This window comes from Rhizobium oryzihabitans (assembly GCF_010669145.1).
In the GTDB taxonomy this organism is placed as follows: Bacteria; Pseudomonadota; Alphaproteobacteria; order Rhizobiales; family Rhizobiaceae; genus Agrobacterium; species Agrobacterium oryzihabitans.
This window is the reverse complement of the sequence record NZ_CP048635.1, coordinates 1890632-1948074: the sequence shown is the minus strand read 5'-3', so window position 1 is coordinate 1948074 and position 57443 is coordinate 1890632. Positions and strand designations below refer to the sequence as shown.

Annotated in this window: 49 protein-coding genes and 3 pseudogenes (1 of these 52 cut by a window edge); 9 read left to right on the top strand and 43 right to left on the bottom strand. The window is 59.7% G+C overall.

The genetic code is table 11. The features are described 5' to 3' along the window. Positions 1-387: 387 nt before the first annotated feature. The 11 genes from G3A56_RS29075 to G3A56_RS25430 all read right to left on the bottom strand — a co-directional run bounded on the left by G3A56_RS29075 (position 388) and on the right by G3A56_RS25430 (position 13025). Positions 388-570 carry an SH3 domain-containing protein gene (locus G3A56_RS29075; RefSeq protein ID WP_246231431.1) on the bottom strand — a complete coding sequence of 61 codons (183 nt, stop codon included), beginning with the start codon at positions 568-570 and terminating at the stop codon, positions 388-390. Positions 571-695: 125 nt separating this feature from the next. Next, positions 696-3464: an autotransporter family protein gene (locus G3A56_RS25475; RefSeq protein ID WP_082185957.1), complete on the bottom strand. Its 2769-nt coding sequence runs from the start codon at positions 3462-3464 to the stop codon at positions 696-698. 464 nt (positions 3465-3928) lie between these two features. Beyond that, on the bottom strand, positions 3929-4852 hold the full coding sequence (locus G3A56_RS25470) for an SRPBCC family protein (protein WP_082184727.1): 924 nt from the start codon (positions 4850-4852) through the stop codon (positions 3929-3931). Next, positions 4849-5190, bottom strand: a complete 342-nt coding sequence (locus tag G3A56_RS25465) for an ArsR/SmtB family transcription factor (RefSeq protein ID WP_003499601.1) — start codon at positions 5188-5190, stop codon at positions 4849-4851. Before G3A56_RS25465 ends, G3A56_RS25470 begins: the two co-directional genes overlap by 4 nt. A gap of 131 nt (positions 5191-5321) precedes the next feature. Further along, positions 5322-7112 (bottom strand): ABC transporter ATP-binding protein, encoded by a 1791-nt coding sequence (locus G3A56_RS25460; protein ID WP_082184728.1) that lies wholly within the window; start codon positions 7110-7112, stop codon positions 5322-5324. A gap of 431 nt (positions 7113-7543) precedes the next feature. Next, entirely contained in the window at positions 7544-8533 is a 990-nt protein-coding gene (locus G3A56_RS25455; protein WP_082184729.1) for a Bug family tripartite tricarboxylate transporter substrate binding protein, read from the bottom strand. Between the two features lie 105 nt (positions 8534-8638). Beyond that, a complete protein-coding gene (locus tag G3A56_RS25450; protein ID WP_082184730.1) occupies positions 8639-9334 on the bottom strand; it encodes a superoxide dismutase in 696 nt (231 codons plus the stop codon). A 181-nt stretch (positions 9335-9515) separates the two neighbouring features. Next, positions 9516-9845: a GCG_CRPN prefix-to-repeats domain-containing protein gene (locus tag G3A56_RS25445; RefSeq protein ID WP_082184731.1), complete on the bottom strand. Its 330-nt coding sequence runs from the start codon at positions 9843-9845 to the stop codon at positions 9516-9518. Positions 9846-10091: 246 nt separating this feature from the next. Next, positions 10092-11132: a sensor histidine kinase gene (locus G3A56_RS25440; protein ID WP_003499592.1), complete on the bottom strand. Its 1041-nt coding sequence runs from the start codon at positions 11130-11132 to the stop codon at positions 10092-10094. Between the two features lie 4 nt (positions 11133-11136). Beyond that, positions 11137-11574, bottom strand: a complete 438-nt coding sequence (locus G3A56_RS25435) for a response regulator (RefSeq protein WP_003499590.1) — start codon at positions 11572-11574, stop codon at positions 11137-11139. Beyond that, positions 11571-13025 (bottom strand): sensor histidine kinase, encoded by a 1455-nt coding sequence (locus G3A56_RS25430; protein WP_082184732.1) that lies wholly within the window; start codon positions 13023-13025, stop codon positions 11571-11573. The genes G3A56_RS25435 and G3A56_RS25430 overlap by 4 nt, the downstream gene beginning before the upstream one ends. Before the next feature lie 218 nt (positions 13026-13243). On the opposite strand from G3A56_RS25430, the gene G3A56_RS25425 reads away from it, so the two are divergent. Further along, on the top strand, positions 13244-13618 hold the full coding sequence (locus tag G3A56_RS25425) for a response regulator (RefSeq protein ID WP_082184733.1): 375 nt from the start codon (positions 13244-13246) through the stop codon (positions 13616-13618). Between the two features lie 41 nt (positions 13619-13659). On the opposite strand, the gene G3A56_RS25420 is transcribed toward G3A56_RS25425, so the two are convergent. The 9 genes and pseudogenes from G3A56_RS25420 to G3A56_RS25380 all read right to left on the bottom strand — a co-directional run bounded on the left by G3A56_RS25420 (position 13660) and on the right by G3A56_RS25380 (position 25398). After that, entirely contained in the window at positions 13660-14676 is a 1017-nt protein-coding gene (locus G3A56_RS25420; protein ID WP_175414401.1) for an HWE histidine kinase domain-containing protein, read from the bottom strand. Next, positions 14666-15121, bottom strand: a complete 456-nt coding sequence (locus G3A56_RS25415) for a response regulator (RefSeq protein ID WP_035243215.1) — start codon at positions 15119-15121, stop codon at positions 14666-14668. Before G3A56_RS25415 ends, G3A56_RS25420 begins: the two co-directional genes overlap by 11 nt. Beyond that, complete coding sequence (locus G3A56_RS25410) at positions 15114-17324, bottom strand: ATP-binding protein (RefSeq protein ID WP_082184734.1); 2211 nt, start codon at positions 17322-17324, stop codon at positions 15114-15116. Before G3A56_RS25410 ends, G3A56_RS25415 begins: the two co-directional genes overlap by 8 nt. Positions 17325-17472: 148 nt before the next feature. Beyond that, complete coding sequence (locus G3A56_RS25405) at positions 17473-19284, bottom strand: ABC transporter ATP-binding protein (RefSeq protein WP_082185959.1); 1812 nt, start codon at positions 19282-19284, stop codon at positions 17473-17475. Between the two features lie 4 nt (positions 19285-19288). Beyond that, positions 19289-21073 (bottom strand): gamma-glutamyltransferase family protein, encoded by a 1785-nt coding sequence (locus G3A56_RS25400; RefSeq protein WP_082184735.1) that lies wholly within the window; start codon positions 21071-21073, stop codon positions 19289-19291. Positions 21074-21095: 22 nt separating this feature from the next. Continuing rightward, positions 21096-21968: an ABC transporter permease gene (locus G3A56_RS25395; RefSeq protein ID WP_164056867.1), complete on the bottom strand. Its 873-nt coding sequence runs from the start codon at positions 21966-21968 to the stop codon at positions 21096-21098. 11 nt (positions 21969-21979) lie between these two features. Then, on the bottom strand, positions 21980-22927 hold the full coding sequence (locus G3A56_RS25390) for an ABC transporter permease (RefSeq protein ID WP_003499573.1): 948 nt from the start codon (positions 22925-22927) through the stop codon (positions 21980-21982). A 67-nt stretch (positions 22928-22994) separates the two neighbouring features. Continuing rightward, the gene (locus tag G3A56_RS25385; RefSeq protein ID WP_082184736.1) at positions 22995-24503 is read right to left on the bottom strand and encodes an ABC transporter substrate-binding protein; all 1509 of its coding nucleotides are present in this window, start codon (positions 24501-24503) and stop codon (positions 22995-22997) included. Positions 24504-24587: 84 nt separating this feature from the next. Next, positions 24588-25398: pseudogene (locus G3A56_RS25380) on the bottom strand (FadR/GntR family transcriptional regulator). A gap of 211 nt (positions 25399-25609) precedes the next feature. On the opposite strand from G3A56_RS25380, the gene G3A56_RS25375 reads away from it, so the two are divergent. The 4 genes from G3A56_RS25375 (at position 25610) to G3A56_RS25360 (ending at position 28263) form a co-directional block, all read left to right on the top strand. After that, positions 25610-27088 (top strand): helix-turn-helix transcriptional regulator, encoded by a 1479-nt coding sequence (locus tag G3A56_RS25375; RefSeq protein WP_082184737.1) that lies wholly within the window; start codon positions 25610-25612, stop codon positions 27086-27088. A gap of 138 nt (positions 27089-27226) precedes the next feature. Further along, entirely contained in the window at positions 27227-27406 is a 180-nt protein-coding gene (locus tag G3A56_RS25370; RefSeq protein ID WP_003499564.1) for a CsbD family protein, read from the top strand. Positions 27407-27412: 6 nt separating this feature from the next. Beyond that, a complete protein-coding gene (locus G3A56_RS25365) occupies positions 27413-27760 on the top strand; it encodes a BON domain-containing protein (protein ID WP_082184738.1) in 348 nt (115 codons plus the stop codon). Beyond that, on the top strand, positions 27757-28263 hold the full coding sequence (locus tag G3A56_RS25360; protein WP_080840141.1) for a DUF992 domain-containing protein: 507 nt from the start codon (positions 27757-27759) through the stop codon (positions 28261-28263). Before G3A56_RS25365 ends, G3A56_RS25360 begins: the two co-directional genes overlap by 4 nt. 49 nt (positions 28264-28312) lie before the next feature. On the opposite strand, the gene G3A56_RS25355 is transcribed toward G3A56_RS25360, so the two are convergent. After that, positions 28313-29029, bottom strand: a complete 717-nt coding sequence (locus G3A56_RS25355; RefSeq protein WP_080840139.1) for an aspartate/glutamate racemase family protein — start codon at positions 29027-29029, stop codon at positions 28313-28315. Positions 29030-29051: 22 nt separating this feature from the next. Then, positions 29052-29680, bottom strand: a pseudogene (locus G3A56_RS25350) (flavin reductase family protein). A gap of 130 nt (positions 29681-29810) precedes the next feature. On the opposite strand from G3A56_RS25350, the gene G3A56_RS25345 reads away from it, so the two are divergent. Continuing rightward, complete coding sequence (locus G3A56_RS25345) at positions 29811-30488, top strand: GntR family transcriptional regulator (RefSeq protein ID WP_164056865.1); 678 nt, start codon at positions 29811-29813, stop codon at positions 30486-30488. 8 nt (positions 30489-30496) lie between these two features. Here the strand turns inward: G3A56_RS25345 and G3A56_RS25340 are convergent, their stop codons facing one another. From G3A56_RS25340 to G3A56_RS25310, 7 genes are all read right to left on the bottom strand, one after another. Then, positions 30497-31522: an ABC transporter ATP-binding protein gene (locus tag G3A56_RS25340; protein ID WP_082184740.1), complete on the bottom strand. Its 1026-nt coding sequence runs from the start codon at positions 31520-31522 to the stop codon at positions 30497-30499. Continuing rightward, the gene (locus G3A56_RS25335; protein WP_137039781.1) at positions 31519-32502 is read right to left on the bottom strand and encodes an ABC transporter ATP-binding protein; all 984 of its coding nucleotides are present in this window, start codon (positions 32500-32502) and stop codon (positions 31519-31521) included. Before G3A56_RS25335 ends, G3A56_RS25340 begins: the two co-directional genes overlap by 4 nt. Further along, positions 32495-33988, bottom strand: coding sequence for an amidohydrolase family protein (locus tag G3A56_RS25330; RefSeq protein WP_164056882.1), 1494 nt, complete (start codon positions 33986-33988; stop codon positions 32495-32497). The genes G3A56_RS25335 and G3A56_RS25330 overlap by 8 nt, the downstream gene beginning before the upstream one ends. Then, the gene (locus G3A56_RS25325; protein WP_080840133.1) at positions 33988-35181 is read right to left on the bottom strand and encodes an amidohydrolase family protein; all 1194 of its coding nucleotides are present in this window, start codon (positions 35179-35181) and stop codon (positions 33988-33990) included. Before G3A56_RS25325 ends, G3A56_RS25330 begins: the two co-directional genes overlap by 1 nt. Before the next feature lie 5 nt (positions 35182-35186). Continuing rightward, a complete protein-coding gene (locus G3A56_RS25320) occupies positions 35187-36137 on the bottom strand; it encodes an ABC transporter permease (RefSeq protein WP_035224938.1) in 951 nt (316 codons plus the stop codon). An 18-nt stretch (positions 36138-36155) separates the two neighbouring features. Next, positions 36156-37124 (bottom strand): ABC transporter permease, encoded by a 969-nt coding sequence (locus tag G3A56_RS25315; RefSeq protein ID WP_003499543.1) that lies wholly within the window; start codon positions 37122-37124, stop codon positions 36156-36158. Positions 37125-37361: 237 nt separating this feature from the next. Then, a complete protein-coding gene (locus tag G3A56_RS25310) occupies positions 37362-38927 on the bottom strand; it encodes an ABC transporter substrate-binding protein (RefSeq protein ID WP_082184741.1) in 1566 nt (521 codons plus the stop codon). Between the two features lie 167 nt (positions 38928-39094). Between G3A56_RS25310 and G3A56_RS25305 the strand changes: the two genes are divergently transcribed. Further along, positions 39095-40582 carry an amidohydrolase family protein gene (locus G3A56_RS25305; protein ID WP_082184742.1) on the top strand — a complete coding sequence of 496 codons (1488 nt, stop codon included), beginning with the start codon at positions 39095-39097 and terminating at the stop codon, positions 40580-40582. 237 nt (positions 40583-40819) lie between these two features. Here the strand turns inward: G3A56_RS25305 and G3A56_RS25300 are convergent, their stop codons facing one another. The 7 genes from G3A56_RS25300 to G3A56_RS25270 all read right to left on the bottom strand — a co-directional run bounded on the left by G3A56_RS25300 (position 40820) and on the right by G3A56_RS25270 (position 48666). Then, positions 40820-41875: a porin gene (locus tag G3A56_RS25300; protein WP_003499535.1), complete on the bottom strand. Its 1056-nt coding sequence runs from the start codon at positions 41873-41875 to the stop codon at positions 40820-40822. Between the two features lie 487 nt (positions 41876-42362). After that, on the bottom strand, positions 42363-44537 hold the full coding sequence (locus tag G3A56_RS25295; protein ID WP_137067630.1) for a putative bifunctional diguanylate cyclase/phosphodiesterase: 2175 nt from the start codon (positions 44535-44537) through the stop codon (positions 42363-42365). Positions 44538-44764: 227 nt separating this feature from the next. Beyond that, complete coding sequence (locus tag G3A56_RS25290; RefSeq protein ID WP_082184743.1) at positions 44765-45700, bottom strand: 2-hydroxyacid dehydrogenase; 936 nt, start codon at positions 45698-45700, stop codon at positions 44765-44767. Between the two features lie 23 nt (positions 45701-45723). Continuing rightward, the gene (locus tag G3A56_RS25285) at positions 45724-46455 is read right to left on the bottom strand and encodes an amino acid ABC transporter ATP-binding protein (protein WP_111806823.1); all 732 of its coding nucleotides are present in this window, start codon (positions 46453-46455) and stop codon (positions 45724-45726) included. After that, the gene (locus G3A56_RS25280) at positions 46436-47095 is read right to left on the bottom strand and encodes an amino acid ABC transporter permease (RefSeq protein WP_003499527.1); all 660 of its coding nucleotides are present in this window, start codon (positions 47093-47095) and stop codon (positions 46436-46438) included. The genes G3A56_RS25285 and G3A56_RS25280 overlap by 20 nt, the downstream gene beginning before the upstream one ends. Continuing rightward, on the bottom strand, positions 47092-47796 hold the full coding sequence (locus G3A56_RS25275) for an amino acid ABC transporter permease (RefSeq protein ID WP_082184744.1): 705 nt from the start codon (positions 47794-47796) through the stop codon (positions 47092-47094). Before G3A56_RS25275 ends, G3A56_RS25280 begins: the two co-directional genes overlap by 4 nt. A 66-nt stretch (positions 47797-47862) precedes the next feature. Next, positions 47863-48666: a transporter substrate-binding domain-containing protein gene (locus tag G3A56_RS25270; RefSeq protein WP_003499521.1), complete on the bottom strand. Its 804-nt coding sequence runs from the start codon at positions 48664-48666 to the stop codon at positions 47863-47865. A gap of 295 nt (positions 48667-48961) precedes the next feature. Between G3A56_RS25270 and G3A56_RS25265 the strand changes: the two genes are divergently transcribed. Then, on the top strand, positions 48962-49282 hold the full coding sequence (locus G3A56_RS25265) for a hypothetical protein (protein ID WP_003499517.1): 321 nt from the start codon (positions 48962-48964) through the stop codon (positions 49280-49282). Between the two features lie 175 nt (positions 49283-49457). Continuing rightward, entirely contained in the window at positions 49458-50480 is a 1023-nt protein-coding gene (locus G3A56_RS25260; protein ID WP_003499515.1) for a LacI family DNA-binding transcriptional regulator, read from the top strand. A 163-nt stretch (positions 50481-50643) separates the two neighbouring features. On the opposite strand, the gene G3A56_RS25255 is transcribed toward G3A56_RS25260, so the two are convergent. The 7 genes and pseudogenes from G3A56_RS25255 to G3A56_RS25225 form a co-directional block, all read right to left on the bottom strand. Then, a complete protein-coding gene (locus G3A56_RS25255; RefSeq protein WP_082184745.1) occupies positions 50644-51672 on the bottom strand; it encodes a trans-3-hydroxy-L-proline dehydratase in 1029 nt (342 codons plus the stop codon). A 10-nt stretch (positions 51673-51682) separates the two neighbouring features. Next, positions 51683-53391 (bottom strand): annotated as a pseudogene (gene lhpI / locus G3A56_RS25250) (cis-3-hydroxy-L-proline dehydratase). Between the two features lie 11 nt (positions 53392-53402). Then, on the bottom strand, positions 53403-54644 hold the full coding sequence (locus G3A56_RS25245; RefSeq protein ID WP_082184747.1) for an NAD(P)/FAD-dependent oxidoreductase: 1242 nt from the start codon (positions 54642-54644) through the stop codon (positions 53403-53405). Next, positions 54644-55366: an amino acid ABC transporter ATP-binding protein gene (locus G3A56_RS25240; RefSeq protein ID WP_003499507.1), complete on the bottom strand. Its 723-nt coding sequence runs from the start codon at positions 55364-55366 to the stop codon at positions 54644-54646. Before G3A56_RS25240 ends, G3A56_RS25245 begins: the two co-directional genes overlap by 1 nt. Further along, positions 55359-56012, bottom strand: coding sequence for an amino acid ABC transporter permease (locus tag G3A56_RS25235; RefSeq protein WP_003499505.1), 654 nt, complete (start codon positions 56010-56012; stop codon positions 55359-55361). Before G3A56_RS25235 ends, G3A56_RS25240 begins: the two co-directional genes overlap by 8 nt. A gap of 12 nt (positions 56013-56024) precedes the next feature. Further along, positions 56025-56690, bottom strand: coding sequence for an amino acid ABC transporter permease (locus G3A56_RS25230; protein ID WP_003499503.1), 666 nt, complete (start codon positions 56688-56690; stop codon positions 56025-56027). A 71-nt stretch (positions 56691-56761) separates the two neighbouring features. Further along, a protein-coding gene (locus G3A56_RS25225; RefSeq protein ID WP_003499501.1) for an ABC transporter substrate-binding protein crosses the window boundary here: on the bottom strand, positions 56762-57443 show its 3' portion. The gene runs 125 nt beyond the window's last position; 682 of the gene's 807 nt are visible here — the last part of the coding sequence; its start codon lies beyond the right edge, outside the window; its stop codon occupies positions 56762-56764.

Below are 57443 nucleotides of genomic sequence, written 5' to 3'. Positions count from 1 at the left end.
AAATCACCGCTGGCCAGATCCGTGTCATGGCACGACACCCGGCACATGGGACGGCCGGTCCGAAATTTCCCGCCTGTCATGTCCAGGAAGCAATGCGTTCATCGCCGGTTTTCCCCGTTCCTGTTCATCGGGGCTGCGGTCTTGGAGGACGCGGGCGATGGTCCCCGTGCGGCGGTCTTGGCGGACGCGGACGATGCTCCCAATGGGGCGGTCTTGGCCGATGGCCCCAATGGGGAGGCTGCGGTCTGTGAACAATAACCGGCAGCCCGATGATCGGCCCGACATGAATGACGGCTTGTCGCCGGTTCTGGTATGTGGCCTGAAGATAATTGCTGGAAGCCCAGCCTCGCTGGCCGGCAAAGATGACCTCGCACCAGCTATAGCCATTCAGACACCACGGATGGTGAGCGTGGCACCGGCAGGAATAGTCCCTATCCGGGCATATTGCGTGCCCGGCCCGGTCCTAATATTCACATTGCCCGTCGCATAGGCATTGGCCGCTTCCGCAAGTGATGGCAGCGAAGCGCCCACCAGCAAGGCAAGCGATGCAATAATGGTCTTTATCCGCATTTTATCCCCCAGATTGTGCTCGGGCCCTGAGTCCGATGCTTCACAAGTCGGCATGAATACCGCTCCAGATTCGTCTCTTACGCATTGCTCCAATGTCTTCGCACGCACCTCTGTCGCCCGGCGGGCTACCACTTGATGTTGAGACCGACGTTCCCTTCGATGACGCGTTTCCGTTCACCGCCTAGATTGGTGGTGTAGTCCACCGTCGCAAACAGGCTGACCCTTTCCGTCAGGCTGGCGACGACGCCTGCGCCGAGTTCCAGCGAGGTGCCGCCGATTTCGGTGACGATGGGATCGTTGGCGAAGCGGGTGGTCTGGTCGGAGGAGAAGCTGTGCCAGAGATTTGCCTTGAGATAAGGCTGAATGAGACCGCTGCTGGTTTGATAGTTCCCCTGCAGCCTAGCGCCCACTCGTCCGGTAAAGGGACTGTCTGAATCGAATCCGACCGAGGAAAAGCGGTCGGCTGCATCGTCGAGGGAAAGGTTTTGCCAGATGATCTGGGCCTGCGGCTCCAGCGTCCAGTCCTCTAAAAGAGCGATCGGGTAACCGCCCTCAAGAGAGGCCGTAACGCCGGTGCCGTCAATATCCAGCCGTTCCCCGGCTCTGGACGTAGCGTCACCGCCGAACCACGTGCCCATCAGAACGGCATCGATATACCAGCCCTGAGCGCCGATATGCGTCCAGTATCCACCGACGCTCGTGCCGCTGATATCGACATCGCCCACGGCAAGGTTGTTCCACCCCAGCGCCTGGCCTTTAATATCGCCGTTCATCTTGGAATAACCGACAAACAGACCGAAGCGGTCGAAGCCCCCTGCCTCGCTTTCACGGCCGAGCAGGTCCTGCCCTGCCTGGAAACCGAAAAGGTTGCCGTCGAAACTCGGCGAGACGGTTCCATCCCATTTCAGCTCGGTATTCTGGCCGAAGGTGCGCGCCCAGCTTGTGGGCATCCATCCGTGATCCTCCAGCAGAGCCTGTTCGCCGCGCCGTTCATGGAAGGTGCCGAGTGTCGACAGGGCCAGATAGTGCGCAAGCGGCTGCACGGCCGAAAAGGTCGGAACCTCGATACGGTAGAGCGGCACGATATCGGCAATCACCGGCGTCGCGCCGGGCGTTGGCGGCACGGCAGAGGCGCTCGGGATCAAGGCAAGCGTGGTTGGCGGTACGGGCGGCGCAGGCGGGGGACTTGCCGCCCCTGCGGCCTGTGGGGTGGGCGGAGCTTCCGGCTCCGGATCGCCCGCATTGATTGGAGGCGTGGGGTCCGTCGGGTCCGTCGTCGCGCTTCCCTCCGTCGGTATCGGCGTGGGTGGCAGTTGCGAGGCCGGGGGCGCGCCGGTGATGTCGGGTGCCTCAGGCTCTGGCGTCACAATTGGCTGAAGCGGGTCCGGCGCGCCTGCAATCGCCCCGCCACCCGAAACGATCGTCGAGCGAAGATACCAATTGTCCTGAGTGCCGGCCGAAACACCGCCTTTGAACAGGTAATATTCGTAGGCGCCGGCAGCAACGCGGCTGTTGAGCGCAAATGCGCTGCCAGCGGTTGTTCCTCCATTCACGGACTCGACAACCATGATGCCGTCAGCAGTCGTGGTCGCGCCGGATCCTCCGGCATTGACCACGTTCATCCCCGTGCTGCCGGAGGCCGTGCCGCCATCGATGACCAGCCTGTCGGAGGCGGAGCCATCGCTGCCAAGCACGGTATCGAGAAAAATCTGGCCGCCATTGCCCACGTAATTGCCGGAGATCGTGAAGGTGTCCGAGGCATTGCCGCCGCCATTGGTGAGATCGATACGGCCTGAATTCACCAGATTGGCGAAAGCACCGGCCGTGAAAGCGGAGACTCGTCCATTCGCACCGCCTCCATAGACCGTGCTGGCGGAATCTATGGAAAGCGTACCGGTTCCGGTGCCGCTGTCGCCAAGTGTCAACGTCCCGTCGAACACAAGCTCGCTGTCATTGGTGAGGTTTATTGTCTCCCAGCTGTCGAAGCGGGCAACCCCTCCCGTCTTGACGTTGCTCATCGTCAGGGTATCGGTCCCCAGACCACCGCTTATCTGCGTGGTCGCGCCGATATGGGCGTTGGCCAGATTGGTGAGCGTGGCGGTGTCGTCATCGGCGCCAAGGTCGATGGCGCCATAGATGATGCCACCGCCATTCCAGTTGAACCTGTCGTTACCGAAGCTCAAAAGCACATTGCCGCCCACCGTGCCGCCGGTAACGGTCACACTGTCGGTTCCGCCGCTGACGCTGATATTGCCGCCGATCGTGCCACCGGAGAGAATGATCGTGTCATTGCCAAAACCGGTCACCAAATTTCGATCGATGACGCCTCCCGACATGTCGAAGACGTTGTCGTCAAGTTTCATGTTGACGCGGCCGATACGGCCACCCGTCATGGTGGCGATATCGCCATCATCGAACGCATCGATGATGCGTCCGTCAGACATGAAGAACGTGTCGAGATTGTCGCCCTGGTTGAGGGACTGGATCGTCCCGCCCGTCATCCGGAAATCGTCGACGCCGCTGCCTTGCTGCACATTGCCGGTAACGGTGCCGCCGGAAATCACGAAGGCGTCGTTGCCGCCCCCCTGAACCACCGCACCATCTATGGTGCCGGAATAAATCTCGATCCTGTCGGTGCCGCCTCCAAAGGTGACGTTACCGGCGATTGTTCCCGTGCCGCCGGCCGGAAGAAGCAGCGTATTGTTGCCGCCGGTATCATTCAGCCCACCCACCGATGTCCCGGTGTCGCAGATATAATTGTCGTCGCCCGCCGTCGGCGTAAAAATGCAGGCTGCATCCACGGGTTCCGAGTAGAAAAAAATCGCGCCCGAAACCAATGCGGTTCCAGAACAGAGAAATCGTCTTAAGCCTTTCAGCTGGCAACGATAATTCATCGGCGGCCCCCGTCGAATTGAATGATTTCCCAACCCATTCCATTTGACGAATGCGAGTACGACACAGACAAACCGGTGCCGCAACCCTAAGGAGTTGCCGCGAAAACTTCTACAAAACCGAGAGACGATGGCAGGTCGAATAAAAGCCAAGGACCTCACCCGTTGGATCAGTATCTCTTCGGTCAGGCGCGGCAAATATCAGATACGACAAGATGTTCACTGCCGGACAGCGTGGCGATTTGCGTTTTGTCAATTCGCGACCCATTGGGAAAAGCTGCGCCCGTCCGGAACTGGACTTGCAGACAAAGGCAATTTTGAATTTTATCTTTCCATTATATTCGAATGGACGACAATAAGGTTTTTATTGTCGCCCAAAACCATCGCACACAACTCAACTTTAATCACAAAAAAGTGATGTAAACTTCCTCGAATCCAAGGCCCGCCAAGGGTCAGCCTCCTGGATTTTACAATGCGAAAACAAAGCGTTCCAGTTTGCCGAGCGTCTGCTGACCCAGTTCGATGGCGCCGAATCCCTTCGCCTCCTGGAACTCGGCCTCGGTGCTGAACACCATGCCGAGCACAACTTTCGTCGCGCCATCCTGATCCTCGAAAGCGGCCCAGGCGTCAGCATGTTTCGGCCCGTTTTCTCCCCAGAGCAGCGTATAGCCGATCCTGTCTTCGGCCCGGACCTCGATATAACGATGATGGTTGGGATAGACCGTGCCGTCGGGGCCGATCATGTCGAACACCCATTCACCGCCGGTTCGCAGATCGATCCTCGCGGTGCGACAGGAAAAGCCTTCCGGACCCCACCATTGCGGCAGCGTCTCGGCGTTCATCCAGGCGTTCCAGACGATGTTGCGCGGCGCCCTTATCGTTCGCTCCAGCACCATGGTCCGTTTGGCCACCTCGGCCAGATTGTCCAGACCGGCGCTGAACCCCTGCCGGTAACCCGCCTGCATATCGGCGGCCAGCGAGGAAAGCTGAACGGTTACGGTGAGCCGGCTGCCCTCATCCACGGCTGAAAGATCAGCCGTCACCAGCGCCGCCGACTGCGTCACACCGCCGGACGAAACCACCTCGTAATTCACGCTGCGAGTACCCGGCTGCAGCTCCAGCCATCCGCACTCACAGCGGATATCCGGCTGCCCCTTGACCTTGCAAAGCGAAACTTCACGCCCGCCCACCCTGGTGTCGGCCTCCAGAAACTCCACGGTCACGGAGGGTGTCGGAGCAGCCCAGACGGCCCGCGCGGCAGGCGACGTCCAGACTTGCCAGAGGACCGATAATGGAACAGCGATCACCCGCTCGAAGCTCAGCGTCGCAAAACGGCCGTCGCCAAGATGGGGCTCGGCACGTGTGCCGTCCTGATTGAGTTTCGACATCATTCCGAGCGCTCCTTCGCAGCCTGCATTGCAAATGCCTCCAACCGGTTGAGCCGGCTTTCCCATGTGGCCCGCTGTTCATCGAGCCATGTCCGCACCGGCTCCAAGGCCTCGGGCACGATTGCGCATGTGCGCACCCGCCCGTCCTTGGAGGTGCTGATCAGCCCCGCTTCTTCCAGCACCGAAAGATGCCGCATCACCGTGGGCAGACGCAGCCCCGTGGGAGCGGACAATTCCATGACCCGCGCCGGACCCTGCGCAAGCTGGGTCAGAATTGACCGGCGCGTCGGATCGGCGAGAGCCTGAAAGATCAGTGACAGTTCGGGTGAATGCTTAGCCATGATACTAACTATCACGCAGCGCAGCTCTGACGCAAGAAAAAACTTCGTCGATTTGCTAAGTGTTTTTTCGAGCGAATTTGTCCGCTGATCGCACAAAAGAAAACGCCGGAGCAATGCCCCGGCGTTTCGTTTCAGGCCACCAGACCCTTGGTCAGTTCCAGCGCCTGCCGCTCGAACAGCCGGCGATAGATGCCGTCATTCAGCCGGATCAGCGCCTGATGGTCGCCTTCTTCGACAATCTTGCCCTTGTCGAAGACCAGCAGACGGTCCAGCGCCCGCACGGTGGAAAGCCGGTGCGCGATGACAAGCGTGGTGCGGCCGTCCATCAGGCGTTCCATCGCCTGCTGGATCTGCACTTCGCTTTCGCTGTCGAGGCTCGATGTCGCCTCATCCAGAATCAGCACCGGCGCATCGGCAAGGAAGGCCCGGGCAATGGCGACACGCTGGCGTTCACCACCCGACAGTTTGACACCGCGTTCGCCCACCATCGTTTCATAGCCCTTGGGGAGGGACATGATGAAGTCATGGGCGCTCGCTTGCCTCGCCGCCTGCTCGATCTCACGCCGCGAGGCGCCTGGCCGGCCATAGGCGATGTTTTCCGCCAGCGTGCGGTGAAACAGGATTGGCTCCTGCTGCACGATGGCGATCTGGTCGCGCAAACTCGATTGCCTGACGCTGGCGATATTCTGGCCGTCTATGCGGATTGCGCCCGCATTGATGTCGTACAGACGCTGGATGAGCTTGACGAAGGTCGTCTTGCCCGAACCCGAATGGCCAACCAGACCCACGCGCTCGCCCGGCTTGATGGTGACCGAGAAGTCCTCATAGAGCGGATCGGGATGCGCGCCATATTGAAAAGTGACGTTATCGAAAACGATCTCGCCCTTCTCGATCTTGATCCGTCTGGCGTCCGGCCTGTCTTCGATGCCAAGCGGCATCTTGTCGAGCAGCACCAGCTCTTCCATGTCGTTGACGGCACGTTGCAGGTTGCGGATATCCTGACCGACATTGCGCAGATAGCCCTGCAACACGAAGAACATCGCCAGCACGAAGGTGATATCACCCGGCGTTGCCAGCCCCTTTTGCCACATGAGAAGACCCGTTCCGAGGATGCCGGCCTGCATGGACACCATCATGAAACCCTGGATCGTGCCGCTCAGCGTGCCGCGTTTCCATGTTCTGCGCGTGCGATTATCCCATTTGGCCAGCACGTGGGTCAGCCGGGTTTCTTCGCGGTTTTCGGCGCCGAAGGCTTTCACGACCGAGTTGCAGCTAATGGCATCCGCTAGCGCGCCGCCGAGCTTGGTATCCCAGGCATTGGCAAGCCTTGCCGCTGGCGATACGAAACCCATGGAAAGCGCCACCGTGACGCCGATATAGATCAGCGACCCGGCACCCACGATCAGGCCCATGACCGGCCAGTAGCTGCCGAGCACGATGGTGGCGCCCACCAGCATGGTGATGGACGGCAGCAGCGCGATGAGCAGCAGGTCGTTCAGCGAATCCAGCGCCCACATGCCACGCGTGATCTTGCGCACCGTCGAGCCGGCAAAGCTGTTGGCATGCCAGTCGGTCGAGAAGCGCTGAACCCGGTGGAAGCCGTTATTGGTGACGTCAGCCATGGTCCTTAGCGTCAGCCGGATGATGCCGTTGAAGATGAACCAGCGCAGCGCCACGCTGGTCAGCCCCAGCGCCACAACGATGACGAAGGCGCGCAGCGCCTTGTCCGCCCCGTTGCCGCCGGCAATGGCATCGACGATCTGGCCGGAGAACACCGGCACCATGACTTCGGCCAATGTGCTGGCGATGACCAGCACGATGATAAAACCCACCAGCGCCCGCTGGTGGCTCCAGTGGTGGAAAACAAAACCGAGCACATGGCGATAGGCATCGGCGCGGAAATCGAGCTTCTTGCGAGACATTTTAACCAGCACGGCGCCATAGGTTCGGCAACCGGTCCTCAAAAACGGAAGTTGGATGGCCACAGCCCGGGCGGGAAACGGAGTGATCCCGTCAGATCAATCGGGCTATGAGGGAAAACAAAACCGCATGGCGCGCGTGCGCGGGGCGGGCCGCGAATGGATATGACCTAGTGTCGGGTCATTCCCTGCGGGAGGATTTCGGTGAATGCTGGTGTCATGCAACGCCTCCCTTTGGTTCGATCTGACGCGGTGAGTATTTTGTACCTGAGCGTTTCGCCATTGCCAACCGGGTAATTGCAACCTTATGGCAAGTGATGCGAAAACGACACATTGGCCGATGCGACAGGTATGGTCGCAGCCTGTGTCTTTCTGCTGCGCATCCCGGGAGGGGTGCGCAGCGAGATATCAGAAGAGCGGATTGTCGTTCCCGGTCAATCCATCTGCACGTTGGCGTTCTTGACAACCGGTTCCCACTTGGCGATTTCGGCAGCGACATGGGTTTTCAGCTCTTCCGGCGAGGAAGCGACGATCTTGGCGCTGAATTCCGCCATGCGCGCGGCAACGCCGGGATCAGCAAGCGCTTTCTTGGCCGCGGCATTCAGCTTGTCGATCGCCTCGGCCGGTGTGCCGGCAGGCGCAAAGAGCGCATTCCACGTGTAGGTCTCGTAACCCGGCACGGTCTCGGCGATTGTCGGCAGATCCGGGAAGGATGAAGCCCGCTCGGCCGTGGTTACGCCAAGCGCCCGCAAGGTGCCGGATTTGATGTGGCCGGACGATGAGGGCAGATTGTCGAACATGATCGAAATCTGGTTGCCGAGCAGATCGTTGAGTGCGGGGCCGGCGCCCTTATAGGGAACGTGCTGCATGCTGACGCCCGCCATGCTCTTGAACAGTTCGCCTGAAAGGTGCAGCGGCGTGCCATTGCCGGAAGAGGCATAGGCATGTTTGTCCGGCTCGGCTTTCAGAAGCGCGATCAATTCCGCGACGCTGTTGACGTTCAGTTTCGGATTGACGACCAGCACATTCGGCACCACCACCAGCAGCGAAACCGGGGCGAAATCCTTTTCCGGATCGTAAGGTTTCGTCTTGAGAATGAGCGGGTTAAGTGCGTGGGTTGCAACCGTGCCCATCAGGATCGTGTAGCCATCGGGCTCGGCCCGGGCGACGCGGTCGGCCCCGAGATTGCCGCCGGCACCGGCGACGTTTTCGACGACGATCTGCTTGCCAAGCTCGTCACCCATTTTCTGCGCGATGACGCGTGCCACCACATCTGTGGAACCGCCGGCCGCGAAAGGAACGACCAGAGTAATCGTTCGATCGGGAAAGCCCTCAGCGCTCGCCGTCATTCCCAGCACACCAAAAGAAACCGCCGTGGCGGCAAGTTTCAACAGCATGCGCCGTTTCGAAGACCGGTAATTCATGAACCCTCCTGTGACATGGCCTCCCCGCCATCGCGGCATAGTAGCTCAAATGAACCTGAGGGCAAGCCGTTGGCCTTGCCGCGGGAAACAAGAGGACGTGAGGGTCTAAGCGCTCATGCGCTCTTCCACGACACGCCAGTTGACCAGCTTGTCGAGCACGGCGCGGATATGCTCGGGTTTGCGGTTCTCATAATCGAGGTAATAGGCATGTTCCCATATATCGATGCCGAGATAGGCCGGTCGACCCACCGCGATCGGGTTATTGCCGTCCTCGTAACCGATGAGGGCGAGTTTACCGGCGTCGTCACGCGTCAACCAGACCCAGCCTGTCCCGAACACGGTGTCGGAAACATCGACTGCGCGTTTGATAAACCCTTCATAATCTCCAAAGGTCTCGTTCACACGGGTCGCGAACTCACCCGTGGGCCGGTTCGGCCCGCCTGGAACGAACTGATCCCAATAGGCGACGTGGTTCCAGGCCTGCGCGGCATTGTTGAAAATCTTGACATCCGCCGCCTCTTTGGACCTGGCCGCCTCCTTGACGATATCGACAAGCTCCATGTCGGCATAGCGGGTATTGGCTGCCAGCGTATTCAGCTTGTCGTAATAGCCCTTGTGATGTTTTCCATAATGGAGGCCGACCGTTTTTGCCGAAATAACGGGCGCCAGATCTCCCTCCGCAAACGGAAGGGACGGCTGTTTCAATGGCAGGGCGGCACGCGCGACATGCGGCCTGGGGAAAATCGTTGCGGCAGCGGCCACAGCGCCGCCCGCGAGAATTGTTCGTCTGGTGATGTTCATGTTTTCCTCCTTTGAATGACAGCCACATGGGTTAACCCGCAACTGCGGCGCAGGTTTCCTCAGGTCGAATCAATTAGACCGTGGACACAGGGTCATCTTGCAAAGACGTGGATTGGGTCAGTCCGCTACGGGAAGGGACATAAAGGAAAGGCCCTCCCGGTTAAGAGAGGGCCTGATCCGATTACCAGCGATAATAGTCGCGGCGGTCTCGCCATTCGCGGTGTTCGCGCCAGTCGCGCCGCTCACGCCATTCTCTGCGGGCCTGACGCTCGCGCCATTCCCGGCGGCCTTCCCAGCGATCACGCCGGTCCCAGCCGCGCTCATAGCGTGGCGGTCCGTTTGGCCGGCAATATCCACGCGGCGACAGATGAAAACCGCGTCCACAGGCATAGTCGACGGTTTGAACATTCGATGTCGCGGGTGCGGACGGTTGACCGATGGGCATGGCGTTCACGCCGCTGCCGAAGAAGGCGCTAAGAATTATTCCAGCGCTTAAAATCATCTTGCGCATCTCATTTCCCTCCTTGTGGGATGGGGTGATTTAGCGCCCTGGGCCGTGAACTGTAGCTGAATGAAACGAGGTGTTTTCGTGGCAGCGGCCCCGCAATTGTGGCGGATTCTGGCAACCTTCCGCTGCATAATTGCTGAACGGCCTGAATGCCGAAATGGAGAAATCCGAGATCGCCACGATCGTTGCGGAAGGTGTTGAACGCCCCGGCAAGGCGCAATCATTCAGGGAAAAATATGCGCGTGTTGATTATTGCTTCTCAGTCCACGTCATGATGTAGCGCGTACCCTTGCCGAGTTCAGGATGGGTATGCGTCTGTTCGACACGCGCGCCAATATTCTGCGCCATAGCCATGATCAGCTTCGTGCCGAGGCCGGTGCCGCGCGGCGATGCCTCCGGTTTTGAACCGATGCCATCGTCTTCAACCACGAGGACAAATTGCCGGTCCTCTTCGGAAAGCCGGACACGAACCGTGCCCGACTGGTCGGGATAGGCATATTTCAGCGCATTGGTCAGAAGCTCGGTGATGATGACGCCGAGTGCCACCGCGTGATCCGCCTTGAGGCTGACTTCACAAAGCGATGTCTCCACCGTGACGGAGGACGAACCGGGAACAGCCTGAAACAGATCGCTGATGATCGACGTGAGGTAGGAATTGAGCGATACAAGGCCGACATTGTCGGTATTGTAGAGACTGCGGTGCACGCCGGCGATGGCGGAAATCCTGCTCTGGGTTTCCAGAAGGGCAACTTCCGCCTCGGGCGACTTCACAGTGTTGATCTGCAGCCTGATCATCGCCGATACCAGCGACAGGCTGTTGGCGACACGATGGTTCATCTCCTTCACCATCATTTCCGCATGTTCCTTGGCCTTCACCAGCAAGCGGTCGGATTCCTCCTTGTTCTGGCGCAGGCGGTGGTTTTCCAGGGCCTGATTGATGGCCGTGCGCAACAGCGGAAAGAAGTCGTCGCCGACATTCTTTATGACAAAGTCGGCAGCACCCGCCTTGAGGGCGTCGATGGCGATCTTGGCTTCGTTCGACCCGGTCACGTAAAGCACGGGAACGCGCCCCGGCAACGACTGGATCGCTGCCAGAAACTCCATTCCCGTCGATGTCTGGAAATAGTGGTCGAGGACGACCACATCGAATTGCTCGTTTTGAAATAGCTCGAGCCCCGAGGCGACGGAGGCGGCATGCACCACCTCCATTCCATGACGACCAAGGACACGGCTGGAAAGCCGTGCCAGCGCCGGATCATCATCAACATACAAAACGCGCAAATCCATCATGCCTTCAAGGTATCTGAATTACAGAGAAAAACAGGCCGAGGTTCTTGATCGCATTGGCGAAACCTTCGTAGTCGACCGGCTTCGTTATATAGACATTTGCGCCAAGATCATAACATTTCTGGATTTCGGTTTCGTCATCCGTCGTTGTCAGCACGACGACGGGCAAACGGCGTGTATGTTCGTTGCTTTTGATCTGCTCGAGAATGCGGATACCCGACATATCCGGAAGATTGAGATCGAGCAGGACGAGAAGATAGCGATCCTTGCTGACAAGGCCATCGCGGCTTTCGCCGAGGATGTAATCAAGCGCCTTTGCGCCAAGCGTAAAGGGCACGATCTCGTTGTTCACACCCGCACGACGCACGTTTTTTTCAATCAGACGAGCATGACCTTCGTCATCCTCGATCATCACGATCGTTACCTCTTGACCGGTTGCCTTCATTGTTCGCCTTCTTTCGTCACTTTTCTGAGGTCGCTCGGCAGGAGCAGCGTGAATGTGCTTCCTTTGCCAAGCTCGGACTCCACCCTAATGTCACCTCCTAAATTTCTGATTAGCGAACGAACGTGGGCAAGGCCAATTCCTTCCCCGGGCTGATCCTGATTGCCGGCGCGGCGGAAGAGCTCGAATATGCGCTCCAGATCCTGCTCGCCAATGCCGCGGCCATTGTCGCTGACCGCGATGGAGATGGCGCCGCGTCCGGCCGGATAGGCGCGTGCGGTCAATCTGAGCGGGCGTCCCGGCATCTGGTATTTCACCGCATTGTCGAAGAGATTGCCGAGGATCTGGTCGAGGGAGATACGATCCGTATAGACGGTCAGCTTCGATGTATCGACATTGATCTCGCCGCCATTGGCATTGATCTGGTGGCGAACCGTCTCGGAAAGCGATGACAGCAATGTTTCAATATCGACCTTTTCCGGTTGCAGCTTCCGCTGGCCATCGCGGGAGATTTTCAGGATCGCATTGATCAGCTGATCCATTTTGCGGGTCGAGGACCGGATGAAGCTGATTGCCTCGGGAATATCCTCCTCAACGGCAAGCCGGGCTTCGCGGACGACCTCTTCGCTCGGCGTCTTGCCATCCGCGAGAATGTAAGCCGTGACCGGCTTCAGCGACGTATCGAATTCGGCGAGGAACCCCATGATATTGACGAGCGGCGCCCGCAGATCATGCGTGACGATATAGGCGAAGCGCTGAATTTCCTGATTGGCGCGGCGAAGGTCTCGCGTTCTTTCCTCCACACGCTCCTCGAGATGACGATTGAGTTCATCGACATCATCCCGGGACCGGTTCAGGGCGCGGATATAGGTGAAGACCAGAAGGATCGAGCCACCGACGACGATCAGGATGGCAAAGGCGCCGCCGATCGTCACCAGTTGCAGCCGGTTGGCGGCGCCCAGCTGATCGCCGACGATGATGCGCAGCCGATCGTCGGTATCCGATTGCAGCTTCGACAGGACGGTTCTGATCTCATTCATGAAACGCTTGCCGTCGTTCTCCCGGACGACTTCCACCGCCTCGGTGATGCGCCCTGCCCTTTGCAGCTCGATTGTTTCGCGCGTTTCGGCCAGCTTGTTGTCGATGGCGCTTGTCATGTCTGACAGAGGCTGCCGGTATTGGTCACGATCCTTCAGCAGGTCCATAAGCCGCGAGCGCCGTTCCGGCAGACGGCTCATGGCGTCCTTATAGGGTCCCAGATATTCGACATTGTTGGTCAGCAGATAGCCCCTCTGACCGGTTTCAATGTCCTGCATCGACGTCACGACATCGAGGATGGCCGCGCGCACGCGGCGCAGTTCGGCTGTTTCCTGGGAGTACCGGTTATTCACCTGCACCAGCCATAACGACATGGCGACCATTCCGGTCAGGATTGCGACACCAACAGCGAGCATGAGAAGGCTTCGCTGAGCGAACGGCGAAAAATTAGTCACAGTAATAATATTCCCGGTAGGCGGCTCATTTGTCGGGCAAATTAGAATATGACAGACGTGGAAGCGAACATTTTATTTCCCGTCTTTGCGGGAACCATCTCTCAGGAAGAGCGTTCAGCAGGGTTGACAGAAAGGCTACCAGCCTGCGCGCGGCCGATGAGATGCAAACGTGGTGAAATATGACTTATAATTTTCAAGGAAAACAAATCCTTGTTCTGGAAGATGATGCGCTCCTGGCGATGGACATGGAAGACTTTCTCTCGGATCTCGGTGTAAGCGTCGTTGGACCTGTTTCCCATATCGAAGCGGCCCTGGAAAAGATCAGCGAAGCGGAGCTTGACGGCGCCGTGATCGACCTCAATCTGCGGGGAGAATTGTCCTTTCCGGTGATCGATGAATTGAAGGCCGCCAGTATACCTTTCGTCATCTGCAGCGGATATGCGGAAATTCCGGGGCTTCGCGCCCAGCTCCGAGAATTGACCGTCATCTCCAAGCCGTGTGATTTCGGCAGCCTTCCGGATATTCTGGCGCGGGAATTCTCTCCCGCCGGCTAGTTGGCGCGCGGTCTGTGCCGGTAGAGATCCACCGGCTCCCTTCAATTCATCGGAAAAACTAGTCGATACTTCAAACCATCGTGGTCGTAGGCAATGGCGCCTTCGGCGTTGAGTTCATACTGCGCGCCCTTGGTTATCAGCGTCGTGCCAAAACCCGTATCTTCGGGAGGGACGACGGCGGGACCGCCCGTTTCCTGCCATTGCAGATCTATCCGGAGCGCTCCGTTCTCGTCGCGGACGAGCCTCCAGATGACCTTCACTACCCCGTCGCCGTTCGACAGCGAACCGTATTTCTGCGCGTTCGTCACCAGCTCATGCAGGATCATGCCGAGGGCCAATGCGGATTTCGGTGAGACATAGATGCCCGCAGGGCCATCGAGATCGACGCGGCCGACAAAGACATTGTGAGGCTCGATTGCCCTTTTCACCACATCGCGGAGATCGGTCTCTCCCCAGTTGCTCTGAAAAAGCAGCGCGTGGCTTTCCGCGAGCGCACTTACCCTGGCAACAAGCCGCGCCTGATAATCCTCGATCGACCTGCTGCCCTTCGCGGTCCTGCGGATGATCGAGATCACCATGGCCATGGTGTTCTTCACCCGGTGGCTGAGTTCGCGAACCAGCAGTTCCTTATGGATTTCCGCCCGCTTCCGCTCCTGCTTTTCACGCGCCTCGGCGAGCGCGCGCTCCACAGCGGAAGGCAGTCTCACCAGCCTTTGCTTGACGACGTAGTCCGTCGCGCCGCGCCTGAATGCATCGATCGCCGCATCCTCGCCCAGGACGCCGGAAACGAAAATGAACGGCACATCCGGGATTTTCTGCACGGCAATATCGAGCGCAGCCATGCCGTCGAAATCCGGCAGCGAGAAATCAGACAGGATGACATCGAACTGGTTGTTCTCGAGCGCTTCGATAAACGACGCCCTGCCTACCGCCCGCGTCACACTCGGCATTGGCGACATGCGCGAAAGCTGTTCTTCTATCAACTCCGCATCGACCGAACTGTCTTCCAGAAGAAGAAGCCTGCATGCATTCATCGGCGGCACCGCGTCATCCATCATTGCGACGGGCACCCGGCGGCGGCTCGTTCAACAGCGCCCAGAACACGCCAAGATCCTGTATCGCCTTGAAAAACTGATTAAATTCGACGGGCTTGACGACAAAAGCATTCACGCCCAGCTCATAACTCTTCACAAGGTCCTGTTCTTCACGGGACGAAGTCAGCATGACGACCGGAATGTGTCGCAAGTTATCGCTGCCTTTCACCTTCTGCAGAACCTCAAGTCCGTCCACCTTGGGCAATTTGAGGTCCAGAAGCACGACGGCGGGATCACCTGCCGGCCGGTTATCGTAAGTACCGCCAAGGGTCAGATAATCGAGCGCCTCGGCACCGTCCCGGGCGACCACGACTTCGTTTGCCAACTGGCATTTTTCGAGAGCTGTCAGCGTCAATTCCAGATCGCGTGGATTATCTTCCACAAGCAGAATAGGTCTCAGTTCAGGCAATTTCTTCCTCTTCAATTTTCATGACCGGCAATGTGAAGGAGAACGACGCTCCCTCCCCGACGGTTCCCGCGGCGCTGACAGAGCCGCGGTGGCGTTCCACAATCCGCCGGACCAGCGCGAGACCTATCCCCGTGCCCTCGAAATCCTCGACACGCTGCAGCCTCTGAAAAACGCCAAACAGCTTGTTGTAATAGGCCATGTCGAAACCGACGCCGTTGTCCTGAACTGAATAGGTGACGTCGTCATCGGTTGCAATTGCCGAAATCGTGATGATGGAGACAGGCTCCTGACGGGAATATTTGATCGCATTGTCGATCAGATTGTACCAGACCTGCCGCAACAATGTCGGATCGCCAAGCGTGACCGGCAGATCGCCGACGTGCCATTCGACCTTGCGGTCCGCAATGGTGGAGAGGACGGAGCGGCGCACTTCGCTGACCAGCTTCTTCATGTCAACGGGTTTCATGCTGATCTGCGCGCGGCCGAGCTGGGAAAAGTTCAGGAGATCATCGACCAGCTTTCCCGCCCCGAGCGCCGCTTCCGAAATCATCTGCAGATAATGCAGCGATTTGTCGTCCATGGCACTGCTTCGCTCGCGCAACAATTGCGCAAAGCCGACGATATGCCGGAAAGGCGCGCGCAAATCATGCGAAACGGAATAGGAAAAGGCTTCGAGCTCCTTGTTCGTCCGTTGCAGCTCCCGCGTGAGGTCCGCCATTTCTTCGGCCTTGCGCAGGACGATGCCGATAATCGCACTGCGAAGCTCGCGCGCGGCGGAAAGTTCCGCCTCGGACCAGGGGGCGGCGATATTGCGTACCTGCTCCTTCCGGATTTCGAAGGATTTTCGCGGATGGATGCGACCGCTTTCCTGCACGGTCTTATGCGGGTTGCCGCCCCAACGCACGGTCTTGACCACCTCCGGGCGGAACCAGATCAGCCAGCTTCCATGCAGCTCCGAAACGCGCATTGCAACAAGCCCGCTGGCAACGGATGCATAAGATGCGGCGGCTGGATAGATCTCGGGAAGGTTCGTGGTTGCGAAGACGTCAGCGATTTCCTTTTCCCCAAGCCATAGCACAAGGTCCTCGACCTCGTGCCTCGGTGGCGTCTGGCCCACCAGATGGCACTCATCGTCCAGAACAAGGGCGGCACCATCCGCGCCGACCTGCTTCAGCAGATCCTGCCTTTCGTCCTCGCCACCAAGAAGGCCGTCCACCCATTTCGGGGCTGACGCCATGCCGTTCAGCAGGCGGGCCTGCACATATCCGAGTTCAACGCGGCGCGACGCATCTTTGGAACTCTGCTCCATTGCAATTCGCATGGACAGCAGCTGCGCTGCAAAGTCACATGCCTCGCGCACGGACCTGGAGACGGAATGCGGTGCCGCATGATGGCAGGCAATAAGCCCCCACAACCTGCCATTGACGATGATCGAGACGGACATGGACGCCGCCGTGCCCATATTGCGCATATATTCGATATGAACCGGCGAGACGCTGCGAAGCTGCGACAGGCTCATATCGAGCACCGCACCCGTCTCCGGATTGATCTGTGGATTGACCGGAACTGGCTTGTAGCCGATGTCCGGGATCATGCGCAGGCGGTTGATCGTGTAAAGCTGCCTCGCCTGAGGCGGAATGTCGCCAGCCGGAAAACGAAGCTCGAGGTAAGACGGTAGGGCGCCGCTTCCCGCTTCCGCCACGACATGCCCGCTCCAGTCCGGTCCGAAATCGTAGATCAGGGTGCGGTCGTAACCGCTGATCGAGGACACGAGCTGCGCTGTCCGCAAAAGCGCGTCCTCAAGCGACGGCACGCTGTTCAGATATTGTGCAAAACCCGTCAGCTCGCCCATCAGCGCTTCCGCCGATTCGCCCTTTCTCGTTTCCTCGAATTCGAGGATGATCAGGGTGCCCGAACGATGGGCGGTGACGTCCAGAGCCTTGTCGGCCCAGACATATCTGAAATTGCTCTCGTCATTCGCATACCAGGCCGACAGGGCATCCCTGAAAGGGAAAACACCATTGTCAGCCACGGTCCCGACCGGCAAGGGCATGTCGAGATAGCGCTCAAGATTGTCGCTTGCCTGCAAAATTGCCAGATCGCGCGCGGAAAGGACCAAAAGCGCGCCGTGTTCCTGGATGGCGCCGGGGATGTGGATGGGCTCGGCGCCGCAACTATCCAGTTTCGGCGTAGCTGAACTCATAAATTTCTCCAGCCGCTTTCCTGCGGAAGACCAATCGACCTGATAACGAGCCGCCAGCCTAGTCATTATTGCGGAGATGTAAACGCGTGCTTTTTAGAAAATGCGCAGAGACCGACGGCACCCGGGCCATCGGCGTCGGCTGCAAACCTTACCCCACCTGAACCAGATGGCCAGGTGAAACCGTCCTGTAGTTCCGCTCAGGCACCTCATAACCCATTGCCCGTATCGGACTTTTCAGCTCGTCATTGGATATGCCGCGTCTTATCCCGCGCCGCGCCGGATCAGGCACCGGCACCGCCGCCATGAGTTTCTTCGTATAGGCATGTTGCGGATTGTCGAAGACGGCCGCGCGCGGGCCGATTTCGACAATTTCGCCGAGATACATCACAGCCACCCGGTGGCTGACGCGCTCCACCACCGCCATGTCATGGGAGATGAACAGGAAGGCCAGATTGAGGCTCTGCTGAAGGTCGAGCAACAGGTTGCAGACCTGCGCCTTGATCGAGACATCGAGCGCCGACACGCTTTCATCGGCGACGATGACCTTCGGATCAAGGGCAAGCGCACGGGCGATTGCGATACGCTGGCGCTGGCCGCCGGAGAATTCATGCGGGTAACGGCTGGCCATATCGGCAGCCAGACCAACCTTTTCGAGGAGATCGGCGGTCTTTTCCTTTGCCTGTTTCGTGGTGCCCAGTTTGTGTTTGATGAAGGGTTCGGAAATCGCGGTCCCCACCGTCATGCGCGGATTAAGCGACGAGAACGGGTCCTGAAAGATCATCTGCACGGACTTGCGCATATTGCGCAGACCGACCGTATCAAGCCGCATGACATCGTAACCGTCGAGCGAAACCTCGCCGCCCGAAGGCTCCACAAGGCGCATGATCGAGCGGCCGGTGGTCGATTTTCCGCAACCGGACTCGCCGACAAGCGCGAGCGTTTCGCCCTGAAACAGGTCGAAGGAGACGTTTTCGACGGCGTGAACCGCGCCCGTCTGGCGCGCCCACAGGCCGGAACGGATGGGAAAACGTGTCACGAGGTTCTTGACCGACAGGACCGGCGTCTGGCCGCTCGCAACCGTCTCGGCCACTTCCACCGGCTCGGTCGACAGGCCGGTTTTCATGTCGAGGACCGGAAAGCGCGTCGGCCATTGCCGGTCGCGCATGGAGCCGAGCTTCGGCACCGCCGAAAGCAGCGCCCGCGTATAGGGATGCTTGCCGCGCTCGAATATATCCCCGGTCGGTCCGGTCTCAACCTCGTCGCCCCGGAACATGACGATGGTGCGGTCGGCGATCTCCGCCACCACGCCCATGTCATGGGTGATGAAGAGGACGGACATGCCCTCCTCTTCCTGAAGCAGCTTGATCAGGTCGAGAATCTGGCCCTGAATGGTGACGTCGAGCGCGGTTGTGGGTTCGTCGGCGATCAGCAGTTTCGGCCGCGAGGCGAGCGCCATGGCGATCATCACGCGCTGGCGCATGCCACCGGAAAACTGATGCGGATATTCATCGAAGCGACCGGCCGCGTTGGGAATGCGAACCTTTTCCAGAAGCCGGACGGTCTCTGCCCTTGCCTGCTGCTTCGAAAGGCCCTTGTGCCGGATGAGGACCTCGGAAATCTGGCGGCCGATCGTGAAGATCGGATTGAGCGACGTCATCGGCTCCTGAAAGATCATCGAGATGTCGTTGCCACGCACGCCCCGCATTTCCCTCTCGGAAAGCGCCAGAAGATTGCGCCCGTTCAAGAGAACTTCACCCTCGATCCGGCTTGAATTGGGGCTAAGCAGGCGCATGATTGACAGCGAGGTGACGGATTTGCCGGATCCGGACTCGCCGACAATGGCGACGGTTTCACCCGGAGCGACATCGAAGGAGACGTTGCGCACAACGCTCTTCCACGCATCATCGACAAGGAAAGAGATGGTCAGGTTTCGAACGGAGAGGACAGGTGTCGTCTTCATGGTTTTATCGCCCCACCGCATAGGCCTGCATCAGTCGCGGCGTTGCCGCGGCCCGCAGCAGGCCGTCGGCATCCCGTCGCGCGGCGGTCAGGCGCCCTACCGACCAGGCATCGGCAACGGTGACCTTGTGGCCACGGCGGCGAAGCTCCTGCAGCGTGATGTCACCCGCTGTGCTTTCCACCATGATTTCGCCCGGCGAGCTGGTGCGCGGATAAAACGAGCCCGGAAAATGCGAAGTGTGGAAAAGCGGCATGTCGATGGCCGCCTGCAGGTTCTTGCCGTGATGCGCATATCGCAGGAAGAAAGGCAGCTGCCATTGGTCCTGCTGGTCGCCGCCCGGCGTGCCGAAGACCATGGAAGGACGTCCCTGATGCAGCGCAAGCGATGGCGTCAGCGTCGTGCGCGGGCGTTTTCCCGGAGCAAGCGAAGTCGGCAGGCCTTCCTTCAGCCAGAACATCTGGGCGCGGGAATTGAGCGCGAAACCAAGGCCCGGCACGATGGGCGAGGATTGCAGCCAGCCGCCCGACGGCGTGGTGGAAACCATGTTGCCCCAGCGGTCGATGACGTCGATATGCACCGTATCACCGCGCTTTTCCGTCAGATGCGACATGGTCGGTTCGTAAACCGCGCCCTTGCCGCTCATCTCGGCCAGCATCGCCATGGTGGCATCCACCTGCTTTTCGTAACCCGGTACGGTGCCGGGACGCAGCTCGAGCGATGCCTCGCTGCCGATCAGTTTACGACGCCCGGCATTGTAGCCCTCGGAGAGAAGATATTCCGTCGGAATCTGGCCGAATTCCGGATCGCCGTAATAGACCTCACGGTCGGCAAAGGCGAGCTTCATGGCTTCAACAATCGTGTGGATGAAATCGGGACCGGACGGGTCCATGGCCGCGAGATCGAAGCCTTTCAAGAGGGCGAGCGACTGCAACAGAACCGGTCCCTGCCCCCATGCGGGCGTCTTGGCAATCGTCCAGTCATGATAATCGAGCGTCTGCGGCGCCTCGATGGTCGCGCTCCAGTCCGCCATGTCCTGCGCCGTCAGCACGCCCCTGTGCCTGGTGCCGCTTGCATCCATGACTTCGGCGGTCTTTACGTATGTGTCGATAGCTTCCGCTACGAAACCCCGGTAGAAGGCATCACGCGCCGCTTCGATCTGGTTCTCGCGACCCGAACGCGCTTCGGATTCAGTGACGATCCGCTTGTAGGTTTCCGCAAGAACCGGGTTCCGGAAAAGGGCATGCGGTTCGGGTGCGGCACCGCCCGGCAGCCAGGTCTCGTAGGATGTCGGCCATTCCTTCTCGAAGAATTCCGCAAGCCCCTTGATGGTGGCAGAAACGCGCGGCAGGGTCGGATGTCCGTATTCGGCATAATAGATGGCGGGCTCCAGCACCTCGCGGACGCTCATCGTGCCGTAGTCGCGCAGCATCAGCATCCAGCCGTCGAAGGCTCCGGGAATGACGGTTGCGAGCAGCCCGTCGCCGGGGATCAGCTTCAGCCCCTCGGATGTATAATGTTCGATCGTCGCGCCGCTCGGAGCAGGACCCTGCGCGCAGATGACTTCGACCTTGTCCTTCTTCTTCGAATAAAAGACCGCAGGCATGTCGCCGCCCGGACCGCAGAGATGCGGTTCGACGATCTGTAGCACGAAGCCGGTGGCGACCGCCGCGTCGAAGGCATTGCCCCCCTTTTCGAGGATTGCCATGCCCACCGACGATGCGATCCAGTGCGTCGACGTGACGACGCCGAATGTGCCGAGAATTTCGGGGCGTGTGGTGAATTCGGTCATTCAGTCAGTTCCTTATGAGAAATCATGCTTCGCGCGGATCGAGCGCGTCACGCAGGCCGTCGCCGAGGAGATTGAAGCCTATGACGACGAGGAAAATTGCAATGCCGGGCCACATCGTCATCCATGGCGCCTGACTCAGGAAATTTTTTGCCGTGTTCAGCATCGAACCCCACGACGGCGCCGGTGCCTGCTGGCCAAGGCCGAGGAAGGAAAGGCTCGCTTCCGCGATGATGGCGGTCGCAACCGTCAAGGTTGCCTGCACGATGATGGGGGCAAAGACATTCGGCAGAATGTAGCGCGTCATGATGTCGAAGTGGTTGAGGCCAATCGACCTTGCCCCCTCGACATAGTCTTCCATCTTGACCGCCAGCACCTGGCCGCGGGTCAGCCGCACGAAAATCGGCATGGCGGAAAGCCCGATGGCGATCATCGCATTGGTAAGGCTCGGGCCGAGGAAGGCGGCAAGGGCAATCGCCATGATGAGGAAAGGCATGGCCAGCAGCGCTTCGGTGATGCGCGATATGACCATATCCACCCAGCCGCCGAAATAACCTGAAATCAGCCCGAACGGCACGCCGATGACCACCGCGATCATGACGGAAACGACGCCGGCCATCAGAGAGGCGCGGGCGCCATAGATCATGCGCGAGAGAATGTCGCGGCCGAGGTCATCGGTGCCAAGCCAATGGGCGGCGGACGGCGCCTTGCGGATGGCCGACCAGCTGGTCGCAATCGGGTCAGCAATCGGCAGGATGGGTGCTGCAACGGCAAGCACCGTGAAGAAAAGCACGATAATCAGACCGGCCAGCGCCGATTTGTTGCGCTTCATTTTCTTCCAGGCGCGGCTTTCCTGCCTCGGCACCGGTACGGACAGGTTTTGGTCGAGAGCGGTCATGATATCGGGCCTCAGATCGTCGCCCTGAGGCGAGGGTTAAGCAGGACATAAGCGATGTCCGCCAGCAGGTTCATGAGGATGAAGCCGACCGCGGTGCAGAGCACGATGCCCTGGACGACGGCGTAATCGCGGGTGAAGACCGCATCGACGGTCATCTTGCCGAAGCCGGGAATGGTGAAGATCTGCTCCGTCAGAACCGCACCGGCCAGCAACTCACCGAAAAGCAGTGCCAGCAGCGTGATGACGGGCAGAAGCGCGTTGCGAAAACTGTGCGACAGGATGATTTCACGCGGCGAAAGACCCTTGGCGCGAGCGGTGCGGATATAGTCCGAGCTCAGCACCGCGACCATTGCCGAACGCGTATGACGCATCAATGTTGCCGCAAGCGCATTGCCCAGCACGAAGGCGGGCATGATCATGGTTTCGATGGAGCGGACGGGGTCGACGAAGATCGATTCATAACCGGATGCCGGCAGCCAGCCTAGTTTGACCGACACCAGCAGGATCAGCATGATGCCGAGCCAGAAATTCGGGATCGACAGGCCGGAAAGCGCCACGATATTGGCCGTGTAATCGATCCATGTGTTTTTCTTGACAGCGGCCAGAATGCCGATCGGAATGCCGATGACCATCGCGAAGAACATCGCCATGACCGCGAGCTGAATGGTGACCGGCAGCTTCTGGCCTATCAGTTCCAGCACGGGCTGATTGGTCCGCAGCGAAATACCGAAATCGCCGGTCACCACGCCACCCAGCCAGTTGATGTACTGGAGCGGCACCGGGTCGTTCAGTCGATATTTCTCCCGCAGGAATTCGATCGTCGCGGGGTCTCGCTCCTCACCCGCCATGGCGAGAACCGGATCTCCGGGCAGCAGTTTCTGCAGCGAGAAGACGAAGATGGAGATGATCAAAAGCGTCGGGATCGCGACAAGCAGTCGCTTGCCGATGTAGACAGGCATGGCATTGCCCCCGTTCGTACACGTTCTGGAGGGCCGCACGGCAAGCCGTGCGGCGGATTTGAAGCGCTTAGTCCTTGCTCACACCGAGAAGGCGGATCATGCCATCAGGCGATGGCTCCCAGCCCTTGACCTTCTTGGAGATGGCATAGGCATAGGGCTGGTGGCCGAGATAGATGATTGGCATGTCATCGTTGAGGATGACGCTTGCCGCATCGTATTTTTCCTTGCGGACCGCATCCTCAGTCGAGGCGCGTGCTTCATTCAGCAGCTTGTCGACTTCAGGATTGCAATATTTCACATCGTTGATGCCGCCCTTGCAGGTGACAAACTGGTGAAGATTGCCATCGGGATCGATACGACCGGACCAGTCGGAACGGCTGAGCTGGTAGTTGCCGGCGGTCTGTTCGGAAAGCAGCGTCGCGAACTCCGTGGCCTTCAGGGTCACGTTGAAACCGGCTTCCGCCACCATGGACTGGATCACCTGCATCATCTGCGTCTGCGTGGTGTTGTTGGCGTGCTGAAGTTCGACGTCGAGCGTCTCGTAGCCCGCCTCCTTCATCAGCTGCTTGGCCTTGTCGATATCGCGGGGCGGCACGGCCAGGTTCTGGTTGAACCAGGGGCTTGTGGGCGGGAACGACTGATTGCCGGCCTTGGAAGTGCCCTCAAAGACGATCTGGCCGATCGCTTCGCGGTCAATCGCGTAAGAGAAAGCCTGACGCAGGCGCTTGTCCTTGCCGAGCGGATTATCCGCACGCGGACCATTATTGATGTTGACATACATGGCCATGTAACCCGGACCAATCACGTCGGCATAGGTCAGGTTGGCGTCGTTCTTCACGGATTCCGCGTCCGATGCCGAGATGCGCTCGGCAATATCAAGATCGCCCGAGCGCAGGTTTGCAAGCTTCACCGTGGTATCGGGGATCGGCAGATAGACGATTTTGTCGACCTTGATCTTGTCCTTGTCCCAATAATCGGCGAATTTTTCGAGCACGATACGGTCCTGCTGGATGCGCTCGACAAATTTGAACGGTCCGGCGCAGACCGGCTTGGAGCCGAAATTCGCGCCCAGTTCCTTGGCCGCCTTCGGCGCGACGATCATGCCGGCGCGGTCGGAAAGCTGGGCAAGCAGCGTAACGTCAGGCGTCTTCAGCGTGAACTTGACCTCCAGCGGCCCGGTGGCCTCAACCTTCTCGACCGAAGAAAGCTCGCTCTTGCGGCGGGATTCCGGCAGGGTCATGTTGCGCTCGATGGTGGCGACGACAGCGGCTGCATCCAGCGTCTCGCCATCGTGGAACTTCACACCGTCGCGGATCTTCATCGTCAGCACCTTGCCGCCTTCGGACCAGGCCCATTCTGTGGCAAGCTGGGGAACGATCTTCATGTCCTGGGAAATGTCGACCAGCTTGTCGCACATGGCGGTGTAAACGATACGGCCGACGAAGGTGCGCGATTGCGCGGGATCAAGTACATCCGCGTCATCGTTGAGGCCGATGCGCAATTCGGAGGCCATCGCCGGTGCCGTCAGGAACGCACTGGCCAACAGGGCCGCAGTCAATGTGTATATCTTCTTCATGTTCCATCCTCTGGTCTGGTTGTCTTTGTTTTTTCGTTGTTTTTGTCATTGGCCGGCCGAAACCGACAGGTTTTGGTCCGCGGCCTATGAGGCCGGCGTAAGCGGTTGGTCGGCTTCGTCTGGGCTTTGGGGCGCGCTGTCTTCTGCGGCCTTCTCGTCCTGAAACCCAAGCGACGTGGCGCGGATCAGCCTCTCCTGATGCATGAGAAGATGCTGGCGCATCGCTTCTCCGGCTCTGGCTGGATCGCGGTCGGCTATGGCGTCAACGATGGCCATATGCTGCTCGAAAGAAGCCCTGCCATTCGTGCCGGTACGGCGGGCAAGTTCTCGTATCGACTGCCAGGCATCGTCCTGGCGAATGCGGTTGACGACGTCAAAAATCGACAGGAAGAGCCTGTTGCCGGCGCTCTGGGCGATCTGACGGTGCAGCGAACCATCCCATAATTCCTTGGCGTCGGCATCCGTGCTCTGGCCGGTCTTCTGGACGAGGGCGCGCATACGCTCCACCTCGGCGGGCTTGGCGCGCATGGCCGCAAGCTGCGCCAGTTGCGGCTCAATGCGCAGACGCACCTCCATGATTTCCATGATGTCGGTGCCGGCGACCAGTTCGGTGACCTGAGCGGACCAATCATCCGGTTTTTCACCCACAAAGGTCCCCGCCCCTGACGCCGCCAGATCAGCCCTTCAGCCTCCAGAACCTCAAGTGCCCGGCGAACCGCACGACGGCCGACATTGAAGGTTTCCGCAAAGGCCCGCTCCGTCGGCAAACGGCCGTCCTTCGCGAGATCCTGCGTCTGAATATACACGCGCAGCTTCGCCAGGGCGTAGTTGGAGTTGTCGTTAGGGCCTGCCGCCACGTCGCACCATTAGTTGAACCAATCTCACATTGGTTCATTTGTTGAGAAATTTTCGCGAACGTCAAGCGCATTTTTGAGCGGTAAAAATGGCCGCTCAAAATATAGGCACGCAGCGTTTTTTGAGGGCAGGAAAAGCATGGCTCTGTCGCATTGCTGACCCGAACGCATTTCCCGTCCGCTACGCCCAACGCAACACTTGCCGAGACCGCGCGTTATAACGTGCGCAAACCATCAAAATGCCGGGGCGACATGGACGACAGCGTAAACATTCCCAAGATCAACCGGCTGGTGCTGCAAAACCTCATAGCCGGGCTGAGCGACGGGCTTATCCTCCTCGAGAATGACGGGACGATCGCCTGGGCGAACAGGGCGGCGCTTGAGATGCACCGCATTGAGGCCCTGTCGGACCTTGGCGAGAATGCTGTCGATTACAGGCGCAGATTCACGCTCCGCTATCGCAACAATCATCTGCTCGGTGAAGGACAATATCCGCTGGAGCGGCTCCTGGGCGGCGAGACTTTTGACGAGGTGACGGTGGAGGTACTGCCAAGCGGTGACGAGGCGGAAAGCCGGGTGCACACCGTGCGCGGGCTTATTCTCGAAGATGCGGGCGCCAAACCTGATGTTCTGGTCCTTATCATTCGCGACGAGACGCCGCGCTTTGAGGCGGAGGCACGCTTTGAGAGCGCCTTCAATGCCAATCCCGCCCCCGGCCTGATCTGCCGTCTGGAGGATGAGCGATTCATCCGCGTCAATCAGGGCTTCCTTGAAATGACGGGCTTTACGCGCGAGGAAATCATCGGCATCAGCGTCGAGGAACTCGGGCTGTTTTCCGCTTGCGATACCGGTGAAGACGCACTGAAGAGGCTGCATGAAGGCAGGGTCATCCGCCAGCGGGAAGCGCTCATTCCGATACAGGGAGGCGACCGGCTGGTCATCGTTGCGGGCGAGACGATCGCAGTTGCCGAAGAGCCCTGCATGCTCTTCACTTTCGCCGATCTTGATGGACGCCGCAAAGCCCAGAATGCGCTGCGCCAGAGCGAGGAGCGGTTCTTCAAGTCATTTCGCCTGTCACCGGCACCGGCCGCCGTCTCGAGGCTGGAGGATTTCGTTCTGACCGAAGTCAATGACGCCTTCCTGCAATTATGCGGGCGCAAGGAGGCAGAGGTGGTGGGCAAGACGGCAAGCGAATTGCGGCTTTGGGAAGACGTTTCGGCCCGCCGGGATCTGGAAAAGCGGCTGCGGGACAATATCCCCATTCGCAACGAAAACATGCGCATGAAGCTGAGCGATGGTGGTGCCGCCGAGTGCATCGTTTCCGCCGAGCGCGCCGAAATCAACGACCAGCAATGTGTCATCTGGGCGATACAGGATGTGACCGAGAGGAGACGGTCGGAGAATGAACTGATCGAAGCGATCGAGAGCGTGATGACCGATACCTCCTGGTTCAGCCGCACTGTTGTCGAGAGGCTGGCGGGACTGCGGCAGAACGCAAGCAGGGCAACGCCGTCCGCCTCGCTGAAGGACCTGACGGATCGCGAGGAGGAAATCCTGTCGCTGATCTGTGACGGTTGCAGCGACAAGGAGATGAGCGAAAGGCTTCACCTTTCCAAACACACGATCCGAAACCATATTGCATCGCTTTACGGCAAGATCGGCGTGAACCGCCGCACCGCCGCCGTCATCTGGGCGCGTGAGCGCGGCTTTGCCGGGCGCAAGGGAAAATAAGCCTGATCGAGTGAAAATAGGTCATTTTGTACCAGTTCAACTAGTAGCTAATGCCCTGCTAAAGGCGCCTGCGCCGGACTACCTTTCCATCATGCCGCTATCAACAGCGGCAGCATCTAACGATGGAAGGAGTTCGTTATGGATAAGAACCGGATCGACGGTATTGCCCGCCAGGCAAAGGGCACCATCAAGGAAGCCACCGGCAAGATTACCGGCAACGAGAAACTTCAGGCGGAAGGAAAGGCTGAAAAGATTGCCGGCCGGGCGCAGGAGAAACTTGGCAAGGCGAAAGACACCATCACCAAAGCTTTGAAGTGATCCCCAATGTTCAAGGCAGGAGGTTTCACGATGATGCTCTCAGGCGATGCACACATGGCGACGGGTTTCAATCCGCAGGAAGTCAGCCTGTGCGCCGCGCTGCAGGCGCTGATCGCCTATGCGGATGGGCAGGAAAACAGCTGCATATCCGTCACATCTTCGGATGGGCGCATCATCCTAACCGGTGAGGTTGAAACTCTTTCCGCCTTCGAACGAGCGGTCATCATCGCAGAATGTTTCGCGTCGCGGCCGATCATCGCCGATCTGGCGATCCGTCAGCGGACGCGGACTTACCTGGATGCGTCTTCCCCACGCATTCATCTCGTGACTAACAACAGGAGTGATACACCATGAAGAAATTCGTTCTTGCAACCGCGATTGCAACGCTTGCGCTCGCGCCAATCGCTTCCGCCGAAACAAAGCATAACTCCAAACGCGCGACAGAAACTGCACAGAAGGAACGCGTGGGCACCCTGTCCTGCGAAATCGCCGGCGGCGTTGGCCTTGTTGTCGGCTCCAGCAAAAGCGTGGACTGCCAGTTCCGTCAGCGCTCCGGCAAGACCGAGCGCTATACCGGCAATATTGGCAAGCTCGGCCTCGATATCGGCGTGACCGGTAAGACCTACATGAGCTGGATCGTGCTCAACACCGCCGCCAGCCGTATCGGTGACGGTGCGCTGAGCGGTGATTATGTCGGCGCTTCCGCCGGAGCTTCCGTTGGCGTGGGTGTCGGCGCCAACGCGCTCATCGGCGGTAACGCCAAGAACTTCGCACTTCAGCCCATCAGCGCCGAAGTCGGTACGGGCGTGAACGTTGCAGCCGGCGTCTCCCGCCTGCAACTGAAGCACGTCCGCTAACCTCTCTCCCCGATGCGCGGTTTCGGGCCCTCCCGAAACCGCAGTCCACTCAGGCGACGAGCTTGGTCTCCTTGATGCGCGGATAATCATAGGCATTGACCTTGGATGTGCTGTATCCAGCGCCCACCAGGGCTTCGGCGAGCTTGACGGCGGCGGTGACGCCATCGATCACGGGGACGCCCGTTGCCTCGCGCAGCCTGTCGCACAGCGCCGACATGCCGGCGCAGCCAAGGATGATGGCTTCTGCCGCATCCTCTTTCTTTGCCGCTTCGATTTCGCGGATCAGCATCGCCTCTGCGGCATGCGGATCCTCCTCGAGACCGAGCACCGGCAGATTGATGGCACGGACCCGGCGGCAATGCCGCTGCGCGCCGTAATTGTCGACGAGGTCTTCGATAATCGGAATTGAGCGCGGCAGCGTCGTGATGATGGAAAAACGGCGGCTGATGGTCATGGCCACCTGAATGCCGGCCTGGCAGATGCCGATGACGGGGCCACGCGCCACTTCCCGGGCAGCATGCAGGCCCGGATCGTCAAAGCAGGCAATGACATAGGCATCGACGCCCAGACGTTCACCCTTGCGGATTTCCTCCAGCATGCCCGGAACAGCCAGCGCCTCATCGGCCCCGCCTTCAATGCTGACGGGCGTATCGAGGGGATTTGTCGCTGAGATCGTCGTGTGCGCCTGTTTGACACGCATGGCGCTGTCCAGCGCCTGCGCCGTCATGGAGGCGGTTGAGTTCGGGTTGATCAGACGAATATGCATTCGGGCTCGCCTTTCAGGACGCTCATTTGCCATCTGGCTTGATGAAGTCGGTAATCGGTGGCGCCTTCAGGACAAACTGGCGATCCGAGGTGATGTAATTGTCGGCGTGGAGGCGCGCGATCGGCTGGTATCGGTCCGGATCGACATAATGCCCATCCTTGTCGAGGCAGTCCCTGTGGACATGCATATGCACGACCTCCCCAGAACCAGCGCGCGGCGCGGGTAATCGATCACACGCTCGACGCGGCATTCGAAGGCGCAGGGCGATTCCGCCGCAAAGCTCGCATCGATCTTGCTGCAGGGCGCAGGCGTCAGCTTCGCCATGGAAAGTTCGTCGACCTCGCTGTCGAAGCCGAGGCCGCAGACGAGCATATGTTCGGAGATGGTCATATCGACCATGTTGACGACAAACTCGCCGGTGCGGCGAATATTGGCCATTGTATCCTTCTCCTCGCCATTCAGACGCGGCTGGATACCCAGAACGACGATGGGCGGATCATGGGAGAAAACATTGAAAAAACTCATCGGGGCCGCGTTGTTGTGGCCCGCTGCCGAACGCGTCGTGACAAGCGCTATCGGCCGGGGACCGATAAAATTCGTCAGCAGCCGATAACGGCTCTGCGGCTCAAGCGTGGTGAAGTCGAATTCCATGACAGTGGCCCCATTTATAGTACACAATATTGTTTCATATTGTTGACAATTATGCAACCAAAACCCTGTTGAAACAGTTGACTTTTTCGGCGGCATCACGCTTCTCTAACCCTAATGGAGAGCGAAACAAATGACCGAGCAGAACGGCCAGTCCACGCAGCAAATTGTCGAGAAAGTCTGGCTGTCGATCGCTGAGCGTCGGCTGCGCCCCGGCGTGCAGCTGAAAGAGGAGCAGCTGGCGACGATTTTCAACGTCAGCCGCGCGCGTATCCGTCAGGCGCTCTCGGTGCTGGAGCGCGACGGTCTCGTCACCATCGTGCCCAATCGTGGCGCCTTCGTTTCGAAACCATCGGTCGAAGAGGCGCGAGACGTGTTCTTCGTGCGCCGCACGGTGGAGCAATGTGTCGTCGAGCGCCTGTGCAGATCCGCCACCAAGGCCGATCTGAAGCGGCTTCGCGACCATGTCGCCAAGGAGCGCCTCGCCAATGCTCACAACATCACCACGGATATCATCAAGCTTTCCGGCGGCTTCCACCTGCTGCTTGCGGAAACGCTGGGTTCCGATTTCCTGTTCACCACCATGCGCGACCTCATTTCGCGTTCCTCCCTCATCACCGCCGTTTACCGCAATACCGACCGCTTCAATTGCGGACCGGACGAGCATGCGGAAATCGTCGACGCGATTGCCAACAACGACCCGGCAAAAGCCATACATCTGATGACCCATCACCTGGAACATGTGGAGGCGGAACTCGATCTTAGCGAAATCCGCGACCTTTCCCACGATCTGCGCGCCGCACTCGCCTGACCTTCCGGTCAGACGAGTTCCCGTGCCGCTACCACCCGTTCTTCCTGTTCTTCCACCAGATGGCATGCGACGCGCGTGCCGCCGGCAAGCGTGCGCACTTGTGGCACCTCCGCCGAACAGCGTGCCGTTGCGAGCGGACAACGCGGATGAAACGTGCAGCCGGATGGCGGCTTCAGCGGGCTTGGAACTTCACCGGCAACCAGTTCCCGGTCGCGGCGCGGCGCGTCGATATTGGGAATGGTCTGCAGCAGAAGCTGGGTATAGGGGTGGCGCGGGCGGGCGAACAGCTCCTCCGTATCGCCCTCCTCCACGATGCGGCCGAGATACATGACCGCGATACGATCCGACATGTGGCGAACGACGCTCATATCATGGCTGATGAAAAGATAGGTCAGCCCCAGCTCGTCCTGAAGGCATCGCATCAGGTTCAGCACCTGCGCCTGCACCGAAACGTCGAGCGCGGATGTTGGCTCGTCGCAGACCAGAAACTCCGGCTCGCTCGCCAGAGCGCGGGCAATCGAGATGCGCTGGCGCTGGCCGCCTGAAAATTCATGCGGAAACTTTTCGCCGTCCGAAGCCGAAAGGCCGACTGTGCGCAGCAGCTCTTCCACACGTTCCATGGTTTCTGCACGGGTCGCGCGCAGTTTCAGTTCGCGGATAGGCTCGGCGATGATGTTCTTCACCCGCCAGCGCGGATTGAGCGAGGCATAGGGATCCTGAAAGATCATCTGCGCCGAAAGCGGCGTATCCTTGCGGCCCCTGGCGAAGCGGAAATCACCGGCGCTTGGGCGGAACAGCCCCGTCACCAGCCGGGCAACCGTCGATTTGCCGCAGCCGCTTTCCCCGACGATGCTGAGACAGCCGCCAGCCGGCACCGTAAAATCGATGTCGTTCACCGCCTGCACGAACTGCCGGGGCTTCCGTTCGATGACGCGATTGAGCCATGGCGCTGAGACATCGAAGGTCTTGGTGAGACCTTTAACCGTCAATGCCGGCGTTTTCTGTGCGGGCGTTTTAACCACGGACGTTTTCATGCTGTACCTCCTGCATTCATCCAGCAGGCGCTGGCGCCATCACCCGCCGCCTCCAGTTCCGGCCGCTCGCGAAGACAGCGCGGCCCTGAAAATCCGCAGCGCGGATTGAAGGCGCAGCCGGGCGGGATGGCGTCGAGACGCGGCATGGCGCCGTCGATCTGGTTGAGCCGTTCCACCCGCGCGCCAAGCGAGGGAATGGAGGCCATCAGGCCCTGCGTATAGGGGTGCTTCGGCGCATGCAGAACCTGTTCCACCGGACCAACCTCGATCAACCTGCCGGCATAAAGCACAGCAACGCGGTCGGCAGCCTCGGCGATCACGCCCATATCATGCGTGACGAGCATAACGGCGGTCTGCTTCTCCTTGCAGAGCCTGCGCAGCAGCGAGATGATCTGCGCCTGGATCGACACGTCAAGCGCCGTCGTCGGTTCGTCGGCGATGATCAGCTTCGGCGACGCTGCGAGTGCGAGCGCTATGACGACGCGCTGGCGCATGCCGCCGGAGAATTGATGCGGATAGTGATCGATACGGTCTGCCGGAGACGGAATGCCGACATCCCGCAGCAGCTGCACCGCACGCGCCTGCGCATCTTTTTTGGAGAGCGGCAGATGCTGCCGGATCGTCTCGACCAGCTGCGCGCCGACCGTGAACAGCGGATTGAGCGAGGTGAGCGGATCCTGAAAGATCGCGCCGATTTCCCGGCCACGGATGCTTTCCATCGCCCTGTCGTCGAGTTTGTCGATGCGGCGCGAGCCGAGCCATATCTCGCCATCCGCGATGCGGCCCGGCTTTTCCAGCAGGCCCTGTATCGCAAGGCCCGTCATGGATTTTCCGGCACCGGATTCCCCCACCACACCGAGAATTTCACCGGGGCGGATGGAAAGGCTGATGTCCGAAAGCGCCGTCACCGTTCCCCGGCGGCCGGGAAACTCGACTTTCAGATTGCGGACATCGATAACCGACTGGTTCATGTCATCCATTGGCGTTCACCTCCACCGGGTAGCTCGGGGGGAAGATTTCCGAAACGGGCGGATTGGCCCAGCTTCGCTCGGGATATTTTGCAATCAGCCCATCGAACTGCGCCTGCGCCTGAATGCGGGCACGCGCCATATCGATATTCGCGACCTGTCTCTCCCGCATGGAGAGACGACCATCGACAAACACCGCGCGCGTGATCTTGCCCGAACCGCCGGTGACAATCGTCGTGATCGGATCGACGCTCGGCGCCATCACCGTGTCATCGAGATCGAAGACCGCGATATCGGCGCGGGCACCCTTGGAAAGATGCCCGAGATCGGAGCGACCCAGCGCCCGCGCGCCGCCAAGCGTTGCGGCATCAAACAGATCGGCCGATCTGACCCTGTCGGGCGCGCCATCATTGATACGGCAGGTGATGAGACCGACAAGCAGGTTCATCAGCATGTCGGCGGGCGCCGTATCGGTGCCCATCGCAATGTTTATTCCAAGCTGCCGGCAGGCGGAGAAGGACGACAACGTGCTGCCGCTTCTAGCCGACACCAGCGGACAGTGGACGATCGACACGCCGTTTACCGCGTAGAGCGCCAGATCTTCCTGCGTCGCATTGGTGGCGTGCGGCGCGATAAGGCGGTCGCTCAAGAGGCCGGCCCTGGCGAGCCATACCGGCGCAGTCGAGCCGTGCAGCTTGCGGACCGTGTCCACTTCCATAGTGCCCTGCGCCATGTGCAGGCGGAACTTGCAGCCAAGATCACGGGCGGCGGCATCGGTTCTCTGCATCAACGCGAGCGTGGATGTTTCGACACGATCAGGTGCGAGCATACCGCGCACGAGATCGCCGTGCCTTCCGGTCTGCCGCTCGATAAACGATACCGCCTCCTTCAGTCCCTGAAGGCCGCGCTCCTCATCGAACACCGGCACCATGCGTCCCGGCTCTTCCAGCACCATGCCGCCGGAACGGAAGGCGGGGCTGAGATAGACCCGCAGGCCGAGTTCGCCGGCGGCATCGGCTGCGGCTTCGAATTCGGCGACGGTTTCTCCCCATTCACGGTAAAACAGCGAGGCAATGGGTGCCGCCGTGGTGATGCCGTTGAGGAGAAGCTGGCCGAAGGCGAAACGCTTCTGGAAGGCAAGCTCTTCCCCGGAATACATCTCGTAGGGACCCGCCTCGAAATAGGAGCGCGGCCAGACACGGCCCTTCGCCCAGCCGGGGTGATTGTCGATACCCAGAATGGTCGTATCGAGATCGGAAAGGGCATCGAGGTCGATCAGGCCGGGGCTGATCAGGGCATTGCCGAAATCGACGCGGCGAGCAACCTCGCCGGGAAAGCCATGCCCGACGAAAAGGATTTCGCCGTTCTCGAACACGACATCGCCGTTTTTAAGCAGCCGGTGAGACCCGTCCTTGTGGCCGACCACCCAACTGGCGGTGAGCAGCGTGCGACCGGAGGGACGTTCACCGAGAGCGAGGGACTGAAGCGAAACGGTCATCATGGCGCCTCCACCACGGCCTTGCCGCCTCTGGCGGTGACACGCCCGCCCTTGACGACCAGCGGTCTTGGGGCAATGTCGACAACGGCATGGGCCAGGGTCTCGCCGGTCAGCAGCGTGAAATCGGCGGCGCAGCCAACATCAAGACCGTAATCCTTGAGGCCCATGACATCGGCACCGCCCTGCGAGACGACATGCAGGACGTGGGCAAGCTCGATATCCGAGCGCAGACCGTTCTTCATGCCGATGATCTTGGCACGGTCGAGCATATCCGGCTGGCCCCAGGGACCCCAGGTGTCGCGAATGCCGTCACAGCCGCCGCCGACACGCACACCGGCTTCCTTCAGGCGCATGATAGACGGCACATTTGCCGAGGGCGCGCCGGTCGTCAGGATCGCCACATCGAGCCGGGCGATCTCATCGATCAGCTTGCCGACCCGGAGATAGTCATTCATACCGAGCGCAAAGGCGTGGCTGATGGCAACCTTGCCTTCCATGCCGTTGGCGCGGATGCGCTCGAAAATCAGCTCCATGGTGAAGGCGCCGAGATCGGCAGCCTCATGCAGATGAATGTCGATCGGCACGCCGTGCCTGACCGCGAGTTCAAAGAGGATATCGAGCTGGCCTTTCGGATCGCGATCGATGCCGCAGGGATCGATGCCGCCGAGGACTTCACAGCCCTGTTTCAGCGCCTCATCCAGCAGTTCCACCGTGCCGGGCATGACCATGACGCCGGACTGCGGGAAAGCAACGACCTCGATGTCGATGATGCCTTTCAGCTTCTCGCGCGTTTCCCATATGCCTTCAACAAGCTTCAAGCCGTGGGTCGGATCGATATCCACGTGGCTGCGAATATGCGTGCCGCCGTTTGCGGCAAGACCGATGGCGTGGCGCATGGACTGGCGGTGCGGATCGATGCCGATCTGGCTGCGGTTTTCGCGCTCGAAATCGATCCGCCCGCGCAGGATTGCGGCACGGTTGTTCTCATGCCAGGGCATGCCCCAGGTCGTCTTGTCGAGATGGGTGTGGGCATCGATGAGGCCGGGCGCGAGGATTGCGCCGTTGCCATCCTCGACCGGCATGCCGGGTTCGGCCTCGAACTTTCCAAAACCGGCAATCTTTCCCTGCCTTATCATGATGTCGCAGGTGTCGCCCGCCATGGGCCTGATGTTGCGGAGCAGAAGATCGTGCATGGAACTCACCTCAGTTTCGGATTGAGCGCATCGCGCAGCCAGTCACCCAGAAGGTTGACGGTGACGACGAGCAGGCAGAGCTGGAAAACGGGAAACAATACGATCCACCAGGAGCCGGAAAACAGGAACTGGTTGCCGATGCGGATCAGCGTTCCGAGCGACGGCTGGCTGGGCGGCATGCCGATGCCAAGGAACGACAGGGTCGCCTCAGTCAGGATCGCCATGCCGAAATTCAGCGTTGCGGCAACCATGATCGGCGTCAGCGTATTGGGCAGAATATGGTTGGCCATGATGCGGCGCGCGGGAACGCCGATGAGCTTGGCCGCCTGCACATAATCCTTGCCGGTCTCCACAATCGCCTGGGCACGCACGGTGCGCGCATATTGCACCCAGGCGGAAAGCGCGATGGCGAGAATGAGCACGGCGGATGCGCCCACCTCTCGAAGACTGTCCGGCAGCATCTGCCGGACGACCGTGGAGACGAGGATGGCCACCAGAATTGTCGGAATGGAAAGCGTGATATCGCCGATGCGCATCAGGAGATTGTCGGAAAAACCGCCGAAATATCCGGCAACCAGACCGGCGGTCATGCCGATCACCAGAGACAGCGCCACGGAGGCGACACCGATGACGATGGATATGCGCGTGCCGTAAAGGATGGCGGAGAGCATGTCGCGCCCCTGCGTATCCGTGCCGAGCAGGTAAGGCCATTCCCCACCCTCCTGCCACACCGGCGGCAATTCGGCTTTCCACATGTCGAGCGAAGCGCCGTCATAGGGGTTCTGCGGTGCAATCAGTGGCGCGAAAATGGCGGCAAGGATGAGGATTGCCAGGATCAGCGCGCTGATCTTGGCCGATCTGCTGTGGCTGAACGACCAGTAGAGATCGCTGTTGCGTATGCGTTTGATGAGCGACGGGCGGGCAGGTTTTGCCGTTTGCGGAAGGTCTGTGGCCATGAAACCGGCTCCCTTCGGTTAGCGCGCGGTGCGCAGACGCGGATCGATCACCGCATAGGCAATGTCGACGAACGTGTTGAGGACAACGAAGATGAAGGAAATGATGCAGAGATAGGCCGCCATGACGGGGATATCGAGAAACGTCACCGCCTGTATGAATAGCATGCCCATGCCCGGCCACTGAAACACCGTCTCGGTGATGAGCGCAAAGGCGATGAGCGAGCCGACATTCATCGTCGTCAGCGTCACGACGGGCATCAGACAGTTGCGCAGCGCATGGCGGAAATAGATGCGCCAGCGGGGAATGCCGCGGGCACGGGCGAATTTCACGAAATCGGACCGCAGCACTTCCAGCATTTCGGCGCGCACCAGACGCATGACCAGCGTGATCTGGTAAAGCGAGAGCGCAATGGCAGGCAGAATGAGCGCTGCACGCCCCGACGAGGTAAGCAGGCCCGTGGACCACCAGCCAAGCTGCACGACATCGCCTCGACCGAAGGCCGGCGCCCAGCCAAGCGACACCGAAAAGACGAGGATAAGCAGAATGCCGACAACGAAGCTCGGCAGCGAGACGCCGACAATCGACAGGAACTGCAGGCCCTCCGTATACCACTTTCCACGCCGGATCGCCGTCAGCACCCCAAGCGGCAGGCCGACGACGAGCGAAAGGACCGTGGCCACCAGAACAAGCTCCAGCGTTGCCGGAAACCTTTCCGCTATCAGCGGCAGCACCTGCTGGCCGTTGCGATAGGAAACGCCGAAATTGCCCTGGGCCGCGTCTTTGACAAACCGCAAATATTGCGTGGGCAGACTGTCGTTGAGGCCGAGCCGCTCACGCAGCGCGGCGCGATCTTCCTGCGAGGTCTGCTCCCCCACCATCAGCTCGACGGGATCTCCCGCCAGCCTGAAAATGAGAAATGCAATAAGCGCGACGGAAAGCATGACCAGAATGGCATTTCCCATACGCTTGATGATGAAAACCAGCATTATTACCTCTCGGATGAGAACCCATGGACATGATGCCAGCCAGGTTCGACCATTCTTTTCCAGAGACGGGGCACAGGTCGTTTACGCCTGTAGAATTGTCGACAATCACGCCGGCAGCGGATCATATATCCGGCGCAGCGAATGCAGACGGCATCGCTTTTGACCCGATACGAAAGCTGCCCCGGATGGGCCGAAAAGGCATTCAGCAATATGCCGAATGCCTTTTCGAGTTCCGGATTATTTGTCGAGTTGCGTCAGCCAGTGGCGCGGCTTGTTGTCGGCGCGGAAATCGACGCTCTTCACCTTGCCAAGCATCGCCCATGCAATCGGCTGCTGGTGCAGCGGCACAAGCATCGCCTCGTCCTTGGCGATCTTCAAGGCCGCCTCTTCAAGGGCAAGACGTTTGGTATTGTCCTGCTCCTGCGCTGCCTGGTCCACCAGCTTGTCGATCTCGGGGTTCGACCAGCCGCCATAGTTGGAGACGCCCATTGCGCCCTTTCGGGTGGAGAGGATCTGCGACAGGAAGGAGAAGGCATCGAGTGTCGGTTCGTTCGCCCAGCTGAGGTTGAAGACATCCGCCTTGCCGCCATTACGCTTCGGAGACTGCACCGAGCGCGGCGCTATATCGATAGTCGGCTGGAAACCGCCACGCTTCAGCATGTTGGCGACGCCGGAGCAGATATCTTCCTCGTTGATGCTCTCGTCATTCATGCAGGTATAGGTGAAAGCGAGGTTCTTCATGCCGGCATCGGCAAGAAGCTTCTGCGACTGCGCCGGATCGGCGGGCTGGAATGTATCGAGCGACTTGGCGTAACCCGAAATTTCAGGCGCGATGAGCGAGCCGGACGGCCTTGCAAGGCCACGCATGACCTTCTTGTTGATGAGATCGCGATCGATCGACAGTTCAAATGCCTGGCGAACACGAAGATCATTAAAGGGGTTCGGCTTGCCGTCCTCCAGCTTTTCGCGGCGGTTGAAGCCGATGAACAGCGTGCGCAACTCGGTGCGCTTCTTCACCGTGATATTGGGCGAGGATTCAAGCCGCGGCAAATCCTGGATCGGTGCGGAATCAATCAGGTCGATTTCGCCGGAGAGCAAAGCCGCGACACGGGTGGCCGCAGAGGCGATCGGCACGAATTCGATGCGGTCGAGATTGTGTTTTTTCTGATCCCACCAGGCTTCATTGGCGACAAGAACCGTCTTGCTGTCGGGCACGCGGCTTTCAAGCTTGAAGGGCCCGGTGCCGTTGGTGTGCATCGTCGTATAGCCATCGACCTTGGAGGCGAAATCGGTCGGCTTCTCGCTATTGTTACCCTTCAGCCACTTGGCGTTGAAGATGAAGATATTGGTGATGTCGTTGAGGAAGAGCGAGGTGGGCGCGGTGACGTCGAGATCGACGGTATAATCATCGACCTTCTTCACGCCCGCAAAAACCGGAATATTGCCGCGCAGCGGCGAAGTGGCATCCGAGGCGCGCGTGAAGGACGCGACAACATCGTCAGCGGTGAAATCCGCGCCATCATGGAATTTCACACCCTTGCGCAGGGTGAAACGCCATGTCTTTCCATCAACAAGCTTCCATTCCGTCGCAAGAGCCGGCTCGATCTTGAAGTCGGGTCCGTAACGGACAAGCCCCTCATAGATATGATTGAGAAAGGCGAGATTGGAGGTGGACGGCACCGAATATGGATCGAGCGAATAAAGGTCGGCGCGGCCGGCCCAACGCAGGGTTTCAGCACTTGCGGGAACGGCAATGGCGGCCGCCGCCAGGGCGGCCAGGACGAAACTTCTCATTCGGGACATTTGATCCCCCCTTTTTATAAATCGTTGAAGTGCCGGCTGACCTACCGGCCGGACAAGGCGGAGTATTGTTTCGCCCAGCCTTATTGTCAATAATATTGTTGACAATTATCGTATCCAAAATCGACGCATCCTGAATACCAGCTGCGAACACAAGGGAGGAAGGCTAAATGGGGAATTTTCTGCTATTGCACGGCACGATGGTGACCGTGGACCGCGAGCGACGCATCATCGAGGATTGCGGCCTCGCCATAAAGGGCGACCGGATCGTCGACATCGGCACGGCGGACGAACTGGCGCCACGCCACACCGACAAGCAGGTGATAGACTGTCGGGGTAAACTCATCATCCCCGGCCTCATCGATGCCCATGGTCACGCCGGGCACGCCTTGATCCGCAGCATTGCTGCCGACACCAATGCGATGTGGATGAAGGTTGTGACCCCGACCTATTACCACTATGTCACGCGCGACTATTGGTATGCGGACGGCCTTGTCTCCGGCATCGAGCGGCTGCGCGCCGGTGTCACCACCGGCGCCAGCATCATCACCTCCATGCCACGCGCCGATGATCCTGTCTTTGCCATCAACCACGCCCGCGCCTATGACGAGATCGGGATTCGCGAAATCATCTGTGTGGGACCTTCCGGCCTGCCCTGGCCGCACCCGGTGACCCGATGGGAAAGCGGCTCTCCGGAGCGCCGCAACATCAGCTTCGAGGAGATGATCGAGGGCAGCGAAGCCACGATTGAGGCCTTGAACGGAACGGCTGATGGACGCATCAGCGTCTTCCTGACACCCTTCACCATCGTCCCCTCGGTTGAACCCTCCAACGCTTCAAGCCCCGACCAGGCGGTGAAACTGACAGACAATGACCGCATGCAGGCCCGCCGTATACGCGAGACCGCCCGCAAAATGGGCGTCCGGCTGCATTCTGACGCTTTCGCGGGACAAATCCGCATGGCCTTTCAGGACAAGGAAAATGCGCTGCTTGGCCCCGATATCCACCTTCAGCATTGCTGGGGCATCTCGCATGACGAGATCGACATTCTGGCGGAAACCGGCACACGCGTGACCCATGCCCCGCCGGGCCGCGCGACGCCGATCATGGAAATGATGTCCAAGGGCATCCGCGTCGCCATCACTACAGACGGCGCGGCACCCAGCCGCCACTTCGACATGCTGCAGACCGCCCGCATGGCGCAATTCACGCAACATCTTCTGCACAATCACGATCGCTACCTGCTGCCGCCCGGCAAGATATTCGAAATGATTACCATCGACGCCGCCCATGCCATCGGCATGGAGGATGAAATCGGCTCGCTTGAAATCGGCAAAAAGGCCGATATCGCCATCATCGACATGCGCAAACCGCATCTGATGCCGATGTGGATGCCTGTGCACCGGCTGGTGCATCAGGTATTGGGGAGCGATGTCGATACCGTTTTCGTGGATGGCAAGATGCTGATGGAAAACGGCCGTGTTCTGACGACAGATGTCGATGCGGCCATCTCCTTTGGGCAAGAAGAAGCACTGGCCCTCGCCGCCCGCGCCGGTCTTGAAGCGCATATGCATGATCCGGGTTGGGGACGCCTGTTGCGGACCTTCGAAGAACCTGTCCACCCTCCCCTGCCGCCCGCTGCGACGCTTGGCCGGTAGTATGGCAAGCGCGGCCTAGAGACTGTTGACGCGTCACGCTCTTGTAATTACCAGCACTGACATTGTTGACAAAATACACTCAGTCTTTCGTCAAAACTAAAACTCCCCGGCCTGGAGGGGTCCGGGGAGCAAACCTGACTTTCATGTCAGGAACTTTGACTGGAGCTAGCTACTCACCCGCTCGAGAGCGGGGTGGATCTGAGTTATCTAACCAGACTATGCTTTTTATATTCGCTATCAGAACGCGCGCTGCAGGCGAACGAAACCGGTCCACGCTTCAGGCTTGGTGTCGACGTCGAGGTAGTTGACAGCGAGCTTCGTGCTGAGGCCATCGGTGATCTTGTAGTCAACCGTCAGACCAGCCTTCCAGGCATCATTGTTCGAGAACTCATCGAACGAAACGAGACCGTAGCTGCCGTAGTACTGGAAGCCGGGGGTAATCTTCAGCTTATCAGTTGCCTTGATGGCATATTCAGCAGCAACGGCCCACTCAGCAGCGTTGTAATAAGCATTTGCGCCAGAAGCCCAAACACCGGACAGGCCCAGCGTGCCGGGACCGACACCCGCCGTTGCAATCAGGCGAACAGAGCCATTTTCGCGGTCAGTGTCGTAGCCACCAACGAGCTGCAAGGATACGCTATCGAGCTTAGCGCCAGCGCCAACGACGACGCCGACATTGTTGCTTGTGTTGTTGTTTTTGTTAAACGTGCTGACGGCGATGCCTTCGAGTTCGTCAACCGAAACGCCGGCCCAGAACGAACCTGCGTCGTAGGTGTAACGAATGGAGTTGAACAGCGAGTTGGTAGCAACATCGTCGGTCTCGCCAGAGAGGCCATCGTCCCACCAGCTCAGGAACTTACCGACCTTAAGACCGGCAATTTCGATGAAAGCCTGATCAACGAAAACTGCAGAGCCCTTGTCAGATGAACCGGACGTGGTGGATGCTGCTGCAGAACCCGTATCAGCGTTGCCACGGAAACCGATAAAGCCGCGCAGAGCGCCGAGTTCGGTGTCGGTGCGGGTGTCAACTTCGAATTGAGCGCGAGTGAACGAGTCCCAGTCGGACTTGCCAGCCTTGTCGCGGCCGAAGTCGGTCTGGAAACGGACGTAACCCTGGAACTTCAGGCAGGTTTCGGAGCCGGGGATGTAGAAGAAGCCGGTGCCGAAGGCGTCGCAGACGCGAACATATTCCATGGCTTCCGGCTCGGCAGCGACGATAGCGTCAGCGGCCTGTGCGCCGGATACTGCTGCGAGAGCGGCAGCGGAGCCGATCAGAAGGCTCTTGATGTTCATTTTTAATCTCCAGTCAAAAATTTTTCAACAAATGCGCAAAACTGAGGGCTGGTCTTTTCCCTGCCGCCCGCCTCTCTGCGCTGATTCAGCAAATGACAGAAAGTACCGGAGACTCGCAATTCAAATCGGACAAATTTAAATATAGATAAAGTACACTCTCAAATTAAGTAGTAAAATTACAACAAATTAACAGATTGATATATAGTAATTTTATGTTGTATTTCTCAATAATCCAATTAATTACTTATAAAATATAACGCGATATGCAAATATAATTATATTATAATCCACACCCGGCAGCCAGCACTTTGCGGGGTGAGGACTGCATCTGCATTTATAACGAAAGGAAACAAAGCGCGCTTTCGTTGCCGGGTTCGATGCGGAGAAGAATAGCAGGCGCAGCAATCGAAACGGCGCAATGCGACGGAGATGACAGAGCGCACTCCGTGTCCGCCAACCCGCTCATGGCGGGCTGTCAAAGCGGCCCCTATTGCATTTCCTTGGATAGGCCGGTTGGGAACATCGTCATGTTGCCAAGCATATCCCCGATCACTTCCGCCTGCACCGGGCGGCTGAAATAATAGCCCTGCCCGTAGGGGCAGCCGGCGGCGCGCAGAAAAGCGGCCTGTTCGCCGGATTCCACACCTTCGGCAATGACATCGATATCGAGAGACCCGGCAAGCTGGATCATGATCGAGACTATGGCGCTGTCCTTGGTTTTTTCCGGCAAATGAGTGAGGAACGATCTGTCGATCTTCATGCAAGACAGGGGGAAGGTCTTGAGCATGCCGAGGCAGGAATAACCGATGCCGAAATCATCCAGCGCCAGGCTGACACCCATCTGCTTGATGGCGCGCATGATGCGCACGGATGTTTCCACATCCTGAATGATGAGCGTCTCGGTGATTTCTATTTCCAAAAGGGATGGGGCAAGGTCGGTTTCTTTCAACACGGACCGGATCTGCTCGACCAGGCCGCTCTGGAACTGCCGGGGCGAGATATTGACCGCCATCTTGACGGGCGAGAGGCCCGCAGCGGTCCAGACCTGCGCCTGCCGGCAGGCTTTTCTGAGAATGGCCTCTCCCAGTTCCACAATAAGCCCGGTTTCCTCCGCAAGGCCGATGAATTCCGCAGGGCCGAGCAGGCCTTCTGCCGGATGCTGCCAGCGCACCAGCGCCTCCACGCCACTGATGCGCCCGGTTCGAAGATCGACCTGCGGCTGGAAATGCAGGACAAACTCGTCCCTTTCCACCGCCTTTCGCAGTTCCTCGATGCGGGTGAACTTCTTGCGCAGATCATCGGCCATGCGCGGCGTGAAGGTGGCGATGCCATCGCGACCGTTATGTTTGGCCTCATACATGGCAAGATCGGCGGCCGCGACGATTTCCGCCGTGGTTTCGCCATGCTCCGGGAAGAACGCCATACCGATGCTGCATGTGACCTTGATATCATAATTGCCAAGGCGAAGCGGTTGCGAAACGGCTGCGCGGATGCGCTGCAGCCGGCTTTCGAAATCTTCCCTGTCCTTTTCCAGAATGATGACGAATTCGTCTCCGCCCACACGCAGGACAAGATCGTTTCGCCGCAGGCTGCGGGCAATGCGCTCCGCCGTTTCCGACAGCAAAGCATCGCCGATGCTGTGACCGAGCGTATCGTTGATCTGCTTGAAATTATCGAGATCGAGGAAGCCGATGCCGAGCTTTCGTTTCGCCCTTGCCGCCGCCGCCAATATGTCCGGCAGCCTCGTATCCAGAAAACGGCGATTTGGTAGCCGGGTCAGCATGTCGTGATCAGCCAGAAAGGCGATATGTTCCGCCGCCCGTTTCCGGTCGATTGCAAGGCCAGCCATCCGTGCGGCGGCGCCGATAAATTCCACAAGCGCCGCATCCGGCGTGCGGGCGGCCAGCATGCACCAGACGAAGCCATGCGCCACGCCTTCGCTCGCGGGAATATCGAAACTGAAGGCGATATTATCCGCCGGGCAGGTGAGATCGGCGGGATTCTTGACGGAAGAAAGCAGTGTAGTGAGGCCTTCATGAGATGCCAGTGCGGGAGAAGCATAGACGGAAGGCTCACCCGCCGCCGCATCGAACACCCGCACGACACAGGCAAGCCCGGTGGCGAGATTTTCGATGGCCGTGACGAATTCCTCGAGAAAGTCCTCGATACGCGCAGCCGCAACGATCATTTCGAGAACGCGCGCCTGCGCCTGCAGCAGTCTCTCCGAGGCTTTTTTCTGGGTTATATCCCGCGAGGCGCCAACCACGCCGATGATATTGCCGGCCTTGTCCTTGAGAGGCACGCGCGACATCATTAGCCAGCGATCGATGTCGCCGCGCATGGCGCGCTCCTCGTAGCCGAGGTCCGGCTCGCCGGTGCGCATCACCCGCGCCTCGGTATCGGGAATGCCGGCAAGTTTTGCCGCATCGCCATGAATATCGGCGTCAGTGAGCCCGATCAGTTCCTCGACGGTGTCGAAGCCGTTCTCGCTAACGATCGCCCGGTTGGCGAAGAGAAAGCGTCCCTCCAGATCCTTGGCATAGATGAAATCCGGCACATGATCGATCATCGCTTCCAATAGCGCGTGCCGGTCGGAGGGGTTGGTGTTTTCGGCGGTAGCAGGAGAAGCGGAAGGGCCTACGTCGCGCTTCGTTCGCGACATCCGGTTCTGCACGGGTGTCTTCGGGCCTTTGGAACGCACCTCTCCGCCTCATCGCTTTATAAGGAAGCAGAATAGTAGGATTATACATATTATATAAATATGAACGGTGGGAGGAGATTACGAGGAATACGGCCTTTTACGGCCCTGCCTGGAAGCCGACGACAGCCGAAAGCAAAACGGCGCGACAGAAGCCGCGCCGTGAGACCACAGGCATGAATTCCCTGCCGTCACACCACCGGCGTCGGCAGGTCCTTGCCGGCGAAATGCGCGTCAAGATTGGCAAGAACGAGATCAGCCATGGCGCGCCGCGTCTGGTGTGTGCCGCTGCCGACATGCGGCGCGAGCGTGACATTATCAAAAGCGAAAAGTGCTTCCGGCACACGCGGCTCGTCTTCGAAGACGTCGAGCGCCGCGCCGCCGATCGTGCCGTTCGAAAGCGCCTCGACCAGCGCCTTCTCATCCACCAGCGAACCACGCGCCACGTTGACGAGCACACCCTGGGGACCGAGTGCCTTCAACACATCCGCATTGACGATATGGCGTGTTTCGGCGGTGGCGGCGGCGGCAATGATCAGCACGTCGCAATTGGCGGCCAGCGCCTCGATGCTATCATGATAATCATAGGCAACATCGCGGCGGTTTCTGGCGGTGTAGGAAATGCGCGCATCGAAACCTTCGAGCCGCTTTGCGATTGCCTGGCCGATGCGGCCGAGGCCGAATATGCCGTAACGGCGGCCGGCCACGCGGGTGGAAAGCCCCATATCGCCCTTCAGCCATTGACCGGTGCGCACATGCTGATCCGCCTGCGGCAGCTTGCGCGCCTGCGCCAGAACGAGGCCGAGCGCCAGATCGGCAACATCGGCCGTCAGCACGTCAGGCGTATTGGAGACGCGGAAACCGCGTCGCTTGGCTTCGGCGAGATCCACCTTGTCGAAACCGACACCGTTGATGGCGACGATTTCAAGATTGGGAAGTGTAGCACCAATATCCGCCGGCAGGCCGATATGGCCGCCGGTGACGACGCCGCGGATTGAAGCGCCCTTGTCAGCAAGGAACGCCGCCTTGTCAGCAGCCTCGAACAGGCGATGCACGGTGAAGCGCTGCGCGAGTTCTTCTTCCAGTGCCGGGATGAGCGGGCACAATTGCACGATTTCAGTGGTCATGAAGTTTCCTTTGGGCCGGTGAACTACTTCACATCGGCCTTGACGAATTGCCGGAGTTCCGGCGTTTGCGGATTGGCGAAGAGTTCGGACGAACGGCCCTGCTCCCAGATCTTGCCCTTGTGCATGAAGATGGTTTCGGTCGCCACGCGCCGCGCAAAAGCCATTTCATGGGTAACGAGGATCATGGTCATGCCGCCCTTGGCGAGGTTTTCCATAACCGTCAGCACTTCCTCGGTCAGCTCAGGGTCGAGCGCCGAAGTCACTTCGTCGAACAGCATAACCTTCGGCCGCATGGCGAGCGAACGGGCAATCGCAACGCGCTGCTGCTGGCCGCCGGAAAGCTGGTCGGGATAGGAATCGAATTTCTCCGACAGGCCGACGAGTTGCAGAACCTCGCGGGCAATGTCCTTCGTTTCCGATTTGGCCACGTCCTTGACGATACGCGGGGCGAGCATGATGTTTTCGCCGACCGTCAGATGCGGGAAAAGATTGTAGCTCTGGAAGACGATGCCGACATCGGTACGCAGCTTGCGCAGCGCCTTGGCATCTTCGCCAATCGCATGGCCGGCGATTTCGATGCGACCGGAATTGATCTTCTCCAGCCCGTTCATGCAGCGCAGCAGCGTGCTCTTGCCCGAACCCGAGCGGCCGATGAGGGCGAAGACTTCTCCGCGACCGACTGTCAGCGACACGCCTTTGAGGACCTCCAGAGCGCCAAAGCTCTTGTGAACGTTTTCAACGATTACTTCCGGCATGAAGCCTCCTTTCCAGCCAACGCGACAGCTGGGACAACGGGTAGCAGACGATGAAATAAAGCACGGCCACCGCGACAAAGACGCGGAACGGCTGGAACGTGGCATTGTTGATAAGCTGCCCCGCTCTCGCCAGTTCGACGAAACCGATGATCGATGCGATGGACGTATTCTTGACGACCTGAACGGCAAAACCGACGGTCGGCGGCAGGGAAATGCGGATCGCCTGCGGCAGGATGACGTAGCGATATTGTTGGGCGCGGGTGAGAGCCAGCGATTCCGATGCTTCCCACTGCTGCTTTGGCACCGCCTGGATGCAGCCGCGCCAGATTTCCGCGAGATAACCCGACGTATAGATCGTCATCGATGCACCGGCGGCGATCAATGGCGGCAGTTCCAGTCCGGCAAGGCTGAGGCCGTAATAGGACAGGAACAGGATCATCAGTACCGGAATGCCCTGGATGACCTGAATATAGGTGCCGGCGGCAATGCGCAGCAGCTTGTTATCCGAGGTGCGGGCCAGTGCGATGAAAAAGCCGACGATACCGCCGCCGATAAGCGCAATGATCGTCAGAAGTACGGTCCATTGCAGGGCGGTCAAAAGGAAGCCGAACTCGTTCCAGCCGAATGTTCGAAGAGTCATGACTGCACCTCCGGCAAGGCGGTCATCGTCTTGCGCGCCACCCGGCGGCCAAACAGCCACATGCCGACGAGGGCAAGGATGAGCCGCAGGCTGAGCGCCAGCGCAAGATAGATGAGCGTGACGACGATATAGACTTCGAAGGAGCGATAGGTCTGCGATTCCACGAAGGCTGCGGCGGCCGCAAGCTCATGCGTGGAAATGGCCGAGCATATGCTCGATGCCAGCATCATCAGCACGAACTGGCTGCAGAGCGAGGGATAGACCTTGGCGATGGCAGGCACGATGATGACGTGACGGTAGATCTGGTATCTGGTGAAGCCAAGCGCTTCGCCCGCCTCGATTTGCGACTTGTGCACCGCCTCGATGCCGGCGCGGATGATTTCCGTCGAATAGGCGGCAAGATTGATCGTCATGCCGATCAGCGCCGCCGTATCCGCCCCGACGCGAAAACCGAGACCCGGCAGACCGAAATAGACGATGAAAAGCTGCACCAGAAACGGCGTGTTGCGGATTACCTCCACGTAAGCGTCCACGATGATGCGGACGATGCCGCCATTGATGGAACGCAGCGAGGCCAAAAGAATGCCGAAAGCGCAGCCGAGCACGATGGAGAGGACAGACAGCTTGATCGTCAGCCATATGCCGTTCAGAATCTCGTTCTGATATTGGGCGAGCGCGCCGAATTGAAAAGTATAGGACATGCGTCACTCCGTTGACATTTCCCGGCCCGCCGGGATGTTCCCCGGCGGGCGCGTTGAAAGGCTCAATCAGAAGCTTGGCAATTGCGGCAGCGGACGGCCGGTCCACTTCACCGAGATACGGTCAAGGTCACCCGACATCTTCATGAGATAGATGGAGGTATTCAGCCACTGACGCAGCTCGAAATCCTCCATCTTCGTCGCCATGGAATTGCCCTGCTGGAAGAAGGTGAAACCGACCTGCAGACCGGCTTCCGGACGCTGCTTGATGATCGCCTCGCCGACCGTGGACGGCAGGGCTACGGCATCGACCTGACCGGCAAGCAGAGCCTGGGCGCTGGTGGAATCGTCTTCGTAGACGACGATTTCGAGACCTTCGACATTGGCCTTACGCAGCGCGGTTTCCTGCGAGGAACCGCGATTGACCGAAACCCGCTTGCCTTTCAGGCTGTCGAGATTTTCGAACTTCTGGTCCTTGCCGGAGATGATGTCCATGTTGAAGGCGCTGTAGGGCTGCGTGAACATCACGGTCTTGGCGCGTTCGCCGGTCGGGGCGAGCGTCGCGACAAGGAAATCGACCTTGCCGGTCTGAAGGGCGGGAATACGCGCAGGCGGCGTCAGCGGCACCAGTTCGACCGGCAGCGACAGGTAAGAGCCGATAAGGTTGGCGACATCAACGTCATAACCGGACGGATTGCCCTTCTCGTCCACCATGCCCATCGGCGGCGCGCCGGTGAGAACACCGATCTTAACCTTGCCGCGCGCCGTGATCTCGCTGAGCGAAACGGCATGGGCCGAGGTGGCTGCGGCAAGCGTTGCTGCGGCAACGCTGACGGCAACGGTCATGTTCTTCAGAAATCTGGATATGCTCATGGTTTCTCCTCCAACCTTATAGTGGCTGCCCGAACGGAACAGCCGGCCTTGCGCAGATCGAAAAATGTTCTCGATAACATTTCGACGCGATTTACAAAAAACTCCTCCCAAGATGACGCAAACGCTCAAAACCACTCGAATTTATAAGTAAATTCAACAATTTTTGCCGAATATCGATTTTCCTCTCATCGACATCATTTCGCGTTCTTGGCAGGATGAGTAATGCATGTTATCGGTATCATTGCAAGTCCGATCTACAGAACTGTTGCAATCGGCATTCATTCGGGAGGAAAGCATGTACACACGTTCGGCCATTTTCGAAGGCAATATCCACCCCGGCCGGGAGGAGGAATTTTTCCGCATCGTCGAGGAGAAGCTTCTGCCGGTCTGGAAGCGCATGCCCAACGCGCAGGCCGTGCGGGTCATGCGCACCGAGCGCACGGACCCGGACGCCGCCGCCATCATCATGGTTCAGGAAATCGACTACCCCTCCATGGAAGCCGTCGAAGAAGCGCTGGTATCGCCGGTCCGGCTGGAGGGCCGGGTACTGACGGATGAGATGATGAGCATGTGCGACGGGCGTTTTTATCATCTGGTCTATCGCCGAGTCGCATAAATCCGGTGCACGCCGCACCGATCTGCAATCATGCGGCGTGCTTTCCCTCCCTGTCTTCGTGTATGTCTTGTCCTGAAACCGGTTCGAATTGTTGCCGGCTTAAAAACTGGGGAGACATGCTTTGGTGGAGCGCACGCCCTTGGCCGCAGCGTTAGTCACGTCAAAAAAAGCAACCATGAGCGACGTCTCGAAACTCGCAGGCGTCTCCAAGATGACCGTTTCGCGCGTGCTGGCCGATCCTGCGCTGGTGTCTGAGGAGACACGCCAGAAGGTGATGAAGGCCATCGAGAAGCTGGGTTATGTGCCTGATAGAATCGCCGGTTCGCTTTCCTCCCGGCGTACAAATTTCATCACCGCCATCCTGCCGACGCTCACCAACTCCAACTTCGCCGACAGCGCACAGGGGCTCGCCAACGCGCTGCGGGCGGCCGACTATCAACTGCTGATCGGCTACACGATGTACGATCTCCAGGAGGAGGAGCGCGTCATCCGCACCATGATGGAACGCCGCCCCGACGCCATCGTCGTTGCCGGAACGGTGCATACCAAGATGGCGAGCGAAGTTTTAATGCGCGCCGGCATCCCGATCGTGGAAATATGGGACGTTCCCGAACATCCGATCGACCACGCGGTCGGCTTCTCCAACTACGAAGTGGGAAGAAACGCCGCCAAATACCTGATATCACTTGGTTTTAAGAGAATCGGAGCGCTGGGGTCGCGGGCTGATGGCGACGTGAAGGACTGGCGCGGTGAAAGCCGTCTTCTCGGCTTTGGTGCCGCACTTCGCGAAGCCGGCATTGCCGACGACCTCATCATCCGCGAAGGCAGCGCCCCGGTCTCCTATGACCATGGGGCCAAAACGCTCGGCTCGCTGCTGGCGAAAGCGCCGGATGTCGAAGGCATTTTCGCAGTGTCCGATATTTCCGCTGTGGGCGCGCTGATGGAATGTCACCGCCGCGGCATTCACGTGCCCGACCAGGTTTCCATCCTCGGCTTCGGCGATTTCGATATCGGCAGGCAATGTTATCCGGCGATTTCGACGATCCGGGTCGACGCCCAGATGATCGGCCGCAAGGCAGGTGAATTGCTGCTTTCCATTTTGGAGGCGGAAAAAGGCGCTGATGTTCCCGAAGGCGCGCGTGTGGATGTCGGGTTCGAGCTGATTGTGCGGGAGACGACGAAGCGGCTGGGTGGCTGAGGAGCCCTCCTCCCTCATTCCTGTGCTTGTCACAGGAACCCAGCCGACGCGCGTCTGCGCGGCGGAGAGAGTCTTCTCAGCCCAAGGACTTGGGCTGACTGGATTCCTGTGACAAGCACAGGAATGAGGGAAAAGTAGGCACTCGCCCCTCTGGTAGAGTCGTTTAACGCGCACCCCACGTATCCGTCAGGCGATACCCTTCCGGCCAGGGATCGGACGGATCGAGCATGTGCTGGTGGATGCCGGTGATCCAGCCGCGGCCGGAAATTTCCGGCAGGATGGCCGGGCGGTCGCCGACCTTTGTCGTTCCGAGAATGCGGCCGGTAAAGGTGGAGCCGATCAGCGACACGGCCGTCAGCGTCTCGCCTTCCTTCATCTCGCCGCGTGCATGCAGCACCGCCATGCGGGCCGAAAGTGCGGTGCCGGTCGGGGAGCGATCGACTTTGCCCGGCTGGATGGCGACGGCAGCACCGGCCCGCAGGCCCTCCTCGGTGCGCTCCACCTTGCCCGCAAACAGGCAGAAGGAAAAATGCCGCCAGTCCGGATTTTCGGGATGCTCGAAGCTCAAAGCCCTGTTGGCGGCATTGGTGATGCGCACGCCGAGGCGGGCGATCTCGTGCGCTTCTTCCGGCTTCAGGCTGAAACCCATCGCCTCGGCATCGACGATGACGAAACTGTCGCCGCCATAGGCCGTGTCCACCTTCAGCGTGCCGAGGCCTTCGACCTCGAGTTCGACATCGAGTTTTGCGGCAAAGCTCGGCAGGTTCTGCACGAAAATGCGCTCGGCCTTGCCGTTGCGGCATTCGGCGCGCACCTTCACCAGCCCGCCCGGCGCTTCCAGCAGCATATGGGTTTCCGGCTCCTGCATCGGCACGATGCCGCCGTCCAGAAGTACGGTGGAAACGCAGATGGAGTTTGAGCCGGACATGGGCGGCGTGTCTTCCGGCTCCATGATGATGAAGGCGGCATCCGCGTCTGGATGTTTCGGCGGCACCAGCAGGTTGACGTGGCGGAACACGCCGCCGCGCGGCTCGTTGAGCACGAAATTGCGCAGAGTCTCATCACGCGCAATGAACCGGCTCTGTTCCCAGATCGTCTCACCCGGCGGTGGCTTCACGCCACCAACGATCACATCTCCCACCTCGCCTTCCGCATGGGCGGAAATGACGTGAACGGTCTTGATACTGCGCATTGAAAACTCCTCAGGAAAGCCAGGAAGGAAGACGGGAAATGGCGTGGCCGGTCAGCGCGCTTTCAACGCAGTCGGCAAGGCTGCCGAAGCGCACTGCGCGGCCGCTGAGGCCGGGGCCGTAATGGGCATATTTGCCGGAATTGGTCATCAGCGCCTTTGTTTTCGTCGGGAAAACCGGCTCGGAAATCGAGCACCAACAGAGATCGGGCAGCACCTGCACACCACTCTCATGCAGGCTTTTCAGGGTGCCATCCTGGCCGGCCGCGTCGATGACCTGCTGTCCTGCAGTGACGATGACGGCGACATCCGCATGACGCCTGCGACCGGAGAAGGCATCCGCGAGCGCGCGGCATTCTTCCAGCGAGGCATGCGGGCTGCCAATGGCGACGAGCTGCACATCCTGCGGCCCCTCATTCAGAAGCGACCAGCCGGCGGCCATATCGGCAAGCGAAATGGTGACGGTTTCGGCTGTTTCCACAGGCGCAAGCCCGGCTTCCGGGGTCACACCCTCGATATGCAGCATGGGAGCGGCCGAGGTCGTGCCGAAAGCGGCGCAGAGCGCTTTCAGATCATCCCGCGATGGCTTTGCGGCGGCGAGTCCGCGCAGAAGCGGAATGCAATCGGGCGCCGCCTTGCCGGCGAGATAACCGACGAGCGGCCAGAAAGCGTCGTTGATACCCTCAGGCAAAGCCACATCGACAATGCGTTGCGGCCGGCGGTTTTCCTCGAGATAGACGCCGGACAAGGGAGCCCTGCCCGTCAGGGCGATGCAGAGATCGAGAAAATCCGGGTGTTTGGCGGTGCGCGCACCGAGAACCGTGTTGGCGAAGATCACCGCATTCGATTCGGCCCAGGCGATCATGTCGCCGGCCTGCGGCGCGCTGTCGAGGAGATAGGGCGAACAGGTAAAGGTTGGCCGACAGCCCATGCGCACATAGGCATCCGCAAGCCTTGCGGCCGGATCGCCGAAATCCTCCGGCACGCCCTGGGCGCGCCAATGCGCCTTGTCCACCGAAATGGCGTTCATCGTCGTGGGCACGCGTACCTTCGCACCCATCTCCGCCATTTTTTCCGCAAAGGTGAGATTGGCGGGGCTGGCATAGATGCAGCCGTCAATATGGCCCTGCGTGACATCGACCAGCGCTGACGCCCCTGCTGGGCGGCCATGGCGATGATGATGCGCATCGCCTGCTGCGCGGCAATGCCATCACGGCCCTCGAGCATTGCCCGGTCGTCACCCTTGAGATCGAGATGCGCCGTCGCCGGCGGTGCGATTGCCAGGGAAACGCCATCGGCCTCGATGGTCTTTTCACCGATACGGACATGAGCGGCACGGGAGAACCGGGCGAAATTCTCCGTGTCGAGGCGCAGCACCGGCAACGGCTTGCCGAACATTTCGGCGGCGATCAGCGCACCCAGCGTCAGCACGTCTTCGGCCTCGCAGAAAACCAGCGCCGAGGGCGCGCGGCCCGTCAGGATAAGATCGAGCAACACGCCCGAACCGGTGCAGGAACCGCGGCTGGTGGGCATGAACAGCACGCCGCCGGTGAGACAGACGCCATGCAGCGGGTGGTGCACGTCTATGACCTTGCCGGTGGCGGGATCGACGCCGCCCCAGAAGCTCAGCGCCTCTGTGGTGGCGATCACCGCGCCTTCAGCCGCACCGGCCAATATGCTGCGTGCCTGAGGCACGGCTGCTGTCGAAAGGGAAGAAGACATCGAAAACCCCGTCAGAAACGTTGTGGCGAAAATGCCCTTGTATCGATGGCGGGTTTTTGCCCCGTCAGAAGATCGGCGACGATACAGGCCGTGCCCGCCGATTGCGTCAGTCCCAGATGGCCGTGGCCGAAAGCATAGACCACCCGCGCCGTATGCCGCGCCTGGCCTATGGCCGGCAGGCTGTCCGGCAGCGACGGGCGAAAGCCCATCCATTGCTTGCCGCCTTCGGTCCTGAGGCCCGGCAGGAAGCTCGCCGCCTTTTTCAGAAGCGCTTCGGAGCGGGCGAAATTGGCCGGAAGCTCAAGCCCGCCCAGTTCCACCGCACCGCCGACGCGAATGCCGGAGGAAAGCCGCGTGACGACGAAGCCGTGGCCGCCGAAGGTCACCTGCGTGCGCAGATCAAAAGCGCCGGACGGCAGGGTGGTATTATACCCCCGTTCCGTTTCCAGCGGAATTTTTTCCCCGAGCGAGCGGGCGATGCGATGCGAAAAAGCGCCCGCCGCCAGCACGACCTTGCCGGCCTTGCGGGTGCGCCCGTCATGGCTCACCACCTCGACGCCGTCTTCCAGCGGCCTGAGTGCGGCAATATCGAGCCGTTCGATACGCCCGCCAATGGCGCGGAAATGTTCGGCAAGTGCAAGCGTATAAAGCCTGGGATCGGCAATGGAATACCAGCCGGGTGTAAACGTGCCGCAGGTGAAACGCGGCGCGATGCCGGGCTGTATCTCGGCCATCTGCTCGGCATTGAGGTGGCGAAACTCGATGCCGTGGCGCTCGCGCGCCTTCCAGCCGGGAAGCGAACTCTCGAATTCGGCTTCGCTTTCATAGACCTGGAGGTTGCCCTCCTTGCGCAGCATGGCGATCGTGTCGGTCTTTTTAAGGAAGGGCTCAAGCTTGGCCTTCGAAAGATCCATAAGCGCCGTCTGGGCCGCAGTGGAATGCTCGACCTTGGAGGCGGCACAGGCACGCCAGAAGCGGAACATCCACGGCGCGATCTTCAGCGCATAGGCCGGCGGCACGCTGAGCGGACCGAGCGGATCGAGAAGCCACTTCGGCGCTTTCCAGAGAATGCCGGGCGACGCGAGCGGCAATATATCGGTGAAGGCGAATGCGCCGGCATTGCCTGCCGACGCGCCCGCCGCCGGCCCTTCGCGATCGATGACGGTGACCGAAAGGCCGCGCGTCTGCGCGGCGATTGCCGCCGAGAGGCCGACAACGCCGGCCCCGATAACGATGGCATCATTGGCTGGCATTACCGCACGCTCGCCAGGAACTTCTGCGTCTCGGCATGCTGCGGCGCGCCGAACAGCTGGTCCGGCGTGCCGATTTCCGCCATCACGCCCTGATGGAAGAAGGCGACGCGGTTGGAGACATCACGGGCGAAGGCCATTTCATGGGTGACGCAGATCATCGTCATGCCCTCATCCGCCAGCATCTTCAGCGTATCGAGCACTTCGCCGACCAACATCGGGTCGAGCGCAGAGGTGACTTCGTCGAACAGCATATATTCCGGCGACATGGCAAGCGCACGGGCGATTGCCATGCGCTGCTGCTGACCGCCCGACATGCGGTTCGGATAGACCTTCAGCTTTTCGGCAAGACCCACATGGGTCAGTTGCTTGACGGCGATTTCCTCGGCCTGCTCCTTCGAGATGCCGAGCACCTTGCGCGGCGCCAGCATGACGTTTTCCAGCACCGTCAGATGCGGAAAGGCGTTCCATTGCTGGAAGACGATACCGACCTTGCGGCGCAGCTTGTTGAGATCGGTCGATTTGGCATGCACCTCCGTGCCGTCGATGACGATCTTGCCGCTGTCGATCGGCTCCAGGCCGTTGATGCAGGTGAGCAGCGTCGACTTACCGGAGCCGGAGCCGCCGATGATGGTGACGACCTCGCCTTTGCTGACGGTCAGGTTGATCCCTTTCAGAACCTCCAGCGGGCCGAAGGATTTGCGGACGTTTTCGATCTCAATCATTGGGGGACCACCGTCTTTCGAGATACCCGCCGAAACGGGCGATGGGGAAGCTGATAAGGAAGTAGATGGCGCCGCAGATCATGAGAATGGTCAGCGGTTCCTGCAGGCGGGTCACGAGAATCTGCGAGGCGCGCAGAAGCTCGATGAGGCCGAGCCACAGCACCAGCGCGGAATCCTTCATGACGCCGAGTGTCAGCCCGATCCAGGACGGCAACGATACGCGGGTGGCGAGCGGCAGCACGATGTAGCGCATGTCCTGCGACCAGGTCATGCCGAGAGACCGGCAGGCGCGGCGCGTGTTGGACGGAACTGCGCCGATGCCGCCGCGCACGATTTCCGTGCAATAGGCTGCCGTATAAAGCGACAGCACGACGCATGAGGTGGTGAAGGGCGGCCAGCCGAGCTTGGCGATCGACTGGAAGGAATTTCCGAGCACCAGCTGGATCAACAGCGGTACAGAGCGGAAAATATCCAGCACGAAGGTCAGCGGCAGGGACCAGTAGGGCCCGAGCTGGACACGGATGACGCCGAAGATGATCCCCATGATGGTGCCTGCCGTGACGGCGACGGCGGTGACGGCAAGCGTCATCCCCGCACCCTTGGCCAGGAAGGCGAGATCACTCCAGGTGAGAGCGGTTTCAAACATGGCTCACCTCTCTCAGTAACGGAACAGACGCCAGGCCAGCATTCTGGCGGCGAGCGTGACGATCTTGGCGATCACGTAATAGATGACCGCGGCGAGCGCGAAGAATTCGAAAGTGCGGAACGAGCGCGCATTGAGGGCCTGCGTGACACCGGCAAGGTCCGTATTCATGCCGACCGTGACACCGAGCGAGGTCATCAGGATCGCCCAGACCATCTGGTTGGTGGCGGGCAGGAAGGCGACGCGCAGCATCTGCGGCATGATGATGAGCCGGAAGGTCTGCATCGACGTCATGCCAAGCGAGCGGCCGGAACGGGTCTGCGTATCCGGTATCGCTTTCAGCGCTCCACGGAAGTTCTCCGCAAGATAACCGGCATTGTTGAAGGCGATGCCGACCAGAAGCGCCGTATAGGGGCTGAGGTGAATGCCGAAATTGCCAAGCCCGAAATGGGCCATGTATATCTGGAACAGCGCCGGCGTGTTGCGGGCAACCTCCACCCAGATGGAGGCGAGTGCGCTTAGAATTCGGTTACCGGAAAGCCGGAACAGCGTCAGCACGATGGCGAAGGCCAGACCGATCACCATCGAGAGAATGGCAATCTGCAGCGTCACCACCGCACCGTCCAGAAGCTGCGGCAAAGCCTTCAGCGCCTGATTCCAGTGAAATGTATAGTTGAACATGGGCGTCCCGCCTTTTCAGAAACGATCAACGGCGCGGTCATCTTGACCGCGCCGTTTACGAAAAGTCCTGATCAGCGATAAACGCCGTTGACGGTGAGCGAGGGAACTTCGCCGCCAACCCATTTTTCATAGAGCTCGGCGTAGCGGCCGGTGCGAACCTGCTGGTTGATGAAGAGGTTCAGGTAGTTGATGAAGCCATATTCATCGCGGTTGGTGAAGAGCGCGACATAGTCGATGTCGTAAGGCGCCTTGCCGACCACGGAGATGCCGGCGAACTTGCCGCCCTTGACGTTGGACTGCGCAACCGTCGAGGTGGAAACGGTGGCATCGATCTGGCCCTGGCTGAGCGCGAGGAACACATCTGCCTGGGTCTGGTAAGGACGGAATTCGCCGACGCCCCATTCCTTGACCGACTTTTCAAGCGCGATGGCTTCGAACGTGCCAGCGGTTGCACCGACGGTCTTGCCCTTCATGTCCTCGAAGGACTTGATGCCGGACTTGTCGTTGGCGGTAACGGCCATTTCGAAGGCGAAGTAAGGCACTGTCATGCCGACCGTCTTGGCACGCTCAAGCGTATCCGACGTGGAAGCAACGCCGACATCGACGCGACCGGACATCAGCGCGGGAATGCGCTCGGGGAAAGGCGTTTCGACGATTTCAGCCGTGACGCCGAGCGCCTTGGCAAGATCGTTGCAATAATCGACATCGAAGCCGATCGGATTGTTGGCGTCATCACGCGCGCCCATGGGCGGG

Excerpts from the sequence above, each read along its gene's own strand:
- G3A56_RS25240 (WP_003499507.1), bottom strand. The coding sequence starts at position 55,366 with ATGATTGAGATCGAAAACGTCCGCAAATCCTTCGGCCCGCTGGAGGTT.
- G3A56_RS25410 (WP_082184734.1), bottom strand. The coding sequence starts at position 17,324 with ATGAGTTCAGCTACGCCGAAACTGGATAGTTGCGGCGCCGAGCCCATC.
- G3A56_RS25315 (WP_003499543.1), bottom strand. The coding sequence starts at position 37,124 with ATGCTGGTTTTCATCATCAAGCGTATGGGAAATGCCATTCTGGTCATG.
- G3A56_RS25325 (WP_080840133.1), bottom strand. The coding sequence starts at position 35,181 with ATGCACGATCTTCTGCTCCGCAACATCAGGCCCATGGCGGGCGACACC.
- G3A56_RS25445 (WP_082184731.1), bottom strand. The coding sequence starts at position 9,845 with ATGCGCAAGATGATTTTAAGCGCTGGAATAATTCTTAGCGCCTTCTTC.
- G3A56_RS25425 (WP_082184733.1), top strand. The coding sequence starts at position 13,244 with ATGACTTATAATTTTCAAGGAAAACAAATCCTTGTTCTGGAAGATGAT.
- G3A56_RS25435 (WP_003499590.1), bottom strand. The coding sequence starts at position 11,574 with ATGAAGGCAACCGGTCAAGAGGTAACGATCGTGATGATCGAGGATGAC.
- G3A56_RS25305 (WP_082184742.1), top strand. The coding sequence starts at position 39,095 with ATGGGGAATTTTCTGCTATTGCACGGCACGATGGTGACCGTGGACCGC.
- G3A56_RS25310 (WP_082184741.1), bottom strand. The coding sequence starts at position 38,927 with ATGTCCCGAATGAGAAGTTTCGTCCTGGCCGCCCTGGCGGCGGCCGCC.
- G3A56_RS25430 (WP_082184732.1), bottom strand. The coding sequence starts at position 13,025 with ATGCTCGCTGTTGGTGTCGCAATCCTGACCGGAATGGTCGCCATGTCG.
- G3A56_RS25335 (WP_137039781.1), bottom strand. The coding sequence starts at position 32,502 with ATGGATGACATGAACCAGTCGGTTATCGATGTCCGCAATCTGAAAGTC.
- G3A56_RS25385 (WP_082184736.1), bottom strand. The coding sequence starts at position 24,503 with ATGAAGAAGATATACACATTGACTGCGGCCCTGTTGGCCAGTGCGTTC.
- G3A56_RS25275 (WP_082184744.1), bottom strand. The coding sequence starts at position 47,796 with ATGTCCTATACTTTTCAATTCGGCGCGCTCGCCCAATATCAGAACGAG.
- G3A56_RS25300 (WP_003499535.1), bottom strand. The coding sequence starts at position 41,875 with ATGAACATCAAGAGCCTTCTGATCGGCTCCGCTGCCGCTCTCGCAGCA.
- G3A56_RS25270 (WP_003499521.1), bottom strand. The coding sequence starts at position 48,666 with ATGAGCATATCCAGATTTCTGAAGAACATGACCGTTGCCGTCAGCGTT.
- G3A56_RS25230 (WP_003499503.1), bottom strand. The coding sequence starts at position 56,690 with ATGTTCAACTATACATTTCACTGGAATCAGGCGCTGAAGGCTTTGCCG.
- G3A56_RS25320 (WP_035224938.1), bottom strand. The coding sequence starts at position 36,137 with ATGGCCACAGACCTTCCGCAAACGGCAAAACCTGCCCGCCCGTCGCTC.
- G3A56_RS25330 (WP_164056882.1), bottom strand. The coding sequence starts at position 33,988 with ATGACCGTTTCGCTTCAGTCCCTCGCTCTCGGTGAACGTCCCTCCGGT.
- G3A56_RS25280 (WP_003499527.1), bottom strand. The coding sequence starts at position 47,095 with ATGACTCTTCGAACATTCGGCTGGAACGAGTTCGGCTTCCTTTTGACC.
- G3A56_RS25340 (WP_082184740.1), bottom strand. The coding sequence starts at position 31,522 with ATGAAAACGTCCGTGGTTAAAACGCCCGCACAGAAAACGCCGGCATTG.
- G3A56_RS25400 (WP_082184735.1), bottom strand. The coding sequence starts at position 21,073 with ATGACCGAATTCACCACACGCCCCGAAATTCTCGGCACATTCGGCGTC.
- G3A56_RS25450 (WP_082184730.1), bottom strand. The coding sequence starts at position 9,334 with ATGAACATCACCAGACGAACAATTCTCGCGGGCGGCGCTGTGGCCGCT.
- G3A56_RS25365 (WP_082184738.1), top strand. The coding sequence starts at position 27,413 with ATGTTCAAGGCAGGAGGTTTCACGATGATGCTCTCAGGCGATGCACAC.
- G3A56_RS25475 (WP_082185957.1), bottom strand. The coding sequence starts at position 3,464 with ATGAATTATCGTTGCCAGCTGAAAGGCTTAAGACGATTTCTCTGTTCT.
- G3A56_RS25295 (WP_137067630.1), bottom strand. The coding sequence starts at position 44,537 with ATGTCGCGAACGAAGCGCGACGTAGGCCCTTCCGCTTCTCCTGCTACC.
- G3A56_RS25255 (WP_082184745.1), bottom strand. The coding sequence starts at position 51,672 with ATGCGCAGTATCAAGACCGTTCACGTCATTTCCGCCCATGCGGAAGGC.
- G3A56_RS25405 (WP_082185959.1), bottom strand. The coding sequence starts at position 19,284 with ATGAAGACGACACCTGTCCTCTCCGTTCGAAACCTGACCATCTCTTTC.
- G3A56_RS25265 (WP_003499517.1), top strand. The coding sequence starts at position 48,962 with ATGTACACACGTTCGGCCATTTTCGAAGGCAATATCCACCCCGGCCGG.
- G3A56_RS25395 (WP_164056867.1), bottom strand. The coding sequence starts at position 21,968 with ATGACCGCTCTCGACCAAAACCTGTCCGTACCGGTGCCGAGGCAGGAA.
- G3A56_RS25455 (WP_082184729.1), bottom strand. The coding sequence starts at position 8,533 with ATGAATTACCGGTCTTCGAAACGGCGCATGCTGTTGAAACTTGCCGCC.
- G3A56_RS25235 (WP_003499505.1), bottom strand. The coding sequence starts at position 56,012 with ATGTTTGAAACCGCTCTCACCTGGAGTGATCTCGCCTTCCTGGCCAAG.
- G3A56_RS25260 (WP_003499515.1), top strand. The coding sequence starts at position 49,458 with ATGAGCGACGTCTCGAAACTCGCAGGCGTCTCCAAGATGACCGTTTCG.
- G3A56_RS25345 (WP_164056865.1), top strand. The coding sequence starts at position 29,811 with ATGACCGAGCAGAACGGCCAGTCCACGCAGCAAATTGTCGAGAAAGTC.
- G3A56_RS25355 (WP_080840139.1), bottom strand. The coding sequence starts at position 29,029 with ATGCATATTCGTCTGATCAACCCGAACTCAACCGCCTCCATGACGGCG.
- G3A56_RS25290 (WP_082184743.1), bottom strand. The coding sequence starts at position 45,700 with ATGACCACTGAAATCGTGCAATTGTGCCCGCTCATCCCGGCACTGGAA.
- G3A56_RS25390 (WP_003499573.1), bottom strand. The coding sequence starts at position 22,927 with ATGCCTGTCTACATCGGCAAGCGACTGCTTGTCGCGATCCCGACGCTT.
- G3A56_RS25285 (WP_111806823.1), bottom strand. The coding sequence starts at position 46,455 with ATGCCGGAAGTAATCGTTGAAAACGTTCACAAGAGCTTTGGCGCTCTG.
- G3A56_RS25420 (WP_175414401.1), bottom strand. The coding sequence starts at position 14,676 with ATGATGGATGACGCGGTGCCGCCGATGAATGCATGCAGGCTTCTTCTT.
- G3A56_RS25245 (WP_082184747.1), bottom strand. The coding sequence starts at position 54,644 with ATGCCAGCCAATGATGCCATCGTTATCGGGGCCGGCGTTGTCGGCCTC.
- G3A56_RS25375 (WP_082184737.1), top strand. The coding sequence starts at position 25,610 with ATGGACGACAGCGTAAACATTCCCAAGATCAACCGGCTGGTGCTGCAA.
- G3A56_RS29075 (WP_246231431.1), bottom strand. The coding sequence starts at position 570 with ATGCGGATAAAGACCATTATTGCATCGCTTGCCTTGCTGGTGGGCGCT.
- G3A56_RS25470 (WP_082184727.1), bottom strand. The coding sequence starts at position 4,852 with ATGATGTCGAAACTCAATCAGGACGGCACACGTGCCGAGCCCCATCTT.
- G3A56_RS25440 (WP_003499592.1), bottom strand. The coding sequence starts at position 11,132 with ATGATGGATTTGCGCGTTTTGTATGTTGATGATGATCCGGCGCTGGCA.
- G3A56_RS25460 (WP_082184728.1), bottom strand. The coding sequence starts at position 7,112 with ATGTCTCGCAAGAAGCTCGATTTCCGCGCCGATGCCTATCGCCATGTG.
- G3A56_RS25465 (WP_003499601.1), bottom strand. The coding sequence starts at position 5,190 with ATGGCTAAGCATTCACCCGAACTGTCACTGATCTTTCAGGCTCTCGCC.
- G3A56_RS25370 (WP_003499564.1), top strand. The coding sequence starts at position 27,227 with ATGGATAAGAACCGGATCGACGGTATTGCCCGCCAGGCAAAGGGCACC.
- G3A56_RS25360 (WP_080840141.1), top strand. The coding sequence starts at position 27,757 with ATGAAGAAATTCGTTCTTGCAACCGCGATTGCAACGCTTGCGCTCGCG.